Genomic DNA, 57,671 nt, shown 5'->3' on the forward strand with positions numbered 1-57,671 from the left:
CCATCGTCGTCGCGGCAAATCCTTGCGCCCCGAACAGGCGACGCGCCGCCGTCAGGATCGCCTCCGATGTCCCCGCCCGTCGCTCCGCCTGTTTTGCCATGGGTCTCGTCTAATCGAATTCGGCACAAGCGGCCAGTTGACTTTTCGACTATCGGTCGGTATTTACCAACCATCAGTCGGTTATTTGTGAGGTGTGCCATGCCGAGCCGTGACGTCGTCGAAGCTTTTGCCAAGCGATTGGAGACCGGGGATTTCATCGGCGCAATCGAGCAGTTCTATACGCCCGAGGCCGCGACCTACGAGAACAACGCGGCACCGACAGTCGGCCGCGACAAGCTCGTCGCCAAGGAGCGCGGCGCGCTGGCGGCCTCCAGGGAAGTCAAGGCGGTGCGCATCGGGCCGAGCCTGATCGAGGGCGATCATGTCGCGACGCGCTGGACCTTCAGCTTCACCACCGCCGAGGGCATCATCCGAACGTTGGATGAGATCGCATGGCAGACATGGCGGGGGGATGAACTCGTCGAGGAACGCTTTTATTACGACCCCAAGCAGTTGGGACGCTGAGCCGCTGACTGTCTCTACAAGACCAGCTTCACGCCCGGCGGGTACCACGTCCCTTCGCCCGAAGGCAGGATCGACGGTGCTTCGGTCCTGGGCCAGTTGAGCCGCATCGCCATTGTGTTCATGCGGTCGAACGCCGGCGCCGAAGCGCCGGCGCTCAAATCAACTTTATTGGGCCAAGCCCACCGTTCCGTCCTGCGTCCTCACGACCGGCGGCGGATTCCACTTTCCGGTCAGCGCATCGGACTTCGGGCTGTAAAGGCGCATGGTCAGACTAAAGGCTCCCTTCGGCGCCGGAAGCCAGTTCGCATCCTTGTCCTTGCCCGGGCTATCATTCTGGAAGAATATATCGAGCGACCCGTCTGCGTTGTACTTGAACGGCATCCAGCTGCTCACGGCAAAACGGTTGAGCGCATTGCCGACCTGAAAACCTTCCGGGTCGTATAGCGTGATCGACCAGAAGGCGTTGACCGGCGGGGCGGCGCCCTTCTCGAACGTAATTGTGTACTTGTTGGCTCCATCCAGCGGCTTGCCGGTCGCGTCGCCGAGATTGAGCGGATAGATGGCATCCTCAGGCAGGTTCGCGCCCAGCCCAAGTTGGGCGACGATGGCCCGCTTCAAGTAGTAGTTGCCGTAGACACCCATCGTATCGGTGTTCATCGACCAGCCATTTGCGACCCGCGCAAGTGTCGGCACTTTCCAGGCCATCAGCTTCTGGCCGTCGTGCGGAGCGGTCTCCAGCGCCCGTTGCAACACCGGATCGAGCCTACCGATGTCAAAGCTCTTGCCGGGCTCGATGCCGATTTTCTTCATCTGCGCAATGATCGGCTCATCGGTAGCATGCGGCGGGTGAAGCTTGAGCAGTTCTGCGGCGCTGGCGAAGTACACGCCGGCCGACATGGTATCGACCTGGACCTTCGGCGGCGTCTTCATGTCGACGCTTGGGTCCGGCTTGAACTCGACCGGCTTGGGTGTCTTGCCGTACTCGGAAAGCAGCGTGACCTTGTAACCGGCCTGGATCTTATGGACGGCATCGTAATCGGGCGGGCCATCCGTCTTGGTGCGGCCGATCACCCAGACATGGGGCGTCGGCGCCTCGATGCGCTGGGTGTCGCTCGGAAGCTTGAATTCTTCCGCGAACCTTTCGCGCAGATCGGGCCGCCAGCCTGGGGGTGTGATCAGGAACGTACCGGCCTTGGTGCCCGTCGTTCGCCAGCCGGGCGACGCGAAGACATCGGTCCACATGTCGAGCATCGGCAGCAGATAGTAGCGCTCACTTGTATCTGGTGCGGAGATGACGACAGGCTCCTTGGTCATGTTCAGCCAGGAGACGGAATACAGCGTGTCGAAGTTCGACCGCACCACGCCCTTGAAATTGGCCGGGGGGTATTCCGGCACGTTGACAAAGGTATTCATCGGACCTCTGAAATCGGTCGTGCCGTTGGTGAATTGCTTTCTCGAGATGTCCATCGACATTAGCGCGTAAAAGTAGACATAGGCATCCACTGCGATGGCATGCGCCTCTTGTTCGGTAACGGCCGGTGCAGTGCCCTGCGCCCGCGCGGTAGGCACGGCCGCCGCACCAAGGCAAAGAGAAATTGTCAGCGTCAGAATTCCTCGAAACATGTCGAATCCTCCTCTTCTGATTTGGTGACCTCTGATTTGCGACTTCGTTCGATTCACCTTGTTACCGTCGGCATGATCGCGTTCGAGGATCTGAGCATTGAAGGTCTCAGCGTATTGCCTTGCAGAGTGGCGCGACGGCAATCAAAACGAAGAGAAGAATGGCAGCAAAGCCGATGTCAGATGCGTTCACACCGCTCGCGGCGGTATGAATTGAAGTATTTTCGATCTAGCGCGAGGGGCGCTTATTGCTTGCAAGATAACGTGCGTCACCGACCGCATCAAACGCCGCACGGCGTCTGCAGAACTCGAAACAAATTGCTAGAAACAGAGATATAAAGCCTGGTCGAACTAGCGTCGCTTGAGGGGCATCTTCGGTCGCTTGCGCAATACGGGCCCTCTAGAATTACTTTAGCACAACCTGAACGTTTGGGCCAGCAGGGATCGTCTGCGTCTTCAATACCCCACTACTATCACAATCTGCCTCGTGTTCTTGCTCGCGCGATCGGGCTGGTTGCCCGAAACTGTCTCGGTGCTGGTCGGTGTGTTTACTCGCGCAATATTGAGAGACAATCTCCTTCGTTCCCCTTGATTCAAATCAATACGATGCCCGCTCGGTCGCCTGATGAAATTGCTTCAGTGAAATCTCAAACGGGGAGTCCTGCATGAAGATTGTATTGCTGACCTTGGCGATGATAGGCGGCCAAACAACAATTCCAGTCAGCGAACGCGTCCCTCAACTCAATGTCGAGGCGACCTGCAAGGCCACCGTAGCCACTGACAAGGCGATGGGCCTGGATCTGGCGCAGTCCTACGACGATTGCATGCGCGACGAAAATTCCGCGCTGCAACAACTTCATTCCGTTTGGCTCACGAATTCCGACAGCCTTCGAACCCGATGCGAAGGCGAAGCGACGGCTGGCGGCAGTGACAGCTATGTCGACCTGCTGACCTGCATGCAAATGGCAGATTGGGCAAAATCGACTTCGGACGCTCCAAAATTGAAGGGAGCGAGCAAGAACCGAAACAAGCTGTGAGATGGCGCCGAGGATTATTTGCAGCCGGGTGCCGTGCCAAGTCCAGGCGCTCCCGCCCTAACCGCATCGCGTGATCGGAAGTCTCAGCACCGAGCCGACCGCCGGCTCGAAGCTGTTTGGACGCACGTTCCCTCGTGGCCTCAAAGGCGTCGATGGCCGGGACATAGGCGAGCGGACGCGACGCTGTCCTTCGAACGGATTAGCCCGGCCATGGCGCCATAGTAGCTTCAGCGCCCCAAGCTCCGTGACCGTAACCTCGCCGGCGCGCATTTGTATCGATTTGTTATCGATACGACGTGACGAACACGCAGAAGTGGTCGCGGCTATCGTCACAAGCGGGGATAATTCATAGTTCGTCAAAGGTTTGCAGCGAATTCTCCGGATCGGGCCGGACAAACGGCCCATGCTGCTGGGCTCTGGAATGCGGACTCAAACGACCAGCTATTTCGCGCGGCTGTTCGCCGGCGATCTGTCGGCCTTTGGCGGTCCCGTAACCGACGAAGCCGTCGCCGGCCATATCCGCGCCGAACAGATGTCGCTGGTGCTCGGCTATTCGGTCGGCATCATGCTGGCCAATGCCTGCAACGCCGGGGTGCTCGTCGTCGCGCTGTGGCATTCGCCGGGCTTGAAGCTGGCCTTGATCTGGGCCGCCATCGTGGCGGGCGCCGCGATCGCGTTCGGCCTGCAATCCCATGCCGCGCGCCGCATCACCAAACCGCAATTCGTCTCGCGCCGGGCCATGCATCGGCTGGTGCGCAATGCTTTCATCCTCGGTGCCGCCTGGGGCACCGTTCCGGTCGCATTCTTCGCCGATGCCTCAACCGGCGGGCAGCTCGTCATCACCTGCCTTTGTTCGGGGATGCTGGCGGGGGGCGCGCTGGCCTTCGCCACGATCCCGATCGCGGCGATCGCATTCACGGCCCCGATCTTCGCTGGCATCGCGATCTGCCTCGGCAGGAATGGCGATCCGGCGTTTCTGCTGATCGCTTTCCTGGTGGTGGTCTACGGATCGGTGCTGCTGCGCAGCGTGTTCGTCAATTCGATCGCGTTCGCACGGCGCGTGATGCGGCAGATTGAGGCTGAGCGTACGGTGCGGCAGGACCCGCTGACCCATCTGCCCAATCGCGTCGCCTTCAACGAAACGCTGGATGCAGCCTTGAAGCGGCTCGCTCTGTCCGGCGAGGAATTCGCGGTCCTTCTGCTCGATCTCGATCGTTTCAAGGAGGTCAACGACAAGTTCGGCCATCCTGCCGGTGACGAGTTTCTGGTCCAGATCGCGAGTCGCCTGCAACGCTGCACCCGCGCGGCCGAGCATGTCGCACGCATCGGCGGCGACGAGTTCGCGCTGGTAATGGCCAATCTGGCGCGGCCGGAGGATGCGCTCGAGATCGCGGAGCGCTTCGTCGCGGCCTTCGACGAACCGTTCCAGATCGAGGGCCGCCAGATCGTCGGCGCGACCAGCGTCGGCATCGTGCTGGCGCCGCGTGACGGCAGCACGCAACTCGACATCATGAAGAACGCCGACGCCGCGCTCTACCGCGCCAAGAAGGCCGGACCCGGCACGGTGTGTTTCTTCGAGGAAACCGACGACCGCTCATCACGCGACCGCAAGGCGCTGCAATCGGATCTGGAAGGCGCCATCGCCAGGGACGAGCTGTTCCTGGTGTTCCAGCCCTTTCTCGACCTCGACGGCAACCGCATCACCGGGTTCGAGGCGCTGCTGCGTTGGCAGCATCCCCAGCGCGGACTGGTGCCGCCGAGCGAGTTCATTCCGATCGCCGAGGAAACCGGGCTGATCCACGAGATCGGCGAATGGGTCGTCCGCCGCGCCTGCGCGACGGTTGCCGAGTGGCCCGAAGAGATCAGGGTCGCCGTGAATTTCTCGGCCGCGCAGTTTCACAACAACGGCCTCCTCCAGATCATCGTGCAGGCACTTGCGGACGCGAAGATCGCCCCGCACCGGCTCGAGATCGAGATCACGGAATCGATGCTGCTGTCGAAATACGCCTCCGCCGCGTCCGTCCTCAACGCGCTGCTGGAGCTCGGCGTCACCGTGGCGCTCGACGATTTCGGCACCGGCTTCTCCTCGCTGACCTATCTGCGCAAGCTGCCGTTCAGCCGCATCAAGATCGACCAGTCCTTCATCCGCGACATGCTGGTGCAGCCGGACTGCGCCGCAATCGTGAAATCGGTGATTGGGCTCGCGCGCGACCTGCGCATCGGCGTGGTCGCGGAAGGTGTCGAGACCGCCGACCAGCTCGAATATCTGCACCAGATCGGTTGCGACGAAGTGCAGGGTTACCTCATCAGCCGGCCGGTGTCGGCGGATGGAGTCCTAGCCCTGCTCGAAACGAAGAAGCTGCGGGCGACATACGCAGCCTAGGGCGTATACTCGCAACTGAAGTTTTCTCGGGTCACAGCAGGCTTGGCATCACGACATCGGTAATGATGCGCAGCGGCGGCAAATTGTTGTCCTTGGCGTTGTAGTTGCCTGCTGTGGTGACGACGACCAGATCGAGCCCGGGAAACACGGTCAGACGCTGACCACCATTGCCGGCGGCGTTCCAGAGACGCTGGTTCGAGCGCGATATCGTCGGTGTCTCCATGGTGAAATCCAGATTGTACCATTGATAGCCGTAATGGCGCTCTTCCGCGATGTGCACCAAAGGCGAAGTGCTGCGCGCGATCCATTCCGCGGGAACCACCGAACGGCCTTTCCAAACGCCACCGCGCAAAGTCAGCTCGCCGATCCGAGCGAAATCGCGCGGGGTCATCCGCAGGCCGGAAGCCGCGATCAGTTCACCGCCGTTGTCGGCGTACCAATCGGTCGGGCCGATACCGAGCGGGTCGAAAAGAACCTCACGCCCGTATTCATGCAGCGACTTGCCCGTGCCTCTGGCGATCAGCCGTCCCAGCAGCGCAGTGGCGCCACCATTATAGACCCAGCGATTGCCGGGCTCCATTATCATCGGCCGGTCGAGGATATATCGGTAGCGATCAGGCGCCATGTCCATGGCGGTCTCGCTGTTGGCCGGGTTGGTATAGGGCATCGCCTCGTTCCATTCGGTGCCCATTGTCATGGACAGCACGTGGTGGAGTGTCCAGCGGCTGCGAACCGGATCGGCTGCGAGATCCGCATATTCGGGAAAAGACGGCAGCAGTTGATCTTCGGGCGCCGGCACTTTGCCGGCGGCCAGCGCAATGCCATAGAGCAAGCCGACGACGCTTTTGGATGCCGAGCGCAAATCGTGAAGCGAATCCGGCTTGAACGACACCACGCCGATGGGCCGGCTTCCTCTCGCGGTGTCCTCGCCCTCGAAGTAGCGCTCGAAGACCAGCCGTCCATTGCGCACCACGATGACGCTGTGGAGATTCCAGACCCGCTTGTCGGCAATGGCCTTGTCGAGCCGAGCGTCCAGATCATTGGAGAATCCGGCTTCGCGCAACGAGGTCGGCTGCCATTCAAAACCCGCGGCCGAACTCTCGCCAATCATCTGGCCGATCAACACCCCTCCTGCGCCCGTCAACATCCGACGTCGGCTTAATCCCAACTCATTCATGGTCAGGTCTCCAGGCTGCATTTGGCCACGGCGCAACCAGAACATGCCCGCGACCATGCCAAAGACTCGAAAATCATGAAAGACGCCATTGACCAGGTGTTGCCGCGGCGTCCCCGCCCCAGCTTCTCCTCAGACAGGATCCGCCCGCAGCAGCGTGTCCACCGTGATGGTGCCCCGGGCGCGGGAGACGCAGGCGCAGATCTTCTGGTTGCTTTGCTTCTGATGGTCGCTGAAGAAGACGTCGCGATGGTCGATCTCGCCGTCGATCGCGACCACGTCGATGGCGCACAGGCCGCATTCGCCCCGCTTGCAATCGTACATGACGTCGTGGCCGCTGGCGTTGAGCACGTCCAGCATCGAGCGCTCGCGTGGGATCTCCAGCTCGACATCGGAGCCTTTCAAGCGCACGCGAAACGTCTCGGTCGGCAGCGTGCCGCTGGAACCGAACGTCTCGTAGCGCAGATCGGGAAGCGGATGGCCGGCGCCGATCCAGGCGTGGCGCGCGGCATCCAGCATCCGCATCGGGCCGCAGAACAGCGCCAGCGCATCCTTGGGCACCGAGGCGAACATGGCGTCGAGATCGAGCCGCTTGCCCTCATCGCTGGCGTGAACGACCAGGCGATCACCAAGCGTTGCGGCGAGATCGTCGAGATAGGCAGCCTCGGTGCGCGAGCGCACCGCGTAATGCAGCGTGACATCGGCGCCGCGCCGCGCCAGCGCCTGCGCCGCGCCGAGAATCGGGGTGATGCCGATGCCGCCGGCGATCAGGCAGTAATGTTGGCGCGCCCAGTCGACTGCGAGCAGCGAGGCGGGCGTCGTGATGTCGAGCCGCGCGCCCGGCTGCAACGACCACATATAGCGCGAGCCGCCACGCGAGTCCTCGGCGCGGCGCACCGCGATCCTTAAACCCCGCGACGACGCTTCCCCGACCAGCGAATAGGACCGCGTCTCGGGCTGCCCGTCGATGGTGACGCTGATATTGATGTGGCTGCCGACCGGATAGGCGGCGCCGTCGAACTGGTCCGGCCGGATCAGGAATTCGCGGATGCCCGGCGCGAGATCGCGCGTCGAGACGAGCGTCGCCGGACTCCAGGTTTCGATGAAGCGCATGACACTCCCCTCAATCGGTTGCGGACTTGATCAGCGCGAGCGCCGGCAGCAGGTCGAGATGGGTTCGGTTGCGTAGCGCAAGCCGCAGATTGCGCACCGCGAGCCGCGCATGCTCGCGCATGACCGCTTCGGCGCGGGCGCCTTCGCGGTTCTCGATGGCGTCGATCACGACGCGGTGGTGCTCCTGCCCGATGATCAGGATCTGCTGCGCCTCGGGCAGCGCGGACTGCGCCATCACGAAACCGCTTGGGGATGCAAACGGCAGCGACGAGGCGCGGTCGATCTGCCGGATCAGCGGCGGGCTTCGCGACAATTCGGTGAGCAGGGCGTGGAAGCGCGCGTTCAGCGTGACATAGGACGAGAACGCATCCACCGAGATCGGGACCTGGCGCAACAGCTCGTCGATCGCGGCAAGGCACTCCTTCAGCGGCTCGAGCTCGCGCGCGGACACGCCGCGCTCGGCGGCAAAGCGCGCGGCGAGCCCTTCCAGCGTGCCGCGCAGCTCGATGGAATCGGAGATGTCGCGCTCGGAGAACGCCTTCACCATGAAGCCGCCGGAGGGAATCGCCTCCAAGAGGCCCTCCTCCTCCAGCCGCACCAGCGCCATGCGCACCGGGGTGCGCGAGGCGCCGGTGGTCTCCACCGCCTGGAGCTCGGAGATGCGCTCGCCCGGGCGCAACGAGCCCGAGAGGAGCTGGTCGCGCAGCGCGAGCTGCGCCTTCACGGTCTGCGAGACGGAGCGGTCGACCTCACGCTCGGCCATGTCGGCTTACTCCGCAGCCTGGAGGTGCTGCGGCGGGTTTTCCTTTGCCACCATCTTGTCGATCAGCTTGCGCGTCCACATCGCGCCGGCGTCGATGTTGAGATTGTAGAAGATGCGATCCGGGTTCTCGTCCATCGCGCGCTGCTGCGCCTCGAGGATCAGCTCGTCCTCGTGGAAGATGCCGGAGACGCCCTCGCGGATCTCGGTGGTGATGCGCTGCTCGCCGAGCTGATAGTTGCGCACGAAGGCCCAGAAATAGTGGCAGGTCTTCTCGGTCTCTGGCGTGATGGTGTTGAGCACGAAGCCGTTGACGCCCTGCGAGCGGTCGCCTTCCGGCGCGCCGGTGCCGGTCGGCGCCACGCCGACGTCGATGGCAATGGTGCACGGCGCTTCGAAACGGATGATCTGCCAGCGGTCGACGAGTCCGGACTTGCCGAGTTGTTTCGCCCAGAACGGCGGCGCCTCGATGCCGCGCATCCAGCGCGTCACCGTCACCGTCTTCTCGCCATGGGTGACGTCGAACGGCGCCTCCGCGACCGCCTCGTTGCCGATGGACGAGCCGTGCACGAAGGTCTCGTGGGTGAGGTCCATGAGATTGTCGAGCACGAGGCGGTAGTCGCAATTGACGTGGATGGTCTTGCCGTCGCCGGCCCAGGCCGGGTCGTGATTCCAGTGCAGGTCGGGCACCAGCGCGGGATCGGCCAGCGCGGGATCGCCCATCCAGAGCCAGATGTAGCGGTGACGCTCGACAACGGGATAGGCGCGCACACAGGCCGACGGGTTGATGGTCTCCTGCGAGGGCATGAAGGTGCAGCGCCCTTGCGCGTTGTATTTCAGGCCGTGATAGCCGCAGACGACCGTGTCGCCTTCGAGCCGTCCCTTGGACAGCGGCACCAGGCGGTGCCAGCAGGCATCCTCCAGCGCGGCGACCGAGCCATCGGCCTTGCGGTACATCACGACGTGCTTGCCGCAGATCATCCGCGGCAGCAGCGCCGGCTTGACGTCGGCGTCCCAGGCGGCGGCATACCAGGCGTTCATCGGGAAGGGTTTTGTCACCGGTCTCACTCCCAGAGCTTATGAATACGTTATGTATACAATAGCGGGGGAATGGAATCGTTCAAGGGCGAATATGGCGTATTATAATACCTTAAAGTGAAATGCTGTATACATCAAAAAATCCACGGTCATTCCCCGCGAAAGCGGAGAATCCAGTACTCCGCGGCAGACGTTGGGTTCACACAACTTCCGCCGCGGAGTACTGGATCGCCCGCCTGCGCGGACGATGACACCGAGCATACGGCGCTCTCCCCCCGGAGAAGCGCGAGAAGCGGCACCTGCCGCTGGAGTGTTCTACGCCCCGAACACCTTCGCCAACCCTGCCTGAGCCTCCTGCTGAATCGCCTTCAGGTGCTCGGGGCTGCGAAAACTCTCCGCGTAGATCTTGTAGACGTCCTCGGTGCCTGACGGCCTGGCGGCGAACCAGCCGAAATCGGTTTCGACCTTGATGCCGCCGAACGGCTGGCCGTTGCCGGGCGCCTTGCTCAGGGTGGCGCGGACGGGGTCACCGGCGAGATCCTTCAGGCCGAGCTGCTCGGGCGTGACGGACTTCAGGATGTTCTTCTGCGGTGTGGTCGCGGCGACGTCGATGCGCGCGTAATGCGGCACGCCGAACTCGGCAGTGAGGTCGTTGAAGAGCTGGCTCGGATCGCGGCCGGACTTGGCCATGATCTCGGCCGCGAGCAGGCCAAGGATGATGCCGTCCTTATCGGTGGTCCACACCGTGCCGTCGCGGCGCAGGAACGAGGCGCCTGCACTCTCCTCGCCGCCAAAGCCGAAGCCGCCCGAGAGCAGGCCGTCGACGAACCATTTGAAGCCGACCGGGGTCTCGACCAGCTTGCGGTCGAGTTTTTTCGCGACGCGGTCGATGATCGAGCTCGACACCACGGTCTTGCCGATCGCGGCGTCCCTGCCCCAGTTCGGGCGGTGCGCGAACAGATAGAAGATCGCGGTCGCGAGGTAATGGTTCGGATTCATCAGGCCGCCGGTGCGCGTCACGATGCCGTGGCGGTCGGCATCGGTATCGTTGGCAAACGCGACGTCGAAGCGGTCGCGCATCGCGATCAGGCTCGCCATCGCGTAAGGCGAGGAGCAGTCCATGCGGATCTTGCCGTCCCAATCCACCGTCATGAAGCGGAAGGTCGGGTCGATCGCCTCGTTCACCACGGTCGCCTTCAGGCCGTAGCGCTCGATGATCGGATGCCAATAATGCACGGCGGCGCCGCCGAGCGGATCGATGCCAATGTTGACGCCGGCGGATTTGACCAGGTCGAGATCGACGACGTTGCCGAGGTCTGCGACATAGGGTGTGACGTAGTCATAGGCGTGGACGTTCGCAGACCTGCGCGCCCTGGCGTAGTCGATGCGGTTCACGCCCTTGAGGCCGTCGGCGAGATAGGCATTGGCCCGCTTCTCGATCACGGAGGTCGCATCGGTGTCGGCCGGTCCGCCATGCGGCGGATTGTATTTGTAGCCGCCGTCCTCGGGGGGATTGTGCGAGGGCGTAACGACGACGCCGTCGGCAAGGCCCGAGGTGCGGCCCTTGTTGTAAGTCAGGATCGCATGCGAGATCACCGGCGTCGGCGTGTAGCCGCCGTCCTTGTCGATCATGATGTCGACGCCGTTGGCCGCGAACACCTCGACGGCGCTGACCAGCGCAGGCTCGGCCAGCGCATGGGTGTCGATGCCGATAAAGAGCGGACCGGTCAGCCCCTTTTCACGTCGGTAATCACAGATTGCCTGCGTCGTCGCGAGGATATGGCCCTCGTTGAAGCTAGTCTTGAACGAGGTGCCGCGATGGCCGGAGGTGCCGAACGCCACCCGCTGCGCGGGATCCGCGACATCCGGCTTGCCGGCGAAATAGGCCGTCACCAGCCGCGGAACGTTGGTGAGCGCGTCCGGCGAGGCCTGCTTGCCCGCCGCGGGATGAACATCAGCCACTGGATATACCTCGTCTGTCGTCAGAGATTGCGCGATACCATAGCATCGGCCAAGCCCCCGCCAAGAGCACAACACCCGCAATGGGGCGGCCGTTCCTGGGATCATGCTATGGTCTTTCCGATCGGGGCTTTTCGAGTCGGGGCATGACGCTGTTTCAGAGGCTCTTGGTTGTTCTGATGGCTTGGCTTGCGACGGCCGGCATCGTGCCCGATGCGATGGCCGCGGAGTTCTACACCGAGGATTTGCGTATCCCGATGGTCGAGGCTGGACCGCAGGGGCTGGAGGCGTTCCTGGTCCGGCCGGCCGGGACCAAGCGCTATCCGCTCGCGCTGCTCAGCCACGGTTCGCCGCGCAGTTTCGACGATCGCGCGACGATGTCCGCGCACAAATATTACGGCATCGCTCTCGAATATGCCCGGCGCGGCTTCGCCGCGCTGATCGTGATGCGGCGCGGCTACGGCACCTCGCCCGGTGGGCGCGTCGACAGCGTCGGCGGCTGCGCCAATGCCGCTTATCTGCCGGCCGCGGCGGTCGCGGTGGCGGATTTGCGCGCGGCGATCGATGCGATGGTGCGCAGGGCCGACGTGACCACCTCGGGCATGATCGCGGCCGGTCATTCTGCCGGCGGGTTCGCCACCGTCGCCCTGACCGCGCAGGCGCCAGCGGGTCTCGTTGCCGCGATCAGCTTTGCCGGCGGGCGCGGCTCGCGCGACGACGACGATATCTGCAATCCCGACGGGCTGGTGCAGACCTTCGCCACGTTCGGCAAAACCTCGCGCGCGCCGATGCTGTGGGTCTATGCCGCCAACGATTCATACTTCGGTCCCGAACTCGCGCGGCGCCTCCTTGACGAATTTCGCGCCAATGGCGGCAACGCGAAATTCGTCGCAGCGCCGCCTTACGGCGACGATGGCCACTACCTCTATTCGGTCGTGAGCCGTCCGCAATGGACGCCGTATCTCGACGCCTTCCTGCGCGAGCGAGGTCTCGGCCACGATGTCCTGAGCCCGCCTGATCCGCTCCCGCCGCCGGGCCAGCTCAGCGAGGCCGCGCGCGCCGAGTTCGCGCGCTATCTTACCAGCACGATGCCGCACAAGGCCTTTGCGGTGTCGCCGAACGGCGGTTACGGCTGGCGTTCGGGGCGGGCAACGGTAGACGACGCCCAGCGCGATTCACTTGCCGCCTGCACAAAATGGTCGCCCACCTGCACGCTCTATGCGGTCGACGACAAATTGGCCGGGGCTGCGCCAAGCATATCAACCGACCAGAGCTCGCGGTCGCGATAGCCTCGCTGCGCCGCCGGCCGCTCGCGCCGTCCGGGCCGGGCCGTCCCCCGGGCCGCCAGAAAATCGGTTGTTAACTCGAAAGATATAATACGTGTCCATGCTGCGGGATCGAACACACATCAATGCCCGCGCGACGTGGACACACGTTGCGATCGCTGTGCTTTGGTTGGCATCCACCTCCGTGTACGCCCAGAACGACGTGGAACCGGCGTTGGCGGCTGGCGGTCACAATGCAGATCTCGGCGCCGGAGAGACGCCGGCCTCGCGGGCGGCAATCCGAAAAATCATCGAAAGAGAAACGGCCAAGACCGATCTGCCCCCGGACATCGCGGAGGCCGTCGTCTTCGTTGAAAGCGGATACAATCCGGGCACCATCGGCGCCGTCGGCGAGATCGGCCTCATGCAGGTTCGGCCCGAAACGGCAGCGATGCTTGGATTTCGGGGAAATAACGCAGAACTCGCAGAGCCCGATATCAACATCCACTACGGCGTTCTCTATCTGAGCCGCGCATGGCGCCTCGCAGGCGGGGACCTTTGCCGTGCCCTGATGAAATATCGAGCAGGTCACGACGAGGAGTCCATGACTCCGCGCTCGCAGGTCTATTGTCATCGCGCCCGCAACCGTCTGGTCTCCATGAACTCGACGAATGTAGGAAACCAGGCTGCGGCCGTCACAGATGTGGCACCGGCGCCAACAGCGACACCCACCGTCTCGACGTCCGCGCACAATCAGAAGTCAGCGCATAATCAAAAAACACCGGCACAGCCGAAGGACGTTTACGCGCGTTACCGCCAAGGCACGGCCGCGGCGAGCAGGGCATATTGGGCAGCACAGGAAGCCCGGGTTCGCCTCATCAAGGCTCGCGTCGAAGCCAAGTGGAAACGGGTCGCATCACGCCAATAGAATTAGAGTTGCTTGCCTTGAGACGAGCAGCGGTTGGACGAACGACATTTTTGAAACCGAACTTTGAAACCGAACGTGAATAGAGATCATGCACAATAGTTTGAGAGTTTTGTTTGCAATCGTCGCGACCGGCGCCGTGGCGCTGTCCGCCTTTCTCGCCATTCGGTTCCTCGTCGGTTTCAGTGGTTGAACCCGATGGCGCAGCCGGCACGATTTCGTGCTGCGCCTCCGTCTAGAGCCGCTCGCTCAGGGCGAGCTTGTAGCCGACGCCGGTGACCGTGGTGATGACGGGCGTGCCGCTGCCGACGAGCTTGCGGCGCAGCCTCGCCACCAAGGCATCGACGGTGCGGATGTCGACCTCGGCCTGGCGGTTGCTGACGACCTCGATCAGATAGTCGCGGCTAAGCGGCCTGCCGTCGGCGCCGACGAGTGCCGCGAGCAGGTCGAATTCGGCGCGTGTCAGCGCCACCGGCTTGCCGTCGCTGCCGAGCAGCTCGCGCCGCGTCAGGTCGATGATCCAGTCGCCGAACGCGATCGAATTGTGGGTGCGCGCCGCCTTGCGGTCGATCGAGCGCCGCCGCAGCACGCTTCGCGCGCGCGCGAGCAGGTCGCGCAAATTGATCGGCTTGGTAACGTAGTGGTCGCCCGCGACCTCGAGGCCGAGGATGCGATCGACGTCGGTGTCGCGGCGGGTGACGAAGATGATGCCCGCATTGCTGGTCGCCTGGATCTCCTTGGCGAGATCGAAACCGTCGCCGTCGGGCAGTTGCACGTCGAGGAAGACGAGATCGGTCCGCATCCGCAGCGCCTGGCGGCATTCCGCGCAGGAGCCGGCGCCGACCACGTCGAAATTGTTCTCGCTGAAATAACCGACCAGCATCGTCCGCGTCACCGGATCGTCCTCGACGACGATCAGTCGCTCGCGGCCGGCGACACGCAATTCCTGAACTGCGGAATCAGCCACGATGTTGGATGTCCTGTGTGCTTGCGGGCCGACCTGGAAGCTCAGGTCGCCGAGCGCGCCGCCCTGTGAACGTACATTCACGACTTGTTCGAGCCCCCTCGAATTGCCTGCTGCAATACTAGGCACGTTAGCGCGCCCAAACAACATTGGTCACGATCCAGCTGGATTAAGTATGAATTGGCCCACACTTCTCATCTCGCGCAGCATGTTCGAGGGCCCCGTACGCGCGGCTGTTGTGCGGGCTGAAGCCCATCCCGCGGCCGCTTGCCACGCCAAGAGCTTCAAATCTACTGTGGCGTCCCGAAAAGTCTGCCCCCAGGAGGTGGCGCCATGGAAGTCATCCTGCTCGGCACCGGCGGCCCGCGCCCGGACCCGCGCCGCATGGCGACGACCACGCTGATCAGGCTCGGCGAGGAAAATATCCTGATCGACGCAGGCCGCGGCGTCGTGGTGCAGCTCAGCAAGGCCGGCGTGCCGCTCGGCTCCATCAACACGGTGTTCCTTACTCATCACCATTTCGACCACATCGGCGACCTCTACGACGTGATGCTCAATTCATGGTTGCACGGGCGCAAAGACGATCTGCGCATCTATGGACCGCCGGATACCGAACGGCTCGTCAATACGCTCGTCACGCAGGTCTACGACAAGGACATCGCCTGGCGCGATCAGGGCGAGCCGAGCTTCGGCGGCTGGAAACCTGTCGTCGCGACCGACATTATAGCGGGCCCCGTTCTCGACACCGGGCGCTGGAAGATCAGCGCCGAACTCGTCTCGCATGGCGACGGCCTCGACATGTCACCGGCCTTCCTCGCACGCTGGATGTGTCTCGGCTACCGCTTCGAGGCCGAGGGCAAGGTCATCGCAATTTCCGGCGACACGGTGCCCTGCCCCGGTCTCGAGCGGTTGGCTGAGGGGGCCGACCTGCTGGTCCAGTGCTGCTTCCTCGCCACGCCGGAGATCGACAACGAGCACCTACGCCGGCTTGCGAAATTCACGATGGCCTGCGGCGATACAGTCGGCAAGGTCGCGGCCAAGGCCGGCGTCAAGAAGCTCGCGCTGACCCATCACCGGCCTCGCACCGACGATTCCATGCTGAACGCGCTGCTCGTGGACGTCAGGCGGGACTACTCGGGTCCTGTCGTGCTCGGCGAGGACCTCACACGGATCGAGGTCTGAGAACTTGAGATGTGCGAACGCCGTCCGGCCTCAGGCCGATCCAACCTCAACCCGAAATGACAATCGCTCTTCCGTTCCGGGCGCGATGTGCATCAGACCCGGCTTGTCGCTGAACTCTCCGTCGAAATCGGCCGGAGTGGCATAGCCGCGCCAGGGCTCGATGCAGAGGAACGGCGCGCCCGACGGTTTCGACCAGACGCCAAGCTCGCGAAAGCCGTCCCATGACATTTTCAACCACGGCCCGGTGGACGCCCCCTGCTCGGCGGCATAGCGGACCGAATTGCTCGCGATCCGATCGAAGATGATTGCGTCGTCGACGAACAAGGATTCGGACAAGGGCAACACGGAGCCTTTGATCGGGCTCGGCTCCGTTGCCGGACGCAGCAAGCCGCCGTCGAGTCGGCGGACGGGAGATGGTTCTGCGTTCGCGAAGCTCAGCGCGTAGCTCTCCTTCGCCAGTCCCGGTTGGAGCGGCCAGTTGAAAGCGGGATGGCCGCCGAGCGAGGCCGGCAATATCTCCTTGCCGGTGTTCGCGACCGTGAGTGAAAGATCGAGACCGGATTCGTCGAGCGCATAGGTTGCCGTCAGACGGAACGCGAAGGGGTAGAGCGCGCGCGTCGTCTCGCTGTCTTCGAGCACCAGGACACAGCGACTTTCGCCACGTTCCGCCCACGCAAAGCGGCTGTCACGCGCGAAGCCGTGCTGGGTCATCCGGTAGGTCCTGCCCCGGTGCCGCAATTCGTCATTGGCGAGACGCCCGACGATGGGAAACAGCAGCGGCGCATGGCGCGGCCAGGCCGGCTCCGCCTGCCAGACGAACTCGATGCCGGCATCGCTCGCCAGCGAACACATCTCAGCGCCCTGCGCCTTGATAATGGCCGTGAGCCCACCGCTGCGGATCGTGTGCGTATCGTCGGTCATAACAGCCTGTTCAGATCATCGCAGTTCGCAGGACAATTTCCAAATGTTCGCGGAATGTTGGAGAGACACTCTGCTCACGACCTTTGATAGTCGTCTTCAATCCGGATGATGTCGTCTTCCCCGAGATAGCTTCCCGTCTGGACCTCGATCAGCTCCAGCATGATTTTACCGGGGTTCTCCATCCGGTGCACCGCGCCCATCGGGATGTAGATCGACTCGTTCTCGTGCACGCTTTTGACGGTCTCGTTGACGGTGACGCGGGCCGTGCCGCGGACGACGATCCAGTGCTCGGCGCGATGATGGTGCTTCTGCAGCGACAGACGTCCGCCCGGCTTGACCACGATGCGCTTGACCTGGTGGCGCTCGCCATTGTCGACCGATTGGTAGCTGCCCCAGGGCCGATGCACTTTGAGATGCTCCTCGGTGACCTTCGGCGCGACCGCCTTGAGTTTTGTGACCAGCCGCTTGAGCCCGTTGGCATCCTTCTGGCGCGAGACGAGAACCGCATCGGCAGTCGCAACCACGATGAGATCGTCGACGCCTTCGAGCGCGACCAGCGCGGCATCGGTGGTGACGTTGCAGTTGCGGCTATCTTCGAACACCGCGGCGCCATGCGAAGCATTGCCTTGCGCGTCCTTGTCCGACAATTCCCACACCGCGTGCCAGGAGCCGACGTCGGACCAGCCGCACGACACCGGCACCACCGCGGCGCGCGCGGTCTTCTCCATCACCGCATAGTCGATCGAGATCGCCTTGGCCGCGCCGAACGCCTCGGGCTCCAGCGTCACGAAGCCGAGATCGCGGCCGGCATTGCTAACGGCATTGGAAATCGCCTCCACGCTTGCCGCATCGACCTTGCGGTATTCGTCGAGCAGGACGCTGGCCGGGAACATGAAATTGCCGCTGTTCCAGAGATAGCCGGAATTGACGTAGTCGGCCGCCTTCACCGCATCCGGCTTCTCGACGAAGCGCGCGACCGCGTGTACCTCGCCGGAGATGACCTCGCCCGGGCGGATATAGCCGTATTCGGTCGCCGGCCGCTCTGGCTTGACGCCGAACGTGACGATGCGCCCGGCGCTCGCGGCGGTGAGGCCCTGGCGGCAGGCCGCGACGAAGGCGGCATTGTCCTGCACGACGTGGTCGGCGGCGAGCGCGAGCACGATCGCCTCACTCGAACGGTTCTGTGCGAACACCGCGCCGGCTGCGATCGCCGGGCCGGAATCGCGCCGCATCGGCTCGAGGATCACGTCGGCCTCGATGCCGATTTCGGCGAGCTGCTCCAGCACCATGAAGCGGTAGGAGGCATTGGTGATGACGATCGGGCGATCGAACAGCGAGGCCTCCGAGACGCGCAACAGCGTGTCCTGGAAGGTCGAGCGGGTGCCGAACAGCGGCAGGAACTGCTTGGGCCGCACCTCGCGCGAAGCCGGCCACAGCCGCGTTCCGGCACCGCCGCACATGATCAGGGGGATAATTTTTTGGGACACGTGTGAGCTACTCAAGAGAGGGGTTTATACGCGGTGATAATTTCGATACCATTCGACAAAGCGGCCCAAGCCATCCGCCAACGGCGTCGAGGGCGTGAAGCCGACGTCGCGTTGCAGGGCCGAAATGTCGGCGCGCGTCTCGAGGACGTCGCCAGCTTGCATCGGCAAAAGCGTGCGGATCGCGGGCTTGCCGATGATCTTCTCCAGTGTCTCGACGAACTCGATCAAATTGACCGAGCAATTGTTGCCGATGTTATAGACGCGATACGGCGCATAGCTCGACGAGTTTTCTGGCTGCTCGGCGTTCCACGCGGGATTCGGCGTCGCGGGCCGATCGAGGGTGCGGATCACGCCCTCGACGATGTCGTCGACATAGGTGAAATCGCGCCACATATTTCCATGATTGAAAAGCTTGATCGGCTCACCCGCAAAGATCGCGCGCGTGAAGAGCCAGGCGGCCATGTCGGGCCGGCCCCATGGACCATAGACAGTGAAGAAGCGAAGGCCGGTCACCGGCAGCTTGTGAACATGTGCGAACGTGTGCGCCATCAGCTCGTTGGCCCTCTTGCTCGCGGCATAGAGACTGACCGGATGATTGACCGAATGCTCGGTCGAATATGGCAAGGTGCGATTGGCGCCATACACGGAGCTCGACGAGGCGTAGACGAGATGCGCCAGGCCGTGGCGCCGGCCGGCTTCGAGCACGGTGACGAAGCCATCACAATTGGCGCGGATGGTGGTGATGGGATCGTCGATCGAAGCGCGCACGCCGGGCTGCGCCGCAAGGTGCACCACGCGGTCGGGCGAGACCTCGTCGAACACACGCGCCACCGCAGCGAAGTCTGCAAGATCGATCTCGTGGAATGTGAAGGCGTCATGCTTGAGCGTCTCGAGGCGAGCGCGCTTGAGCGCCGGATCATAGTAGGGAGTTACTGCGTCGATGCCGACAACTCGTTCCCCGCGCGCAAGCAAGCGCTCGCAGACATGCATGCCGATGAAGCCGGCAGCGCCGGTAACCACCACGGGGGCCAAAATAAACTCCGTTGTCCGTCCTCATATACCGCATTGCCAGACTGAACCGGTAGAGGCAAGGGTTCAGCATTGGAGAACAGCCGCCTCGCATCGGCAACCTTAATGCCGGGCGCTTCGGTTGTCAGCCTTCCCAATTAACCAGAAGGGGCGCCCTCTGCCTGCGGACGCAACATCGGACGCGCGTCCATAAAAGGCTGCCCGCTGCCCGGCAAGACTTTCAACAAGTGTTCCCCGGGAGCACCGAACGAACAGCGCGATCACGCGACCGATGTCGTCATAATTCCGTGCCTTCGGGCTGCTTCTTTCCGTGCTCACATTTGGTTCGAAAGCACACATCGCGACCACGCTTTATGGCATCGACAACCCGAACGGCACAAAATTGAAGCATTTCATCAACGGCCGCTTTCTCTCGCAAAAGCTGACCGGCGTTCAGCGTTATGCCGCCGAACTGGTCAAAGCGATCGATGCCCTGCTTGCGTCCGACCAATCGCCCGCTGCCCTCAAAGGAGCCGAGTGGCAATTGCTCGTGCCGAGCGAGACGAGCGAAGCGATCAAACTCACCCGCATCAAGGTCCACAAGATAGGACGGCTGAGCGGACATGCCTGGGATCAGATTGAACTCGCGCGCGCTGCCGCTGGAGGTCGCCTGATCAGTCTAGCCAATGCCGGACCCGTCTTTCATCGCGATCATATCGTCGTCATCCACGACGCACAGGTCTTCCGCCGGCCCGATTTCTTCAATTGGCGCTATTTGGCCGTCCACCGAACGATGGGTTGCCTGCTTGCACGCCGGGCCACGATCGCGACCGTATCAGCCTTTTCTCGCAATGAACTGGCTGCAATGCTTGGCCTTTCGAAAACGGACATTCCGATATTCCCAACAGCGCAGAGCATTTCGAAATCCACAACGCCCGATCCCAGTTGGAAACAGCAGCGGCGCATGGCGCGGCCAGGCCGCCTCTGCCTGCCAGACGCACTCGAGGCCGGCATCGCTCGCCAGCGAACACATCTCCGCGCCTTGCGCCTTGATGGTCGCGGTGAGCCCGCCGCTGCGGATCGTGTGGGTGTTTTCGCTCGTCTGCGAGCCATACCCGCACGCCGGCCGGCAACGGGATCATCGTGGCCGTCCATCAGTCAGCGCTGCCACGACTGCGCTCAGCGTCGCCGCGTCAACTGCGCCCGTGATCCGCATCCGAGCCCCGGCCGAGAACTCAATCTCGATCGCACCGCAGCTTCCGGAGGGCGCAGTCAACGATCGCCGGTCGGGCGCAATGGACACTGCCGCAAAACGGACTTCGCCATCCTGCCGCTGCATCGGCTCCGGGCCGCAAGGCCGCCTGTGCGCGCCTGCCCCCGCCAAGCCGTAACCAGATTGCGGTGAACGTCATGTGGCCGAGCGACCTCGACAACAGGTGGCCCCAGGCGCCAGACTCTCCTCCACAATCCGAAGCTTTTCGGCACTTGTCCACCGCCGTCGCCGCTCTGGACCGGATAGAACCGTAACCGTCGTCCCGTTTGCTCAGTTGCTTGCGAATTAATGAGCAAATCATCTCACGCTCGAACCCGATCCGGGAAGGCGGCCTCCACCCGAGGCATACCTTTCGCGTGGACTTTGCCGAGGGTGGATAATGCGAGCGCACAAAGATCAGTTCCGCTTGCGACTGCGACGCAGCAACCGTGACAGTGCAGCTGAGCTCAGCTCCAATTCGATCGAAAGAAATGGGGCAGCTGTTCGGCAACACGCATACTCTTTTGGAGGAGCCGAGCCGCCAGTTTGGAGGGCCTGCGGCCCTCATATTGGTTCCGAGCTGACTATCGCAAAATGCGAAGAAAATCGGGTTGCAATCGATCAAATCATTTCGTTTGATACTGGGACAACCTTTAAAACTGAAGCACTAGAGCGGTTGTTTTCCGGCCCGCTACCCAGACTCCCCATTTTGCTCGTCCTTTTTCAGCAGGTAGTCATTTCCAGGCAGCTATGAGTAATCGAAGTCAAGTTTATAGTCGTTCGGCTATTCTGCGTCAGAGAGTTCAGAGGCTGGTCACTCTCCTTACGGAGCTGCAGAGACTCCGTCACCGGGTGCAACGGCTCAAAGAGAGAAGGCGTGAAAGTCGAGGTCGCGCCAAAGGCGTGAGTCGCAGAAGACATTCCCGGCGCTAGCGGACCTGCCGGGTCCGCGCGAGCCACCAGGTGTCGATTCCAAGAGTTGCAGAATCCAAGGTGGCGCCAACCCCAGCGGATGGACCCTCGCATTTTGCCAGTGTGACATAAGCGAGAGCTATTGCATCACCGCAGTTACGACGTGCCACCGCGCGATTGTTCGAAGATCCGGATCAAAGTCATCTGTCACGAGCCGATTTAGCCACGTCCGCTGCCCATCAGCTCCGACGCCCTCGCCTCAAGCCCCTCAAGGGAGACCTCGCCTCAAGCTTTTGACCGCGGTTTCGTGCCGCTCGAGCGAGGTCTCGCCCGAATTCAGCAACTTCCCAACCTTGCTCAGCCATCGTTTCAGGTCCCGAGCAATGTCCGTGATTGTCGCCACCTACATTTCTAGCCAGAAAGCCAACGTCCCGGCTCGCTGCTGATCCAAGCGCACAAACGCGCGCTTACCAGCAATCAAGTACTCACGCCCACCTCTGATAGAGGAAGTGCAGCTTGAGGTTTCCGCACAGTCAAAACATCAGCAAGGGCAGCGCGATTTCGATGGCAGCTGGCGATACTCCGCCGCAGTAAGCCAGATCTAGTGAAGGCTACGAAAGGCAGCGCAACGACGACACCGGCCGCGAGAAGTGGAAACCAAATAGCAAATTAGCGACCCGAACCCGATATGCCAATGGCGGCATCGCACGTGTTCCAATAGAAATTGTCTTTCAGGACGATGCAGAGGCCTTAGAGTCGGCATGATCACCAATGAATCCCTGATTGCCGGGGACCTCGTTGGATTTTGTGTTGCGCAACAAGAACAAAGCCCTCCAATCACGCTGATGGCCAAACTCAATATAGCGGTAGCTCAAAGCACTCAGCGCGATCACTATCGTGAGATATGGCAATGATAATCGAAGCGTGTCTTTTAACGAAGAGGTATCAGGCGGGATCATTTCAACCATAATGGCCGAATGCCACGCATAGATGCTGTAGCACATGCATCCGACGACTTGGACTGGCCATGCTTCGAACAAGCGATTTGCGGACCAGGCCCCGCACAAGACCGCCAGCAGCAGCATGGAAAACCCGGCGCAAAAGATCGTGGCATAGAGAATGCTCACAGCCCAGGGGCCGTTATCCTTGAGATATATGGCGGCAATCATCAGCAGCAGTCCGGGCAGCAGCCCGCGCGACTGAAATCTCCTGGCTGAAACGCTGTCCCTGGACTTGACGTAGAGATCGCAAGCCAACATTCCGAAAATGAACTGATAACACGACCCGAATATTCCGCCCACAAACGGGCGAAACATCCCAATCCGATCCACCGCGATAAGATGCCCAGCCACCACGAAAGCTGAGCAGATGACGACGCTCGACAGCAACAGCCATCCAAGGCCGATGCGCGCGATCAGAAGAATCAGCAGCGGAAACAAAAGGCTGAACCAGATTTCAACGCCTACGGACCACAATACCGGATTGGAGGGGGGCATAAACCCATGTGGCACGAAAATGAAAAGCGTAGATAGAAGCCCGCCGAGCTCCAAATACCACGCGTGCGATCCAGCAGGCGACTTGGCATGGAGTGCAACCGTCACCAGGACGACCGTATAATAAAGCGGAAGCAACCGGACTGCGCGATGCCAATAAAAATGTGTGAAGTCGGCGAGCCGATCGATGGTTCGCTTCTTTGTGCGATAGGGCAGGTACAGAACGAATCCGGAGAGCACGAAAAAGATATTTACGCCGAGGAAGCCGTGCTTCGCGACAATGGCTAGGAAACCGTTCGGATCAAGTTCTCCGGGAAACGCCGGCGCGCTGGATGTGAACGGAACAAGCAAGTGAAAAAGAATCACCATCATGATGGCGAGTCCGCGAAAACCGTTGACGGCCCCGATTTTCTGCGCGGGGCTGTCGGCTATGATGGTGGAACCTGGGGATTGCAATGACAAGACGGCGATCTCAATGTTCGTGGCTTCCTGTTGCGATGCTCGCTACGTTGAGCGAGCTGTCAATAAATGGCTGTCGCATCACTTTCGAGGGCGATGCCAGACGGAGGGCACATTGACCAGCAACTAGGCTCAGGCGAGCACAGCCCAACTCGGACTCGGCGAACGACGTGCCTTCAAATCGTCAATTACGGCAGCTATCAACGATAGGATAAAGACGGCAGCAGGTTGACTGTGAGGCAGAATTATGAGCGGACACGTATAGTTTAATGGGAGGCCTCCTCATCATATTCGTTCTGCTCGCGATTGGCTTCGCTGCCGGCTATGCCACGCGCGAGCTGATCTCTCGTAAGCGGCACACTGAGTACTTGAACTTGCAACCCTACGTTTCCCCCGTGCTCAGAACCAGGCAACCGTCTTCGGATGAAAGCACCAGGACGCGATCCGCCTCATCCCATCCCGCAATGCCTGAGCGGACGAGCCATGACATGCCTCAGTCGTTTCAAGGCATATCCGTCGGGGAGCCGAACCCAGTGAAACCCGCCCGGCCTGCCGGCGCAAACTTGCGTCTCATCGAGCCTCCTTTGTCTAAGCCCGACACGCGATCTTTGGAGTCCGTGGAGATTGAGCAGAGCCTCGAAGAACTGGTCGGGCTCCTGCTGCGCAAAAAACAGGAAAGGTAGGCCGCTCGCCCTCCCGGGGCGTGTTGGTCACAAGTCTCTTGCGGCATCTGCGGGTCGGCCCGTTGCCAGGTCGACCACTTCGCGTCGAAGAATTAAACCCCTGGAACAAAGCACCAGATTTCGGAGAGACTGGGGTCAAAGGAACCGGGTCAATGGCCGAACACGTTCCGGGAAAGAACCGCCCGCCCGCAGCGCAGCGGCAGGCGCACCAAAGATTGGCGTCCGCTGCGCAAAAGTGGTATGTGTTTAGCGGTTCTGTGGCTACAATACGGCCTGTCATGCGTCCGGAACATCTCTGGTGCAAGAGCAGGAGGGCAGATTTTGATCGTGCTGATGATTGCCAGCGCCGTGGCGGGAGTTGTTCTGGGGCGATTTCTTCGCGCATACGCGCTTATTCCCGCAACGGCGCTGATCCTAGTTGCATCGTGGTATTTGGGCCTCGAGCAGGGTTTCGCCACGGGCGCGATAGCATTCGTCGCTGGCGCGGTGATTTTGCAAGTCGTCTATTGCGCGAGCCTGCTGATCTATCTGCTCATCGCGAACCTCTCGGTGCTCGACCAGGTGCAGTCGGAGGCATCACCGCAGATGCCTGAATCGCAAATTGCCTTCTAGTCAGCCCCTATCATAAGCGGCCAGCGAGGATGTTGTGCTCTTAGCCGGTTCATTGACACATCCTCCTGTAGAAGCTCCGCACCTGATTAATTACCATGTAGATCATCCCGCAGGGCCGCATTCCTGGTGGTGTGCTTGTGAGCGCGCTTCGTTTACGCGGCATGATCCCGCGCACGAGTGATGCTCCGCACAAGCTGGTGGCCAAGCGCTAATCTGCTCAACCGAAAGATCTCCTGCACCCAACTGAATACGCGTGTGAATGCGTGGCGGAGGCTCCTTCCTTTGACTTTGATGTCAGCTCCTTGAAACTTCAGTGGCTGTGTTGCACAAAATCAACTGGCGCAAATGCTTTCGGACGAGACGAATGCGCAACAAGCTGCCGCGACACATCACTGTATGCTCAAGACGTTTGGGAACGAATGGCGATGCAATTTATTTAGAACCGGCGCGAAGCCGCCGGCCGATATTCCTCGATTGCAAAGAAGAGGCGCACATTGTCCCTCACCACGGCTTATGAGGCTAGATCAACCCGTTGGGACATCGTGACCGTCCATAGCACCTATATTCGCCTTCTTTTATCGTAAATAATGCAGATGTGATCGGTTGGCTGGACACTCTATGGAATTGCTGGCGAGAGCAGCGGCGGGCGGGAACCGCGCGCAGAACGCGTTACAACAGTCGATTGTAAGGGGTCAAGCGGCTGTCGTGACGCCAACGCGATCACGGACCAAGCAGCGCCCCGATCCGGTCATTCACCGGATCGACACCCGGCCGCTCGACTTCGGCGCCGATGAGATCGTGGCTGTCGGCAAGCTCCGGAACGAGATGCTGCGATTACCCGATTTCCTGCGCCATCATCGCCGGCTCGGGGTCGGACGTTTCCTCGCAATCGACGACCGTTCGGATGACGGCACGCGAGCATTCCTGCTCGATCAGCCGGACGTTCACGTGTTCGAGATCCGGGAGCCCTTTGCAGAATCAAGTGGTGGCGCGCGTTGGACCAGCGCCGTGCTCGACCAATTCGCGCCAGGACGGTGGGCGCTGACGCTCGACGCCGACGAACTCTTTGTCTACCCCGGCTGCGAAAATTTTGATCTTCGATGGCTGTGCCGTTATCTGGAGAGCGTCGGCGCTGATTGCATGACCGCGGAGATGGTCGATATGTATCCACGCTGGCTCGGCGGTCCGGAACGCTACCATGCCGGCGAGAGCCTCGTCGCTTTCTCCTCCTACTTCGATTCCGATACCTATGTGAAGCGCCGTCGGCGCGGCTTTCCGACCAGCTACCTGGTGGGTGGTGCGCGAGCGAGGCTGTTTTATGACGAACCGATGCCGCCGAAGATCGCGCTTTACGACGCACTTGTACAGTTGCTTGAGCCATATGGGCTGGCGCGGCTGCTGCCTGCAGTTAACATCACGCGCTGGCAGCCACCGCTGCTCACTAAAGTGCCGTTCGCGCGCTGGTTGCCTGGCCGGCGCTATATCGCCGCCGGTCACCTGATGGCTCCGCCAGGCAAGCCAGGCGACGTCACAGGCGCCCTGCTCCATTTCAAATTTCTCCACGACTTCACCGATAAGGTCGCAATCGCGGTCCGTGAGGGGAACTACTATCTCGGATCGGTCGAGTATCAACGCTACGCGGAGCGGCTCGATCAGAATCCGTCATTCGAACTCATCTATCCCAAAAGCCTGATCTACCAATCATCCGACGATCTTGTCCGCTGCGGTCTGATGCGTCTCTCTCCGGCCTACCAGGCCGCGATGCGATAATCCTGACGCACAGGAGTCGCGCTGGAGCCTTCCTCCAATCGTCACCGGACCCCGTCGTCGTGCTTGATGTCTTCGTCGGAAGGACCGACCGGTATCCGCTGCTCTGGAGCATTGATTTCAACGATCAGCTTGCGGCCGAGAACTCGAAGGAGAAGCTTCCTTCCGCGCACCAGCGCCGGATAAAGTGCCCTTGCGAGGCGTGGCCGGGAGAACACGAGTCGATTGAGGCGATTGAAGACTGTCGCCTTGCCGGCAAGCGTTGCCAGCAGATGCATTGCATCGGCCCCATGGTAATGCTGCCCACGCCAGCGAACCACCATGCCTTCATTGAAATCGAGGTTGCGCGCGCGGATATCGCCTATGATTGGATGCTCCGAACGCGCGTCGATCAGGTGAATGCGCTGCCCACGTTCCCGCAACTGGTACAGCAGAACATAGCGACTGCATAACGGGCATTCGCCGTCATAGACCACCCAGATATCGTCATCGCTATGGGGCAATTCGATAATCCGTTCGCTTCCGAACGTCGCGCACAAGCTTGCCCTCCACCAGACCGAGGCATACTGAGTCCACCACATAGTGATAGGCGACAATATCGTCCATGGTCAGCTTGTTGAATTCTCCATACAGCCATGGATTGGAGAGCATGTGGTGCGGATAGGCATAGAAGCTGTTGTTGTCCTTCACCCAGGGATAGACACGGAAAAAGCGATCCGTCTCGCGCACTAATTTTTCCACCGCCTCCATGGCTACGCCTGTGTCCTGACGCGGAAGCATCTCCGGGCCGCAGGTAGTCGCCTCGTGCCAAGTCGCAAGATCGTGGTTGTTGCCGCCAACGCGAGCCCGGAAATGATTCTCAGGGATGTACATGGTTCCGGTTCCGATCATGTACGAGTAGATACCGAAATACGTGGAAGGCGCGAGAATCTGGCGACCATCCCGAGTCTCGACGAAAAGCCGCGGGCTCGCCAGCTTCGGCCCGTCCAGCCATCCAAGGTAATTGGTGTAGAAGAAGAGCCGGCCACAGATGATTGTCACGACCATCACAACCTTCATCGCCGGGGTAAACCCACCACGTGGCAGCGTGCGTGCCGCGGCTACGATGAACAGGTTGAGCGCAATCCAGAAGAAGAACAGAGCCCCGAGCGTGAAGTACACGCCGATGTGGAAGATGTCGAACAGCAGGCAGAAGAACGACAGCACGCGCGTCGAGATCGCACCCAGCGGCGACAGGAGCTGGGCACCCAGCACGAAGACGTTGAAGATCAGCTGGTTGCTCGCGATCGCGTCCCAGATCGTCTGCAACGCGCCCGGCCATAGGCCGAGAGGGGCGTCGCCGCGTTCCAGTCCCATCAGGATTGAGGTTTGCGTGGGATTTGCGAGCAGCCAGGTCCATGGCTTCTCGCCACCAGCCTGCAGCTTTGAGATTCCCGACCAAAAATAGCTGCCGAGATGCGCCCCGACGGCGCACGCCCAAATCAAGCCATAGGTGCGATCGCGAAGCTGCGTCACGTTGTCTGCGGAAGCGAACAGTGTGCGCAGCCGCGGCACGCGATCGATCACCGGGGCGCTGGTGAGGACGATCGTGCCGAGCACGCCAAGGACGACGAAGTTACCGATGTCGAGCATGCCGAGATAATCGGTCTCGGTCACGAAGATGCTGGACACGACGCTCACCATTTCGCGCCATGCATGATAGAAGTAAAACAGCGGCAGCAGAAATGAAGGTCGCCAGATCGCGGCTATTCCTGCCACAACCGCAAGCACCGCACCGTAGCGGAAGAACAGTGTTTTGTCGCTCGAGCCGAACAGGATGTTGGGAGGCCCCGCAAAAGGCCCCAATGAATCGAACAACAACTGCACGAAGATCGCCATTCCGATCGCGACGGCCGTGATCCGCAATGGCGGCGAGAAATCACGGTAGCGAATGGAGTTGAAGGCGAGCGCGCCGGCAAATGCCAAGCAAACCAGCACCAGTGCGTAAATGTCAGACCAGCGCGCGAGATGCGTGACGGCCCGCCGCGAAATCGCCGAAAGAATGACGGCTACTGCAAGGAGGAAGAGAGGTCCCGCAAGTGACGTGACGCCAGACCGGGTTCCCTGCCGTGATGCAACGGTATACAACGTCATCCCGTCTCGAACTCCGGTGCTTCGCCATCGAGATCAACCGAACATATAGAATCAGCAGCGGTCTGCAAACATCGCAAGCGCATGTTGCCTTTCCCCTGGCGTGAGTGCTCACAAAATCATCTCACGGGAACCTCAGCACTGCGAATTGAAATAGGACACACTGCGGGCATCGATTGGACCACAAATCTCGGCATTGACATTGGTGATGGTCAGGCCCTCGTTTGAAATCTATTTCGACCAGGCTCGCCCAGGTAGCCGATTCCACATCGCCCGATCACGTCTTCCGTTCGTGTCAAGGCCAAGCTAAAAGCCGGAGACGATCGGAACCGCCATCGTTCAGCGCGCTGGATTTCCCGCGGCATTGCTGGCAGGCGCAAGACCGCGCAAGACTGTTGAGGTGGCGGGGGTGAGCTCGTTGGACAGAGATAGCAAGTCACGGGCCGTAACCAACATCCTCATAACGGGCGGTTCCCAGGCCTGGAAACTGACGGCCGGTTTTGTCTTGATGATATTCTCGACGCGAAATCTTGCCCCGTCAGACTTCGGCCTGCTGGCCATGTCTGCGACGGCTGCAACGTTCCTCGGGCTCATCAAGGACATCGGCATTGGACAGACCATCATTCAACGCACGGAAATCGCCAAGGGCCAGATCGATGCGCTGTTCTGGCTGTCGGTGCTCGCTTCCGCGGCATCCGCTCTCGTTCTGGCGTTGTGCGCCCATCCGGCTGCGCTGTTTTACGGCGATAGGAGGCTTCAACAGCTCATGATCGCAATTGCCGGCCTAAGCTTCATTGCTGGCCTTCCGACCGTTCCGGCGGCGCTACTTGCCAGAGAATCCCGGTTCAAGCCCCTGGCAATCCTGGACGTCGCTGCGACAACCGCTTCCGTTGCCGCAGGGATCGTCGCCGTAATCATCTTGAGAGACTATTGGGCACTTTACCTGTCCACGCTCGTTCTCACGCTCATTTCGACAGTCGGGATCTGGGCGTACTCTGGCTATCGCCCTGGATATCCCCGTCTGGACAGCGAGACGCGGCACATGGCGCGATTTGGCCTGCACGTGTCAGGGTTCAATCTGGCCAACTATCTCTCGAGAAATGCGGACAACATTCTGATCGGCAGATTTCGAGGGAGCGACGAACTCGGCCTGTACGATCGGGCCTATAAGCTGTTGCTGCTGCCGATCATCCAATTACACAACCCCATCGGCCAGGTGATTGTCCCGTTGCTTTCACGGCTTCGTTTCGAGAAGGAGAGATATCTGAGCACCTACAACGATGCCCTTTCCATGGTTATGCTGATATGTCAGCCGGGCATCGTCTTCGCCATCCTGCTCTCGGAGCCGCTCTTCAGAGTTCTCCTTGGCGAGCATTGGGTGGGTGCCGCCCCGATTTTTTCTTGGCTTGGCGTCGCGGGCTTGATGCAGGTCGCGACCGCGACGGCAGCTTGGCTATTCCTCAGTCAAGGACGTGGCCAAGAGTACTTCAGGCTCGGCGTTTGGACCGCCCTGATCAACGTGACCTCATTCCTCATCGGTCTTCCCTGGGGCGCGCTTGGAATCGCCGCGGCGTATACGCTGGTGAACTGCACGGTCGTGCTGCCGCTTTACGCCATATCGATCGGTCGTCATGGCCCCGTGACGACAAGGAGCCTGATCAAGACGACTGTCCCGCATTGGATCGGTTGTGGCGTTGCGGCGGCCGTCACAAGCATTTCGATCATCTCATTGGATGGAAACTCCTTCGCTGGGCTGGCTGCGCTGCTGGCGCTTGCCTATGCATCATATCTCCTCCCCATGACCTTCTTCGCGGGAAAACGGGCATTGGCGAAACGCGTATTGCGCAACGTTTTTCGAAAGGCAAAGGCCTTTAGTGAAGGATGAAGCCGTGCAACGCGGCTAGATGGACATCGATCGCGGCGATCGCGTGAACGGCGTCGACCTGATGAACGCCTGTGTCAACACCTGGCCAAGTGGTCGCCGAGAGGAACACTGCCCCGGTCGATTGATCAAACGCCTGGCCGATTATGTCATGTCCGTTGGAGCTAGCGGACTGCTCGAACACGAAGCCACCGTCCCCCAGGCGCGCGGGGCCGACGGCCGGTGCGGCAGCAGGCGGCTGCGACGGCGCAACCGCCGAAAAGTCGAAGCCGGCCTTCGGAGGATCGATGACCAGCGTGCCCCCGGATCCGTCGCTCGAGAGATTGAAGGTCGAGTTGGTGTAGTCGCCAACAAGCGAGATATGTGCCGTGTGATTTTGAGCATCGACCACGGTCAACACGCCACCGGCTGTGCTGCCGGAAAAGGACGCCGACGTTCCCGCTCCGTACGCGATGTCCTTCAGGTCGATATGGTTGGAATTGGACGCGGTGCCGTCACCCGTCAGACCGATGAGCGTTCCCGTAAATTGTGACGCGTGGTCCAACACCAGATTGCCGGTCGACGCCTTGAAGGTGATCGACCCGGAAGCGGCGCCAGACAATTCGAGCGTGGCGCCCGGGTCGACCGTCACGGCCTGTGACATATTGCCCAGATTCAGTACGACATTTCCGGAGATTTTGAGGATGGTCGATGACGTATTGATTACACCATCGCCATTGAGGTCTTGATAAAAAGTCGTCTCGACTGCTTTAAGAGCAGGGTCGGTCGGGGACATCTTGTTCAGGAGGTTCGATACATAGTTGCCATTGCTGTCCGTGGTCCACACACAGAGTTCGCCGGTGGCCGGAATCTTCCAGGCTACATCATAGCCGCTGGTCGTTTGTTCCACGCCCACCGGCGTCCAGGCGCCGAACTGTCCTGACACAACCGCTACGCCACCGTACTTCAAGGTCGGCCCCGCGCCGCTGGCCATCGCGTCGAACAAGTAATTCGAGCCAACCAGAACCAGGCTGGTCGAGCCGGACGCCTCGATTGTCGTGCCCGAAACCTTCTGAGGCGCTGGTGGAAGACCAATCACGCCATCCCCGTTGAGATCCTGATGAAAGAGGGTCTCGCTCGATGTAAGAGCCGGATCGGTGCCGGGCAGCTTGTTCAAATAGTTGAATACGAAATTGCCGTTGCTGTCGGTGCTCCAGACTGCGAACTGGCCGGTCGAGGGAATCTTCCACGCGACGAGGTAGCCGTTCGATGACGCTTCCGCAGCCACTGGCACCCATGAGCCAAGCTGCCCCGCGACAACCGCTGTTCCGCCATTCTTCAGGATCACCGATGAGCCGGCCGTCGAAAGGTAAAAGTTGCTTCCCGACTTGATAAGCGATGTCGTGCCCGCCGCTTCGATCACCGTACCGACGGCGGAGCTGAGAGCGTTCGAAAGCAGGCTCAAATTGCCGGCGATGTCGGTGGCGGTCGCGGTGAAGCTGTGTTGCCCCGCCGTGAGCGCCCCGGTGGTGACGCTCCAGGCCCCACTCGTCGCCGCGACGCCCGTGCCGAGCAAAGTCGAGCCCTCGTGCAGGCGGACAGTACTTCCGGCCTCGGCCGTGCCGGAAACGATTATCGCGCCCGAAGCTCCAGGTGCGCCCGAGGTCAGGATAGGTGCAACCGGCGCACGCGTATCGACCGCGACCTTCAACGCGCCGGAGGAAGCGCTGACGTTTCCGGCGGCGTCCGCGGTCTTGCCGGTAAAGGTGTGATTACCGTCCGCCAACGTTGCTGTGTCAAAAGACCAGGCTCCGTTGGCATCGGCGATCGCCGTTCCGATCATCGTCGCTCCGTCGAAGACCTGAACGGTGCTCCCGGCGTCCGCGGTTCCAGTCAAATTCACGTGGTTGACATTGGTGATGCCATCGCCGGCAACGTTGCTGTCTGGCGAGAACGACGCGAGCTTGGGCACGTTCGGGGCGAGCGTATCGATGGTGACATTGACCCCGGCTGAAAGCGCGGTGAGGTTTCCGACCCCGTCCATCGCTGAGGCGGCAAAAGCGTGCCCGCCTTCAGCCAGCAATGCCGTCGCCGTACTCCAGCTACCGTTGCCGTCGGCGATCGTCGTGCCGATCTGATTTGCCCCGTCGAAAACCTTGACGGTTAAACCTGGTTGCGCGCGACCCGTGAGAACCAGATGATTTGTATTGATGAGGCCCGACACGATCGAGCCACTGTCGTTGACCGCCGAGATCGTCGGCACGGCGATAGACCTCATCGCCATCGGCGAATTCGTCGCGGAAATGAATGAATAGTCCGCCGACGTCAAGCTGGTGACGCCGGCAATGCGCAGCGTATCCGCTCCACCAGCGTAGTGAACGGTCCACACATCGTTCACATGGGTCAAATAGGCGCCGCTGTCGTAACCTTTCAGACTCAGCTTGTCGTGTTCGGCAGTCGCACTCGTGAAGACGTGGAAATCGGCGACCGTATCGTTGCCGCTGCCTCCATTGTAAATGAACGTATCGTTTCCGGCTCCTCCGGAGAGCCAGTCATTCCCGCCGGCGCCGTCCAGGATGTCGTCGCCGCTCGAACCGACCATACGGTTTGCCATTTGATTGCCGACACCCGCGAGCCCGCCCATCATCAACGTCAGGTTTTCGACGTTCGTGGACAGCGTGTGCGACGTCCATGCCTCCACACTGTCGATGCCGCCGCCGGGATTCTCGACGATCTTCTGGTTTGCGCTTCCGATGACGTAGGTGTCGTCGCCGTTCCCTCCGATGAGCGTGTCATCGATATTGAGCGCCGAGAGCTTGTCGTTGGCCGCGGTGCCATACACCATGCGGCTGCTCGCTTTCCCGCTGATCCATGATGTGATCGTCCCCCCGACCGGCGGCGTCGCAGGCAACTGAAAGTCGTCGCCGGTAAACGCCGAGACCGTCGTGTTGCGGAACACCAAGGTATCCTGGCTCGTCAGCTTCAGATACACGTCGCTTCCGACCTGGCTCATAGCCGCTTGAACGTCGGCGAATGAGGTAAAGGCGAAGCCGTTCAACTGGACAACATCGTGTCCGGCGCCCGATCCCGGCGAGAAGTCGGTGATGATGTCCGAACCGTCGCCGGAGTTAAATACGAAGGTATCCGCGCTGCCGCCCCCGGTCAGGATATCATTGCCGAGCCCGCCGGTGATCACGTTCGCCGCGGAATTGCCGATGATGATGTTGGACTGAATATTTCCCGTGGCATTGACGACCGTCGAATCGGTGAGCGTCAGATTTTCGACGTAGCTCGAAAGCGTATACGTCACCGAGGAGTTTACGGTGTCGATGCCTCCGCCATAGGCCTCGATAACCTTCGCACCGGAATCGGTCACGACATAAGTGTCATCGCCGGCGCCGCCGGTCATGACATCGGCGCCTCCTGCACCACCGATCAGGTCATTGCCGGATGTGCCGGTCAGTGTGTCTGCTGCCGCGCTTCCCGCGATCGTGTTGGTCGGCGCGCCACTCGTGAGCAGGGTGTAGTTCGCAAGCGTGTACTCCGGCAATTGATAGGCCGTGATGGAATCGATGGTCATCGTCGCCGTCGATCCTGCAGTGGCGTTGCCCGGCCAGCTCCCGCCCATTGCCAGGTTGGCGATCATGTACATCGCCGTGTTCATGTCGGAGGGTGTCGCCTGCTGTGCGACCTCTTTCCCGTCGACGAACAATGTCAGGTCGTAGGGCGTCCATTTGAGCGCAAACGTGTGCTCTCCAGCGGTCAGGTTGGCCGTATTGGCCCAGGCCCCGTTCGTCGAAGGCGCGTACGGTGAGTGAATGGCCCAATGCGCCTGGTCAGGGTCCTGACCAAAGGCTTCGAGCACATCGATTTCCGTGTTGAGGTTATTGGCAGTGCTCGGCAACATCCAAAACGCCGGCCACGCGCCGCTTGTACTGGGCAGCGTGGCCGTCATCTCGAAATAGCCGTAGGTCTGGGTAAAGCTGTTTTGAGTCGAGATCATGCCCGACGAAAATATGGCACTGCCCGTATAAGGCGTTGCGCTCGCAGGCAGCGGTTGCGCCGTGATGACGAGGTGACCGTTCTGAATCGAGAACGGATTAAGCCCGAGCGACGTTGATGCCTGAGTGGCCGGCAGCCCGGAAAAGCTGGGATCGACATACACTTCCTGTTCGCCGGCCAGCCCGTACCCTGCGGCTCCGCTCCAGGCATAGCTCGTGCGCCAGGTCAGGCTCGGATCCTGGCCCGCGGAGAGCGCGTTGAAGTCGTCGTTGAAGGTCTGGACCAGTCCGGTCGGGGGACTGACGATGCTTATATTGGCGGCCGTGAGATTCTGGAGGCTGGTGTTTTCAAGCGTTATCGTTTCGCCGTTGGCGGTCGTCAGGACAAGGTCAGTGCCCACCTGCTTCATGGCCGCCGTAACGTCGGCGAACGTCTTGAAGCCTGTGTTGTTGAGCTGCAGGACATCTCCGCCGGCGCCCGCCTGAAAGTCGGTGACGATGTCGTTGCCGTTGCCCGCGGTGACGACAAGGGTGTCGCGACCGGCCCCACCGGTCAGCACATCGTTGCCCCGCCCGCCGTCGATCATGTTGTCGCCGGCATTGCCGACAATGATGTTGTTGAGGTCGTTACCGGTGGCGGGAGACGGAACGCTATCCGTCAGGACAAGATTCTCGACGTTCGGCGCATTGACCAGGCTGTATCCGTTGATGTTCCAGACACGGATCGTATCGATACCCTCTCCGGCCTGCTCCACGACCTTGGTGTTGTGGTCATAGACATAGTAGGTGTCGTCCCCTGCTCCGCCGATAAGCGTGACGCCCGTGCCGCCGGCCTCCATGCCGTCATTTGTCGGCCCGGTCGTCAGCGTGCCGCCCGCGAGGACGGTACCCGCCCAGTTCCATGCCGTTCCGCTCGCTGGCAGCGGACTGTCCAGTGCGACATTGCTGGCAACCAAGGTCGAAAGCGCGACGTTCTGCAGCGTCAAGGTTTCGGTGGATGACAGCGTCACAACCGTATCGGAGCCCATTTGGGCGGCCGCTGCCAGGAAACTGGCGAACGTCGCAAAGCCGTAGTTTTGCAATCGCAACACATCGCCGCCTAAGCCCGCCTGAAAATCAGTGACGGTATCGGAGCCGTACCCCTTCGAGACGACGAAAGTATCGCTGCCTGTTCCTCCGGTCAGAACATCATTTCCAGTACCGCCAAACAGAACGTCGGCACCGGCGCTTCCATTGATAATCGTCATGATGGATTGCGTGCTCCTTTTACGTGGCACACAACTATGCATGCGTTCAAAAGAGCCTTATGGATTCGACGCAATTTGACGCATGACGAGCGAATCGGCTGGTGGCTGGATATTTCTGCACAGACACCGTAATGCTACGGGCTCGTGTGAACCGCGCTGCTTTGCAACAGGAGGCTCAGTGCAGGGCTCGTCATTCACGGGCGGGCGCCGACACCCTGGGTTCCGACTAGGGAACCGTATTCCGCATGCGGTAGGTAACCACATCATCTTGCGAAATTCCTGTTACGCACGCTCCTCGACTCACCAGGACTTTCGCCGGAGGGCCCTCAGCACGAACCCGGCCGTTTTCAATGCACACCACGTGGTCCGCATCGCGCACGGAATCCAGGCGATGCGTTATGAGCAACAAGGTTCGGTTCTTGAACTGCAGCTGGATAGCGCGTCGAATGCTGTCCTCAAGCGTCAGATCGAGCGCGCTCATCGCTTCGTCGAGGATGAGGAACTTCGGATTGCGCACAACCGCTCGTGCAAGACCAAGACGCTGCCGCTGACCGCCCGAGAAGCGCAGGCCATGCTGTCCTATCCAGGTGTCGTATTTGTCGGGTAAGGCCTCGACGACCTCTGAAATGCCCGCGACCCGCAGCGCCTGCCGAACCTCTTCCTCGGAGGCGTCGTTCTTGGCCATCCGAACGTTCTCGATTACCGTGCCTTCGACCAGGTCGACATCCTGGCCCGCAATCGCGAGCATGCCGAGCCAATCGGTTCGACGAACGTCTTCGATGGATCGGCCATCAACCCGTATGTCACCCTCGCTGGCCGAATACAGGCGTAACAATAGATTTACGATCGTGGTCTTGCCCGCTCCGCTGGCTCCAATGAGCGCAGTGGTCTTCCCCGCCGGAATGTCAAACGAAGCATCCAAAAGAGCGGGCTCCGTACCGGCATCATAGCGGAACGTCACGTTGCGAAAGGAGATGCCGTCCTCCAGTTTAGCCACCGCCACGTGCCCGGCCTTCGGATATTCCTTGTCATCTGTCGACAGCATGTGTCTGATGGACCGAAGCTGAGGCTCGATCTGCGCCATATACAGCAGGTTCCCTTCCAAATCTCGCATATGCGGCTGCAATCGATAGAGCAACGCGACCGCGGTCAGGCTCGTCGCGAAACCGATTCCCCATAAGTCAGCGAACGCGACTACGAGAAACAGCACGACAAGATATCCCACCTCCGTCAGAGGCGAGATCATAGCGGTTAGGCGCGCAAGCCGCAGTGCGACCTGTCGGGCCTGCGTCGAGGCCTGCTCGAAGCGTTTCTGGTGAATCTCCTCCTGGCCATACGCGCGGATCGTGCGCATACCCTGGAGTGTCATCAGCATATGCTCACCCAGCTTTTGATGAACCAGCTTTACACCGGCACCCAACTGCTGCATGGGCAACGAAAGATGCCGCAATCCGGCCGACACAATCATCGAAGCGACGAGGGCGAGGACGGTTACCTTGATTGAGAGCGCCAACAGAAAGGACGCGAAGAGAAACACCGAACACGAGCTCACGATAATGCGGGTAAGACTCGCGTATGCCCCGGAGATCACCCACGTCTCGGTTCCCAACACCTCCATGAGATATGCTTCGTCATGGCGTTGGAAGAACGAATAGGAAGTTGACAGATACTGCAGATGAACGCGGTTGCGCGCGACCTCATTGATCTTCTCTCCAACACGCGCACTGACTAGTGTGTTGACGAAGGAAAGAGCACCGCGAGCAATGATGAGAAGGAGCAGAACGACAGCAGTTTCGGTCGAGCTCTGAAACCAATTCGCCGCGTATCGGAGCGCTTCGCCCAGGAGGCCACTGGTCGACGTTGCAAGTTCCACCTGCCCCATGGCGAAATAGAAGAACAGGAGCACGAGGGTGATCCCGACCGTCTCCGCCAACGATGTAGCCAAGCCAAGGACAATTAGTGCGGGCGTCACCCAACCGGGCAGCGGAGCAAGCTTGAGCAGCTTGAACAGTTCGACCAATGCAGCGCGGCGAGCAGCTCTCGGTCTTCGTGCGTTGTTCGCGTGTTGTGTCATAGCGATTGACTGGGATCGCCGATGGCAAACAACGAAGCCGGGGGTCGAACCGCCCTGCGACGCCGATGACGCCATTTCCACCGGATTTCCGAGACGGTATCCCGCGGCACATCGTGCACCGCGACCCTGAGCGCGAGCAAGGGATTCCGTTTGAAAAGGAGTCCAAAGATTGAAACGAAGTACCACAACTCACCGCCCGTCAGAGCTCTCCGAAGCAACCAACGCGCATAGTTTCTGAAGCCCAGGTCAAGGAGCGCCGCGCGCTCGGGGTGCCGCATCATGATCTCATCCGCGACCAGCATCCACGACCGGAACATCCGGGTCTTGTTGCTCGACATGTTGTTCGGGAGGTAGCGATATCCAATCTGGTACTCGGGCACGACCGCGAAACGATACGCTTCCGCGACACGGCAATAGAACAGCAGATCTTCACAGCCTTCTGCCCCCGATGCCCTGAGTCCACTCTCGAATCCTTTTGAAACTATGAGGGCTTCTCGGCGGACCAGTGACGAGCTGCCGTTGCCGATGAAATTTCCCTGACAGAGATAGTCCAGCACCTCGCCCGCATGAAACACGGGATCGGACCTGGCGCTTACGCGACTATCGGCATCGATCCAGTCATACCAGCTGTAGACAAGACCAGTCCGTTCTCCTCCATCAAGCAAGGCTTGAAGCTGTCGTTTAATCTTGCAGGGCGTCCAGAGATCATCAGCATCAATGAACGCGACGAAGTCCGCGCGCGCCGCCTGCCAGCCCGCATTCCGAGCGGCCGCCACCCCCGCATTACTTTGTTCTATGATTGTTACTCGAGAATCCTGAATCAGATGCCGCTGCACAACTGCGACCGTGTCGTCTGTGGAGCCGTCGTCCACGACAATAATTTCCAGCTCCCGGTGCGACTGGGATCTGACGCTGCGAAGCGTCTCGTCGATCGTTGCACTGGCGTTGAAGGCCGGAATAACTACACCGACCAGAAACGCATCCATATTCATTGATACTGCTCCAGGCAGCGCGCGAATGTGTCCAGCGTAAAATCGCCTCTGATCTCAATTCGCGGCAGGTCTAACAAATTGTCCCTTAGTGTGGCGGCCCGGTTGACAGTATTGAACAGCGTCTTGTAGCCGCATTCGGCTGCGAGAATTCCAAGCCGCTGATCTGTGGAGCCAAAAGGCGCGGCAAGTGACGTTACGGGTCGCCTAAGCCATCGTTCCAACTGTGCACGAGATCGCGTCAATTCCTCGGCGAGAGTCCAGGTCGCAAGTTCCTCGCCGCGCGGATGGCTCGCCAAATGGCTACCAAAGGATACGCCCTCGGCGGCAAGCCCGGCGATCCTGACCGCGTCGAGCAGTGGAGCGGGCTCTCCGAACGGAGCATCCCATTCCGCCCGCTTTCCCACGAAGTCGGTCGCAACGAACACCTCTGCCGAGAAATCGTTTGCCTGCAAGATCGGCCATGCATGCTCGGCAAAATCCTCGTACCCATCGTCGAAGGTGATCAGCACCGGCCTGCCGACGAACGGATGATTGCTTGCCACGAACCAGGCGAGCTGATCCGAATTGATGGTATGGTATCCATTGCGGCGAAGCCACAGCATCTGTTGCCGGAACGCATCGGGAGACAGCCGGTACCGCGCCAATTCACGTGGTCCTTCAACCGCAACTCTGTGGTACATCAGGACCGGAGCGTGCGCGCGTCTTTCGGATTGCGCGACGTCAGACCTGCGCGCGACGGCACCACCCCACACGATGTACCGCACAACCTCGACTTCAATCGGGGCGTCGATAGCCGCGCATTTCACCTGTGTGTCAGGGGCAGCTTCACCCGGGAGTAACCGCCTGAATCGATCGATACGGTACAGCTCCGTCTCGATCGACGTCTCCAGGGCAAGTCCGGGTACGCTCTGGATAATTCGCGTGATCGTCTCCGCCCCATACGGACTCTCCCAGTCGAGCCCCGTTCGCGACATGTTGTCCTTCAGCACAAAGGCGTGCCCAACCACCAGGTAACCGCCAGGACGCAGCGCCTGCACCAGTCGCTTCGCCACCGATTGGAGTTCAGCCTCGTCATCGAGGTAGTAAAGGACCTCGGAGCAGACGATCAGATCGATGTCCTGCGGGAGCGGATTGGCGGACAAATCCAGTTGGGAGAATTCGATATTCTGATGCCCATTGCACCGGACACGGGCGCGATCGAGCGCCTTAGTCGAAATATCGGTGGCCTGGAGGCGCTTGACCCTGGGAGCCAATTGCCGCGTGAAATGTCCCTCCGCACAGGCAAGCTCAAGCGCGTCGTCCACTGGTTGGTCTGGAAGGAGCTCAAGTTGCCGGCTGTACTTTTCCTGTTCATACGGCGAACCGTAGTTCCAGGGATCTTCCTGCTCGAACAGACCTTCCCAAAATTGCTTGCGCGCGGTGTGTCGAGACCTTTCGGCACATCGAATCCGGCTGCTGGAATCGGGTATACCCGAAATGGCCAGCGGCCGCGCCTGGCCTGAAGCTCGCGAGGCTAGCTCGCGCAGTCGCGCCCGGTGAGTATCTCGGCCGTCTCGCATGAAACGACGAAGCATTCCGGTCCACTTGTGAAGTTCGATTCTTGCACGAACGAGATTTCCGAGCTGTGCTCTGATCTGGGAATGAACCAGGCCATTGGAGGCCAGCGCGATCCAGAACCGGCTGTCGATAGTGCCGAGGGCACCAATATCCAGCAGCGCCAGGATGCGAGGGCCGTCGCAGAGATAGACGTATAATCGATCAATGGTCCCGATCGGCCTGATGGTGGCGATACGGCGAAGGTCAACGCGCATGCCGAGCGTCAGTGTGAGCACCCTGGGTGCCGAAAGGTCGTCATACTCGAGCACTTTCCGCTCAAACCTGTATTGGCACTTTCGCCCCGCCGCGGGGTCGTTCCACGCACAGCCGATTGCCAAGATGAGGCCGGTTACCCCGTCCCCGTACTGCGACCACCGTTCCGCCAACTTGGCAGGCACCGTTCTGGCGCCGACCACGACGGCTTCGAGCAGGACGCTGGTGATCTCGTCCGCCGCCGTCTGGGCTTTTGGAATGTCCCTGAGCGTTTCCAGCATTGGATGGCTGGCGTTTCTGCGCCCGCATTCAAATCCGGCACACCAGAGCGCGAAGTACGCGTACGCCGCCGCGGCGCCGCCGTATGCAGTTGACGCTCCCGCCCGATGTGCGGGTGCCGGCGCGCTAACGCGATCATCACTCGAAAATCCGCGAGCAATGACCACCTGCGCGTCGGCCAGCATCCGTTTGACATCTTGCGTCAGTGAACGGTCGCTTGTCCGGTAATAGCTCAATTTCTCATCAACATGGATCCACCTGCCGCCGCAGCGGGCGATCCGTTGCCACAGGTCCCAATCTTCGCACGTGCGGAGGCTGGCCTCAAAGCCGCCGACCTTTGCAACAGCGCTCTTCAAGACGAGCACGCCATGAATGAACGTGGCACACGTACGAGCGAACCGCTCGAAGGCGTTGTCCTGGATGGCCGGATCGCAGCGAACGGGAGATTCACTGCCGTCAGGCATGACCCGGCAACAGTTGCAATAGGCAGCCACCGCCGAAGGATCGAGATCCAGCGCATCATTCATTCGGGCAAGGAAGGACCGATCAATCCAATCGTCACTGTCAAGGAACAGTATTCGTTCGCCGCGCGCGCTTGCAATTCCCTTATTGCGGGCACCTGAAGCGCCTACTCCGCCAGACTGCAGAACCCGAAAGCGGGAATCCCGCGCCGCATATTCGGCGACGATCGCGGCCGTGGCATCGGTCGAACCGTCATCCACGACAAGAGCTTCCCAGTCGAGGTCGCGCTGCGCGAGCAGGCCGTCAAGCGTTTCGGCAATGGTACCTGCAGCATCGCGGGCGGCCACCACGACGGACGTACGCGGATGGGCCGTCATCTTCGAAACCTTCGGCGATGATAGAACAGCAATCCGGCGAAATACCCCGTCACCTCCTCTTTGAGGAAGCGGTCGCGAATGCTCCCTCCTTCCATTGCATTCCGGAGCAGCCGATAGAGATACCAACGCGGCTTGTAATAGTAGGCCAGACACCGGTTCGCCGAGATCCCCGTTCGCTCATACTGCACCAAAAGTGCGGCTGCATGACCGCGCATGTAGTGATAGATCTGGCTGGCCAGTCCATCCATTGTACTGCGGTGAAAGTGGAATGCGACTGACGCCGGAGTATAACGACACGTGTAGCCGCCCGCGAGCAATCGATACCAGTACTCCGAGTCGCCCGAGCAACCGGCCTGACCGACGTCCAGGCGCTCATCAAAGAGCCCGACGGCCTGAAACACCTCGCGCCGGAACGCCATGCTCGCTCCGGCGCCGATCTCCCACGCGGCAAGAACCTGGCCGCGATGAGATCGGAAAACTGCGGGGTCGTAATCCTGTTCGCGATAGCCCTTGCCAAATCCCCAATACGTCTCGAAATGCCGTTGCGCCTCGGTCGCGAGCTCGGCGGGAAGCACAAGCCCAGTCACTGCACCGATCTCGGGAGAGTCAAACGCAGATGTCAGTTGCTCCAGCCAGCGCGGGTGAAGCAGCACATCGTCGTCCGTATAGGCGACAATATCTCCGGTCGCTTGGAGCGCGCCGGCATTGCGCGCAATATCCAGACCGGGGCGATCCTCGCGAATATAAGTTGCTGCCGCGGCCAACGCGACATCCCGCGTCCTCCGATCGCGCGATGCATTGTCCACCACAATGATTTCTCGTGGAGGATGGGTCTGCCGCGGCAACGACGACAAGCATTTGCTCAGCTCGTCCGGACGATCGCGCGTGCAGATCACCACGCTCGCCGAGAGCCTCACTTTCGTCGGGGTTCGCACTTTGGAGTCGACAGCTGACAGAAAGCTGTCGTTGATATGATCGATCCTGGCGTCCGTTATCTGGCCTTCATGCATCAGCACATGGCCGATCGGTTGGTTGGCACGCCAGAACACCGTCATGCCCTCGCTCAACGTCGTTTCCGCAACATCGGACGCCGACGTCACGGAGACATGCGTCACGCCTCTTCCCAATCCAATTCTTGCGAATGAGGTGTCGATCATCTTCGTGCGCAATCATGCCGGCGGGTGGCTATCGCTCCACCTCAGTGCGGTCTTGATAATGAAATCGATCTCGGATTGCCACGGGCTCCAACCGAGCTCCCGCTTGGCTTTGGCAAAGGAGGCGACGAGCGTGGGCGGGTCCCCTGGGCGGCGTGGGCCGCGGCGGACGACCGGGTCCTTTCCGGAGACACGCTTCACCGCCTCTACTAGTTCGAGCACACTCGTGCCAACCCCCGTACCGAGATTGAAGACATGAGTACCGCCTCGAGCCACCAGCATGTCACCTGCCAGAAGGTGGGCCTGCGCCAGGTCAGTGACGTGTATATAGTCCCTTATTGCAGTGCCGTCCGGCGTCGGAAAGTCCGTTCCCAGAATGGTGAAAGGCCGATCGGGTCGGCGCACCGCTTCGATCGCCAGCGGAATGGCGTGCGTCTCCGGTTCGTGGCGCTCGCCGATCTCGCCATCAGGATCACAGCCCGCCGCGTTGAAATAGCGCAGCGAAACCGACGACATCTCGTACGCGCGACCGAAGTCCTCGAGCATACGCTCGATAATCATCTTGGACCATCCATAGGGACTAATCGGCGCCTGCGGATGCGTTTCGTCTATCGGGGTGCGCGTGGGTACTCCGTAACTGGCACACGTGCTGGAAAAGAGCACGCGCGAACAGCCGACCGCCCGCATGGCATCCAGGAGGGCAAGCGTTCCTCTCGTGTTGTTATCGTAGTAAATGGCGGGATCAGCCACCGATTCGCCGACATAAGCCAGTGCCGCAAACTGCGCGACGAGGTCAGGCTTGTAGGTTTCCAGCGCTGCGCGTACGCCGGCTGAATTGCGAATATCGCACTCGACCAACGGTCCCCAGCGCACAGCATCGCGCCAGCCTCGGGAAAGATTGTCGAGCGTCACGACGTTCCAGCCCGCCATCGCAAACGCCTTGCAGCAATGCGAGCCGACGTAGCCAGCACCACCAGTGACAAGAACAGTCTTTTTCATCTCGCCGCTTCCGCTCCCCGCGCAATCATTAGGCTCTCGAAATATGCAATGGTTTTGCGTAAGCCGTCGCGCAACGAGAAGGATGGAAGCCATCCCAACGATTTCTGGGCCAAACTGATGTTGGGTCGGCGTTGCTTGGGATCGTCGATCGGAAGCGGCATGAATTCGATAGCCGATCTGGATCCAGTGAGGTCCACGATCATCCCGGCCAATTCAAGCATTGTGATCTCAGCGGGGTTGCCGAGATTCATAGGACCGACGACGTCATCACATGTGTTCATCAGCCGGACCAGACCGTCGATCAGGTCATCGACGTAGCAGAATGAGCGTGTCTGCTGCCCGTCACCGTAAATTGTGATTGGTTGATTGGTTAGTGCCTGCACAATGAAATTGGAAATGACACGCCCGTCATAGGGACGCATACGTGGACCGTAAGTATTGAAGATGCGGGCAACCTTTATCGAAAGCTTGTGTTGCCGCCGATAGTCGAAAAACAGTGTTTCCGCGCACCGCTTTCCCTCATCGTAGCACGAGCGCGGCCCGATCGGATTGACCCTGCCCCAATAGGTTTCGTCTTGCGGATGAACCTCGGGATCACCGTAAACTTCCGAAGTCGACGCCTGCAGAATTTTTGCGCGTATCCTCTTGGCCAGCCCAAGCATGTTGATGGAACCATGCACGCTCGTTTTGGTCGTTTGAACAGGATCGTGCTGGTAATGAATTGGACTGGCCGGGCACGCGAGGTTGAATATCTCGTCGACTTCCACATAGAGAGGAAATGTGATGTCATGCCGGATTACTTCAACTTTTTGGTTGGAAAGCAATCCAGTCAGATTATCCTTTGAGCCGGTGTAGAAATTATCGACACACAAAACTTCGTTTCCGGCGCTTACCAACCGTTCGCAGAGGTGCGAACCCAAAAAGCCGGCACCGCCCGTTACAAGGATTCGCCTCGTTCGCGCCAACATTTACTCCTCGTCACAAATTCTTGTTGTCAACTCTCCGACTTCCAAATTCCAGCTGATCCTTATCTAAAGCAATTGTGGCCTGAGTTGGTGCGATGCGTGGCTCCGACGCAGCCGCAGGTGGGACGCAGGAACCGGGAACGCGCAGTTGCAAGGCCTCGACACTTTCGTCACATCGAATTTAGGTCAGCAACCATCTGACAAAATCGACAAATGCGCCCCTGCGGCCCCTCGTGTCGGATGCAGCCGCGAGCGGTATCCTTGGTGCGCGCATTGCTATGAAACTATTGCCTCGTGGCGGTTTCGTCCGCGGGATAGAACCGCGTTTGATGCGCTTCCGAGAGAACCTGCCCTGTCGATGATTTCGCCAGAGCGGTCCATTCGTACATTCCAGGCTTGCAAGGACCAAATGTCCGGACCGTCCCAGACGGCACAACGCCGTTACGGGGAACCGGAACGTCCTGGCCTCCCATCTCTCGGGTGCCTTGCGCTAGTGTGAGCGACATCGACGTGGCGCCCACGGGAACATTGCTCAGTCGGATCTCGGGATTTGGGAAAAGTGTGATACAGCCGCGTGTCCCGCCCCATGAAAAATCAAGTGTCATCGGATCAGCTGATGCAGGATGACATAGCGCGAGCAACAACGCGAAGACGGCGACAACAATTTTCACATATCGCTCCGGTCAGGTTTGATGCCGGATCTTCAGGCGATCGGCCATACAGTATCCACCAAAATATATCGCCATTTTATGGCTTGGTAGCTGAGCATACTGGCTGATCAAGGCAACAAAAGAGCGGCAGGTCACGAGTTGGCCATTGTTATATTTGACCGTCGACACATCCGTTGGCGAGCATCAGAGAACAATGCTGTGCCTGCCAACGGATTGAGCAAAGAACCGCAGGATGGTAGCTAAACCGTGTCCAGAAAAGTCCTGATCGTCGTACCGGTATTGAATGAGGCTCCCCACATCGAGACCGTTGTCCGTAACCTCGCTAGCGACAGCGTTCATGAAGATCGCACAATCGTGGTTGCAGATGGCGGCAGCACCGATGAGACGGCTGACATTGTGCGCCAGCTGGCCGAGGAGATTGCCGGCGTCCATCTGTTGCGCAATCCGCAGCGGCTGCAGAGCGCCGGGGTTAATCTGGCCGTACAAGTCTACGGTGCTGCAGCGCAGGTCCTGGTGCGGTGTGACGCCCATTGCCAATATCCGACGGACTATATTTCGCGCCTCCTCAAGACCTTGGACGAGCGCCAAGCCGACTCGGTCGTGGTCCCTATGGACTCGCGCGGTGACGGCTGCCTGCAAAAGGCCGTCGCCTGGGTATCGGACACAAAGGTCGGTTCGGGCGGATCGGCACATCGCGGCGGAAAGAAAAGCGGCTTTGTCGATCATGGACATCACGCAGCGATGACCATCGACGCCTTTCGCAGGGCCGGTGGTTACGATGAAACCTTCACTCACAATGAAGATGCAGAGTTTGACTGCCGGCTGCGTGCAATCGGCGGCCGGATATTTCTGGATTCGGACATCCGCCTTTCATATCGACCGAGGTCGGGTTTTCTGAGCCTGGCGAAGCAGTACTTCAACTACGGTCGCGGTCGATCGAGAACCGTGAGACGGCATCCCGGATCGTTGCGACTGCGCCAGTTCCTGGTACCGACTCACGTCGCGTTGATGTTCTGCGCCATCGTTCTGTCTCCATTCGCACCTGTACTGTTGACATTGCCGATGGCTTATCTGGCGATACTTGGGCTTACTGCAGTGACAATTGCACAAAAGCATCGCTCGATTTGCGGGTTGCTTGCGCTGCCGGCCGCTGTCGTGATGCACTTCGCGTGGGCACTTGGCTTTTTCTGGGGCATCCTGTCGATCCGCCAGACCACCTGGCAGATGACCCCTTCAGTTTCCTGAATCCTGCAGAACCTGGGCGCTGACCGGTGCGTCTGCATGCCGGCCCGCCTTCGCATAAGCGACCTCGGTCAGGCGGGCAATTGAGGTCCACGTCGGCACGGAGTCGCGCAGATCCAGCATTGCTTGTCCCTTGGAGTTTCGATAATCAGGATCATCAATTAGCCGCTCGAGTGACCGGGACAATGCGGCGGGGTCATCTGGAGGAACGAGCGTTCCCTCTGCCCGATCGCTCAGCCATTCGGCAAAGGTTCCAATGTTCGACGCGACAATCGGACGTCCCGCCGCGATCGCCAGCATCAGCACCCCCGATGCGTCAATGTCTCGGTACGGAAAAGCCAGGATGTCGGCGTGCGCGACCAGCGAGGTCATTTCATCGTCCGGAACGAACCGCAGGTCGAATTCGACATGGTCGTCGAGCTGCAGATCCTTCACCATCGCAAACAACGGCTCCATCGCCATTTCCGGCCAGCCCACGACCTTCACCACGCAACGTGCCCTGACCTCTCGGGGAAGCAATGCAAGTGCGCGAAGCATAACGTCGACGCCCTTGTAGGGCTTTATCTTGCCGAACAGGAGTATTTGAACGCGCCCGCCACCGGCCGAAGGCTCGTCCGCCGGTCGGGCGATATGATCCGTCAGCAATCCGTGCGCGATAACGGATATCTTCTCGTCCGGGATACCGACGCCCAGAAGGCGATCGCGTGCAACGGCCGTATGAACGATGAGATGGTCGAAGCAATGCAGAATCTTGAGCGCGCCAATCCGCTGTATCCGCGAGCTCGGATTGTTGTTGAACGGATTCGAGTCATGAACGGTCAGAACCGTTGGCGCGACCTTTCTGAACTTGGGAACGAACTGGCTGTCAACAATCGCCAAGGGCGCCCACTGGAAATGGATCACATCGGGCGGCGCTCTCCTGAAGCGCCTGATCAGCCGAGCCATTGATTCAGCGTGACTGAGACCCTTCAGTCCCAGCTGCACGTTGCGCGGAAGTTTCTTGAAAAAGCGCGACTGCATCCCAGGATAAAAATGTCGGTCAAGAAACCGCACTTCGTCGACGGACGGCTTCTGCCCAAGCTGGCGCCCGACAATGTTGGCTGCATGCCCAATATCGGTCAATCCTTTGGCTAATTTAAGATCATACGGCCAGGTAAACAGTGACGGATCGATCAGAGCGATTTTCATGCGATTGTCTCACCAACCATGCTTGCGGACTGTGAAATTACTTCTGGCTCATCAACGCATGGATTGATAGCCTTCGATGACACTGGCAGATTTCCTGAGCGAGACGCGTTGAAGATTAGCATCGTCATAACAGTCTACAATTACGAACGGTATGTCGGATTCGCAATCGACAGCGCGTTGAATCAGACGCGTCCAGCGGATGAAATTGTTGTCGTCGACGATGGCTCGATCGACGGTTCCCGTCAGATCATCGCCGGGTATGGTGACAGGATTCGAGCCATATTTCAGGCAAATCAAGGCAACATCGCAGCATTCGAAGTTGGGTATCGCGAAGCGACAGGCGATGTGCTGCTGTTCCTTGATGCGGACGATATCCTGATGCCGACAGCAGTGGAAAATGTCGCCGCACACTGGCGCGAGGGTCTCTCGAAAGTTCAGTTCAATCTGGAACTCATCGACGGCGCTGGTACGCCTCTTGGACGGTCATTTTGTGCGTTTCCGACGTCGTATACGTTACAGGACGTGCATGCAGAATTTATCCGGTCAGGAACGTACATCTGGCCGGTCATGTCGGGCAATGCGTATTCCAGAGAGTTTCTTCGTCAGGTCATCCCTCTCAATCCGCCCGTCGGATACGATGGCGCTCTCAACACGATCGCGCCGCTTTACGGGGACGTCGTCACGGTGCAGGCAATCTTGGGGCAATATCGGCTCCACGGTCGAAATATCAGCCGGAACGACGCGCAGGGCCGCGCCCAGCGCTTTCCCGATTTCCCTAGGCAAATCGGGTTTCGCGTCGCCGAGTTCGATATCCTGAAGGCGCATTGCGACAGGAAGTCGGTACATGTGCAATCGGCAAGGCCAATCGATAACGAGATCGTCTTTATCAACTATCGCTTAGCGTCCCGAAAATTGGGACTGAGGTATGTCGCCCAGGAGATGGACACATCGAGTTCGCTCCTGCGTCGCGGCATATGGCTGGCTCTGACCGAGACGACACAATGGCGGACCGCCGCCTCTCATATCGTCTGGTTCATTGTGTTATTCTTGAGTCCTTCCTGGTTTGCATACCGGCTGATCATGCTCCGGTTCAACAGGGCAGAACTCCTGAGGCCGCTCCTGAGGTTCGGCCGCTCCTGAGGTTCGGCAGCGTTATCCGACGCAAGCACGCCTGAATGCGCGATGGCGCAAAGCCAACCCACCTCGCAAGATCCTCGTCGCACGCCCTTCAGGCATCAATCACAGGCTTTCGAACCCCGCGAATTGTCCCCGGCATTGGCCCGTAAAGACTGGTTACGCCGGCAAGGCGGCCGCGAATCCGCCTGTCGGACTGGCGAAGGCGAATATTTTCCGACAAGCGCAGAACGTATTCCTTCGATTTCCACGCAAACCATGCCGCCCTGTCAAGCGCAGTAGGCTCGCGGAGCGACTCCGCCGCTTTTGCAATCGAGGATGGCAGCGTCAGCTCAAGGCATGGAAATGGAAACAAGCCATAGTTGTACAGCCCATTTGCCCAGAAGCGATCCATCTCCCAGTCGACTGGCCGATGGATCGTCGTCACGCTGTGGATAAATCGACGCGCTGCGCCGCTGGAGATCAGATAGGCCTGCGTTCCCATTGGCGCGCGCTCAAACCGCACCAATTCCCGCTGATCCAGCCAGGCCACGTGCTTGCACGGCGCCATGTGTCGCCCATACAGCCGGAGATAACCGATCTCGGCAGCCTTGCAGATATCCGGAAGCGATCGAAAGCTGAATCCGGCATCGAGAACGACGTCGTCTTCCACCACAAGTGTCCATGAATCGTCGGTGTCCGATGCCCCCAGTTGCGCCATGATGCTCATATGGCTCGCTGCGCAGCCGATCTCGGCTCGTGAAAGGCCCCTGCCCCAAAAGCGGATGGCCAGCGCTTCATCATATTGCGGGAGCCCCGTGGCTGGCACACGCAAGGCATCAAAGAAGGTCCAGGGAATACCAAGCGAATCCAGATTTGCACTCGCGCGCTCGCGGCGCACGGAACCGTCCAAACTAATCGCCACAACTCTGAGATCGCTGCCCATTGATTAGTCAGTCCTGCGCTGTCAACTTGGAACCGCATTGCACATGATCTCAAAAGGATTAGCGCGAACTTGTCTCTGCTGACAAGGAGGAGGCAAGCGCCCAGGCTGCCATGTTCGCGACGATGTTTCACATTGTTATCCCCGTCAGCACGAAATCTGCGGCTACACACTGAAATGGTCCGCATTCGAACGCGTTGGTGCAAACCGAAGGTTTCCACACTTGCGAGTGAATGTGTACGCCGCAAAAATGATGACGGTTAGGCAAGAGAGGCGTGGATGCCATCAAAGCGTCGAATCAACGGCACCATGGCAGCATTGTTCGTCGCATCGTTGGCTGTTGCTGGCTCAGCACTTTATCTAGGCCTGAGCAACGATGGTGTGCGACAGCGCCTGCGATCCATCACGCCCTCCAAGCGAAGCAGCCAGATCGTCGGTGGCGCCGTCGTCGGCCAGAATGGCAGCGGGTTGTATGCGGGCTATACGCTGTCCTGGGGTGACGATTTCGACGCCCTCGATATCGTTGGTCCGGCAAACCCGCGCGGCAAGTTCTTCCCGACTGGCGCCTATCATCCAGGCATCCGCGGCAATACCACGTCGCTAGGGACAGGCTTTGATGCCGACCCGCTAACGACAGGTTACAAAGACCGGAACCGCGGCGTCGCGGTCGACTTCGACAACATGTCGGTTTCCAGTTCGGTGCTGCGGCTCGGGGCGCGCAAGGCAACAGTGCGCGAGCAGGCATTCCTTACACCGACCGACCGGTCCATCAACGGAGGCGTCCGCCCGCACCTCTCCGCGATGATCCATACGGCCGGGGCATTTGCATACTACCCGAGCACCAATGCCGTCATCGTCGAGATACGTGCTCGGTTCAGCTCCAGGCTTACGAATCCGGCTGGCTTTCATCCAGCATTCTGGACCTATTCCGTTGCACCCGTGCTCAACCCAACCGGCAACGAGTGGGATCTGGAGTGCAACTCTCAAGGGATGCATTTCAGCAATATCGTCCACACCTCGGGGGCAATCTCGACCGACAACAGCGCCGGACCGTTCGACTATATGGACGATACGTTCCACGTCTTCAGCGTCGTCTTTCGAAACGGCGGAAGCACCCAGCTTTACGTCGATAGTGCCCTTCGGTCCCAGTTTATTGGCGTGGACTCCAATACCAAGAATATGCCCTCATTTCTGCTGCTGACGTCACACATATTCAACAATACGTTCGCGGGCGAGGCGTACGACGCCGCGGCGTGGGCCAGCTCCACGACCGGGGCCTATCTCGATGTCGATTGGATTCGCGGCTGGCGGACGGCAGGCGTCGCGCATTGGAAGCCGCTGGTTTCGGTCGAAGACCTTAATGTCGATTATGACGGCAGCGGCAAGGTCGTGCTCCCGAGCGCCAAGGCCCTGTGGGGTGATGCAAGCGTCACCGAATTCGTCCAGGTCGTACCCTACGACAGCTCCGAACCGGGCATGGCGGAGCAGTCGACGTTTACGCAATTCCCGGAAGGAATTTCGTACGATGCGGCGGCGCGCACGATCAAGGCGGACTTCACCACCGCTACGGGAAATCCCGGGCGGTCCCATGTCGTCGTTTACGGCTACAAACCTGACGGCTCAACGATGGAGCCCCTGCGATTCTCCATCAATCGCGGCCCGCGCGTGACGACGCCCCCCCTTTCAGCCGCCGCAGGCGACAGCTATCACCACGATATCTATGGGGAGTGCGATGTCGGCGTCATGATGCCGAAGATTTTGTCCGTCAAAGGACTGCCGCAGGGGCTCGCCTTTGACCCTTCCACCGGACTGATCAATGGCGTTCCCACGGCGGCAGGGGTCGCCAACCTAACAATCTCCTGCGCGAACAATGCGGGCCAGACCACAAAGAGCACAACAACGTTCACCGTCCACGCGCACGAGCCGGCGAACCGCCCGTACGGAGGATGATGCTCGACCCTCAACGTTGATCCGTCGGCGCCGAACTGCCCTGGCAGATATCCAGAAACTTTGCGAGGGCGCCGTCCACACTCGTGCTCAGTGGCCGGCTCAACTTTTCGAAGGGCTTGCTCCACGCATCGACGAACGTGCTGATTTTCCCATAATTATTGTCAAGAACCGAGTGCGGCAGATTCAGCAACACGCAAAAGATGTGCGTGTGAAGCCGGTCCGTGATCACGTAGGCCGACGATCCAACCTGCCTCATTCCACGGGCTACACGATTCGACGCCAGCAGGTGAAACCACCGAATGCGCACGTCGAGCTCCGACGACGTCCTGCCCTTGAGCAAGAGGAGCGCCGTCTCGAGCAGCGCCTTGACAAACAACCACTTTCCCAAGCCTCGTTGTTCGTTGAGCCAGTCCTCGACAACAGCAAAGTTTGGGAGCGGCGGAAAATGCTTTTGCTCTACCTTCTCGTGATCGGTTCGGAGCAGCAGCAACAATTTCTTGGTTACTGCCGCTGGCGAGCTCTGCGCCCCCAGGCAGAACGCCATGTCCGGACAGAGATCCACGGGCGCAGTAAATTCCGCTGTCGCGATATTCAAACTTTGCACGTCACGGACCAGAATCCGGAATTTTTTGTGCGAGTTGATGATCTCCGCGGCGCGCTTGAGACTTGCCTTCGAGGAGAAGTGTATAGTTTGTGGCAACTGAATGATCGGGCGATCCGGAAACTCCGACAGAAGCCTGAGCCGAAACTCCTGATGGCTGGGCCACAGGTCGCCAAAATTGCCCCCACCATGGATAAGGATCGGTCCAACAGGAACGGCTCTTTCAAATTCCTTCTTTGACCAGGTGTCATAGGTGCAGACATAGGAGGGTGCTCGACCTAGCTTTTTCTGCAGATAGGTCTCTTCACCCAACCATATGGCGCTGTCGCCCACATTGGAGTGGTTGGGGAAATCCACCAGCGCGAAATTCTCGACACCCACCAGATGGGGCCCGATGACCTTTTCGATCTCATCCTGCAGTTCTGCAATCAGTGTACGAGAATCCTTCATGGGAATTTCGGCCATCGTCCTGAGTTCGGTCCCATCGGTCGCATCACAGCATCGAATGGCTTTCGATGCATCGGCAAAACTTCCCATTCGACTAATCCACTTCTGCCATTGCGCCAAGCACCCGCAACGGTTGTGCAAACAACGCATCTGCGCGCCACCAGCGCGGACGCCGGATGTTTGCGCTGCGAGCTTCCCGCGTCTGTCATTCGATCTTCGCGCTCAGCCGCTTCCGCCTCTACGCTCTCGTGCCTCACTCGGTCCCCTCGCCGATGCGGAAGCCGACCGGTTCCAGAGCACGGAATAGATCGGCTTAGCAGCCAAAAGGCAAGTCTCGGCAACACTGCCGAATAGCGATACCACCGCACATATTCATGACAAGAATCGAATCTATTGGAGTCTTAAGGCAGGCAAATGTGTTGATCGCAACGAACATAGGCAGCGAGCCTGCAGGAATGCCGATTCTTGCAGCACGTCTTGCACCCAGGCGCGTTAGCGAGCTCGGAGTCATCGCATGATCGGTTTATTAAAAGACTACGTGAAGACACGCCTGCTCAACAGCGACGTTATGATATCCGGCACCTCAAAGGAGGAGGAGCTCAGGGAATTCTTCCGGGACCTTTTCCCTGTCGTTACGGACAAGAAATTAGTTCGACTGGGCGGATCCGCTGATGGCGGCTATTTGGTTCCGGATGACCTCGAAGGCTGCGTCGGTTGCTTTTCGCCGGGCGTCTACAACGTCTCTGACTTCGAGCTCGGCCTTGCCGAACGCGGCATCCCGTGCTTCCTCGCCGACTTCTCGGTGGATGCACCCGCGACCCAAAATGACCTGCTCGATTTCGAAAAAAAATTCCTCGGAAACGAAAACAACGCCAAGTTCATGACTTTAGAGAACTGGATGTCGAGAAAGGGCGCTCGGACCGGCGATCTCATCCTCCAGATGGACGTTGAAGGCGGCGAATACGAGGTTATCATCGAAACGAGCTGCGACGACCTGAAGCGCTTCAGGATCATGATCATCGAGTTCCATTCCTTGGACAGAATTTTCAATCCTATCGGTCTCAAGCTGATCGGCGCTGTTTTCAAGAAGATCACCAAGCACTTCGACGTCGTACACATTCATCCGAATAATTACTTCAAACCCATCGAATACAGGGACTTCAAGGTCCCGCCGATCATGGAATTCTCGTTCTTGCGCAAGGATCGCGTTTCTCGCCGAGCGCCTGCCAGAAGGTTTCCTCACGACCTCGACAGGAGAAACGTCGCCAATAGGGATGATGTCGTGCTGCCGAAATGCTGGTTCGCTCCGGGGTGATCGCCACCGTGGCCCCACCGATGAATGGCGCCAGCCGCGGACATCGGGTGCGCGACCGTCGGCTCGCAATGGCGGAAGTGCGCTTCCTACTCTCCGGACTGCCGGTTCTCGCCGAGATATGCCTGATAGGCCAGCTTGAGCCCATCCTCGAGCGGGGTCTTGGCCCGCCAACCCAGTTTCGCCAACCGGTTGACGTCGAGCAATTTGCGCGGAGTGCCGTCGGGGCGCGAGCTGTCAAAGCTGATCTCGCCGGAATAGCCGACGGTCGCCGCGACCACCCGGGCGAATTCGGCGATCGCAATGTCCGTGCCGGTACCGACGTTGACGAGCTCGCCGCTCGAATAGGTCTTCATGAGGTGGATGCAGGCGTCCGCCAGATCGTCGACAAAGAGGAATTCGCGCCGCGGCGTGCCGGTGCCCCACACCATGACGTTCTTCGCCCCCGACGTTTTGGCCTCATGGAAGCGGCGGATCAACGCCGCGACGACGTGGCTGTATTCGGGATGATAATTGTCGCCGCGACCATAAAGGTTAGTCGGCATCACACTGATAAAGTTTGAACCGTACTGGCTGCGATAGGCTTCGACCATCTTGATGCCGGCGATCTTGGCAATCGCGTAGGGTTCATTGGTCGGCTCCAGCGGGCCTGTCAGCATCGACTCTTCGCGCAGCGGCTGGACTGCCAGTTTGGGGTAGATGCAGGAGGAGCCAAAGAACATCAGCTTCTCGCATCGATTGACATGCGCTGCGTGAATGACATTGGTAGCGATCGCGAGATTTTCGTAGAGGAACTCCGCCCGCAGCGTGTTGTTGGCGACGATACCGCCGACCTTGGCGGCAGCAAGGAACACTACCTGCGGACGCCTAGCAGCGAACCATTTATCGACGGCGGTCTGGTCACGCAGGTCGACCTCGCTCCGCGAGGCCGTCAGCAGTTCGACATTTTCCTCAGCGAGTCGCCGCACCAACGCGGAGCCAACCATGCCGCGATGGCCGGCGACGAAGACGGTCTTGCCGGCCAGTTCAAATGGAGTACTTGCCATTGGCAACCTCTCGCCTCGCCTCGAGCAAATCGCAAGCCATCATTTCCTTGACCAGCTGCGCGAACGGGGTCCTGGATTTCCAGCCGAGCTTCTCGCGCACCTTGCTGGGATCGCCGATCAGGAGATCGACCTCGGTGGGACGAAAATAAGTCGGGTCGATCCGCACGACGATCCTGCCTGACTCCTTGTCGAGGCCGGTTTCTTCGACGCCCCTGCCTTGCCATTCGATTTTGCGGCCGACTTCCGCAAAGGCGAGCTCCACGAACTCGCGCACCGAGCGGGTCTCCCCGGTCGCCAGTACGAAATCATCGGGCCGGTCGGCCTGCAGGATCATGTGCATGCCTTCGACATAATCCCTGGCGTGGCCCCAGTCGCGCTTGGCCTCGAGATTCCCGAGATACAGCGTCTCTTCGAGGCCCGTCTCGATGCGGGCAACGGCACGCGTGATTTTGCGGGTGACGAAGGTTTCGCCGCGGATCGGACTCTCGTGGTTGAAGAGAATGCCGTTCGAGGCAAACATGCCGTAGGCCTCGCGGTAGTTCACGGTGATCCAATACGCATAAAGCTTCGCCACCGCGTAAGGGGAGCGCGGGTAGAAGGGGGTCGTTTCCTTCTGCGGCACTTCCTGCACGAGGCCGTAGAGCTCGGAGGTGGACGCCTGATAGAACCGTGTCTCCTTCTCCATGCCAAGAATGCGGATCGCCTCCAATAGCCGCAGCGTTCCGATCGCGTCGGCGTTCGCGGTGTACTCCGGGCTCTCGAAACTAACCGCCACATGGCTCTGTGCAGCCAGATTATAGATCTCGGTTGGTCGGATCTGCTGCATTAGACGGATCAGGTTTGTCGAATCCGTCATGTCGCCGTAATGCATCAGGAACCGCACATTGTCGGCATGCGGATCCTGATAAAGATGATCGACACGGGCGGTGTTGAACGAGGACGATCGCCGCTTGATGCCGTGAACGGTGTAGCCTAGCCCGACCAGATACTCGGCGAGATAGGCACCATCCTGACCGGTGACGCCCGTAACCAGCGCGACGCGGCGCTTCGACCTTTCATCCATATTACTCACCCGACTCCTCGGTTATCATCGACGATTTTCCCAGTTTCCCGAAACCTGTTGGCAATTGCGCCGAGGATTCGCAGGATCTCACGCTCTGGCCCGGCCGGCGCGCCTGTCGCTCGCCAGACTCCAAAGAGGGACCCGACATAAGCGAGAGCGCTCACGAGAACAATGGCGATCAACCGAGCATAGACGTGAGACTCATGGCCAAACGATGTGATGAAACTCCAATTGGTCAGAAGACCGACAATGATCATCGTGCAGGTGGACAAAGCGGTCCTCAGATTCACGAGAAATTGTCGGGAGACAGAAGTGTCAATCAATTCGCGGACCAGGACCATGTTGTAGACGACACCGCCGAGCGTAACCGCCACGCGAGCGACCAGCAGGCCAAGTACCCCCCCGACCCACAAGCCCGCCACGATGACAGGCAGCCTCACGATCAGGATCGCAACGTCGCGATGAAATAACCTGCGCGTCTGCCCAAGGGCCAGACCAAGGGGTTGGACGGTCGCACTGAGCGTATGCAACGCAATTGCACCACCGAGGAGCTGGATCACGATTGTCGCGCCTGCCCAGGCTTCACCCAGTGCGAGCGGAACGAATTGATCGGCGATCAACGCGAAGCCGAACCCAGCCGGAAAGGCAATCGCACACAGCATTGATTGCGCCGACAGATAAGCGCGTTGAAGGGCGGCCTTGTCGTCCCTCAGCCTCACAAACGCGGGAAACAGTGTCCCGGCGAGTGGATTTGTTGCTTCTCTTGTCGGCGTGGCGGCCAGGTCGCTGCCCAGCACATACGCACCCAGGGCGGATTTCCCGAGAAAATATCCGATGATGATTTGGTCGAAACGCCAGTTGAGCGTGCTGACGGCCTGTCCGAGTGATAGCCAAACAGAGAACGAGAATAGGGAGCGGCTCCCCGTTATCCGGAATTTCGGCCGGAACGGATGGATGAGATAAGAGGCGACGACATCGATGAAGTTGGCGATGACGGCTCCTGCGATAAGCGCCCAGTAGCTCCTGAAGCAAATGGCGATCCCGGATGAGACGAGGATGGTTGCGAGCGCCCGGCTGCTGCTCGTCACAAATTCCTGCCAGAAGACGAGTTGACGCTGCATCATCGCAAGCATCGGATTTCGAAGCCCAGATATCACAATCGAGCAG

Annotated in this window: 41 protein-coding genes (2 of these 41 only partly in view); 14 read left to right on the forward strand and 27 right to left on the reverse strand. The window is 60.0% G+C overall.

Translation table 11 applies throughout. The annotated features are described in order from the left end of the window. Nucleotides 1-100: the 5' portion of a TetR/AcrR family transcriptional regulator gene (locus ABIB90_RS23100; RefSeq protein WP_354169605.1), read on the reverse strand. It extends 491 nt beyond the left edge of the window; only the first 100 of its 591 coding nucleotides appear in the window; it begins with the start codon at nucleotides 98-100; its stop codon lies off the left edge, out of view. A gap of 98 nt (nucleotides 101-198) precedes the next feature. On the opposite strand from ABIB90_RS23100, the gene ABIB90_RS23105 reads away from it, so the two are divergent. Next, nucleotides 199-564: a nuclear transport factor 2 family protein gene (locus ABIB90_RS23105; protein WP_219684449.1), complete on the forward strand. Its 366-nt coding sequence runs from the start codon at nucleotides 199-201 to the stop codon at nucleotides 562-564. Between the two features lie 165 nt (nucleotides 565-729). Here ABIB90_RS23105 and ABIB90_RS23110 read toward each other — a convergent pair whose 3' ends face one another. After that, on the reverse strand, nucleotides 730-2,187 hold the full coding sequence (locus ABIB90_RS23110) for a DUF1254 domain-containing protein (RefSeq protein ID WP_354169747.1): 1,458 nt from the start codon (nucleotides 2,185-2,187) through the stop codon (nucleotides 730-732). Between the two features lie 662 nt (nucleotides 2,188-2,849). Here ABIB90_RS23110 and ABIB90_RS23115 point away from each other — a divergent pair. Together ABIB90_RS23115 and ABIB90_RS23120 are read left to right on the forward strand one after the other, a co-directional pair. Next, a complete protein-coding gene (locus ABIB90_RS23115) occupies nucleotides 2,850-3,221 on the forward strand; it encodes a hypothetical protein (protein WP_007595254.1) in 372 nt (123 codons plus the stop codon). Nucleotides 3,222-3,642: 421 nt separating this feature from the next. Continuing rightward, nucleotides 3,643-5,604, forward strand: coding sequence for a putative bifunctional diguanylate cyclase/phosphodiesterase (locus ABIB90_RS23120; RefSeq protein ID WP_354201432.1), 1,962 nt, complete (start codon nucleotides 3,643-3,645; stop codon nucleotides 5,602-5,604). A 31-nt stretch (nucleotides 5,605-5,635) separates the two neighbouring features. Here the strand turns inward: ABIB90_RS23120 and ABIB90_RS23125 are convergent, their stop codons facing one another. The 5 genes from ABIB90_RS23125 to pgm all read right to left on the reverse strand — a co-directional run bounded on the left by ABIB90_RS23125 (nucleotide 5,636) and on the right by pgm (nucleotide 11,651). Further along, nucleotides 5,636-6,727: a serine hydrolase domain-containing protein gene (locus ABIB90_RS23125; RefSeq protein ID WP_354201433.1), complete on the reverse strand. Its 1,092-nt coding sequence runs from the start codon at nucleotides 6,725-6,727 to the stop codon at nucleotides 5,636-5,638. Between the two features lie 183 nt (nucleotides 6,728-6,910). Next, on the reverse strand, nucleotides 6,911-7,891 hold the full coding sequence (locus ABIB90_RS23130) for a PDR/VanB family oxidoreductase (protein ID WP_354201434.1): 981 nt from the start codon (nucleotides 7,889-7,891) through the stop codon (nucleotides 6,911-6,913). A gap of 10 nt (nucleotides 7,892-7,901) precedes the next feature. Beyond that, nucleotides 7,902-8,654: a GntR family transcriptional regulator gene (locus tag ABIB90_RS23135; RefSeq protein WP_007595257.1), complete on the reverse strand. Its 753-nt coding sequence runs from the start codon at nucleotides 8,652-8,654 to the stop codon at nucleotides 7,902-7,904. A gap of 6 nt (nucleotides 8,655-8,660) precedes the next feature. Beyond that, nucleotides 8,661-9,710, reverse strand: a complete 1,050-nt coding sequence (locus tag ABIB90_RS23140) for an aromatic ring-hydroxylating dioxygenase subunit alpha (RefSeq protein ID WP_354169598.1) — start codon at nucleotides 9,708-9,710, stop codon at nucleotides 8,661-8,663. 294 nt (nucleotides 9,711-10,004) lie between these two features. Next, entirely contained in the window at nucleotides 10,005-11,651 is a 1,647-nt protein-coding gene (gene pgm, locus ABIB90_RS23145; RefSeq protein ID WP_354169596.1) for a phosphoglucomutase (alpha-D-glucose-1,6-bisphosphate-dependent), read from the reverse strand. A gap of 143 nt (nucleotides 11,652-11,794) precedes the next feature. On the opposite strand from pgm, the gene ABIB90_RS23150 reads away from it, so the two are divergent. Continuing rightward, nucleotides 11,795-12,937, forward strand: coding sequence for an alpha/beta hydrolase family protein (locus ABIB90_RS23150; protein ID WP_354169594.1), 1,143 nt, complete (start codon nucleotides 11,795-11,797; stop codon nucleotides 12,935-12,937). A 97-nt stretch (nucleotides 12,938-13,034) separates the two neighbouring features. Further along, nucleotides 13,035-13,841, forward strand: coding sequence for a transglycosylase SLT domain-containing protein (locus ABIB90_RS23155; RefSeq protein WP_219684509.1), 807 nt, complete (start codon nucleotides 13,035-13,037; stop codon nucleotides 13,839-13,841). 232 nt (nucleotides 13,842-14,073) lie between these two features. Here ABIB90_RS23155 and ABIB90_RS23160 read toward each other — a convergent pair whose 3' ends face one another. Further along, a complete protein-coding gene (locus tag ABIB90_RS23160) occupies nucleotides 14,074-14,886 on the reverse strand; it encodes a response regulator transcription factor (RefSeq protein ID WP_007595262.1) in 813 nt (270 codons plus the stop codon). A 249-nt stretch (nucleotides 14,887-15,135) separates the two neighbouring features. Here ABIB90_RS23160 and ABIB90_RS23165 point away from each other — a divergent pair, with 249 nt between their 5' ends. Next, nucleotides 15,136-15,984: an MBL fold metallo-hydrolase gene (locus ABIB90_RS23165; RefSeq protein ID WP_354201435.1), complete on the forward strand. Its 849-nt coding sequence runs from the start codon at nucleotides 15,136-15,138 to the stop codon at nucleotides 15,982-15,984. Between the two features lie 30 nt (nucleotides 15,985-16,014). On the opposite strand, the gene ABIB90_RS23170 is transcribed toward ABIB90_RS23165, so the two are convergent. The 3 genes from ABIB90_RS23170 to ABIB90_RS23180 all read right to left on the reverse strand — a co-directional run bounded on the left by ABIB90_RS23170 (nucleotide 16,015) and on the right by ABIB90_RS23180 (nucleotide 19,424). Then, nucleotides 16,015-16,905 carry an aldose 1-epimerase family protein gene (locus ABIB90_RS23170; RefSeq protein WP_007595264.1) on the reverse strand — a complete coding sequence of 297 codons (891 nt, stop codon included), beginning with the start codon at nucleotides 16,903-16,905 and terminating at the stop codon, nucleotides 16,015-16,017. 74 nt (nucleotides 16,906-16,979) lie between these two features. Then, nucleotides 16,980-18,392 (reverse strand): mannose-1-phosphate guanylyltransferase/mannose-6-phosphate isomerase, encoded by a 1,413-nt coding sequence (locus ABIB90_RS23175; protein ID WP_219684442.1) that lies wholly within the window; start codon nucleotides 18,390-18,392, stop codon nucleotides 16,980-16,982. 24 nt (nucleotides 18,393-18,416) lie between these two features. Beyond that, nucleotides 18,417-19,424, reverse strand: a complete 1,008-nt coding sequence (locus ABIB90_RS23180) for an NAD-dependent epimerase/dehydratase family protein (RefSeq protein ID WP_219684441.1) — start codon at nucleotides 19,422-19,424, stop codon at nucleotides 18,417-18,419. A 307-nt stretch (nucleotides 19,425-19,731) separates the two neighbouring features. Here ABIB90_RS23180 and ABIB90_RS23185 point away from each other — a divergent pair, with 307 nt between their 5' ends. Beyond that, entirely contained in the window at nucleotides 19,732-20,805 is a 1,074-nt protein-coding gene (locus ABIB90_RS23185; protein ID WP_446479886.1) for a glycosyltransferase family protein, read from the forward strand. Between the two features lie 1,490 nt (nucleotides 20,806-22,295). On the opposite strand, the gene ABIB90_RS23190 is transcribed toward ABIB90_RS23185, so the two are convergent. Continuing rightward, complete coding sequence (locus ABIB90_RS23190) at nucleotides 22,296-23,519, reverse strand: acyltransferase family protein (RefSeq protein ID WP_219684440.1); 1,224 nt, start codon at nucleotides 23,517-23,519, stop codon at nucleotides 22,296-22,298. A gap of 1,001 nt (nucleotides 23,520-24,520) precedes the next feature. Here ABIB90_RS23190 and ABIB90_RS23195 point away from each other — a divergent pair. Both ABIB90_RS23195 and ABIB90_RS23200 read left to right on the forward strand, forming a co-directional pair. Continuing rightward, nucleotides 24,521-24,811: a hypothetical protein gene (locus tag ABIB90_RS23195; protein ID WP_007595273.1), complete on the forward strand. Its 291-nt coding sequence runs from the start codon at nucleotides 24,521-24,523 to the stop codon at nucleotides 24,809-24,811. A 618-nt stretch (nucleotides 24,812-25,429) separates the two neighbouring features. After that, complete coding sequence (locus ABIB90_RS23200; RefSeq protein WP_007595274.1) at nucleotides 25,430-26,581, forward strand: glycosyltransferase family 2 protein; 1,152 nt, start codon at nucleotides 25,430-25,432, stop codon at nucleotides 26,579-26,581. A gap of 41 nt (nucleotides 26,582-26,622) precedes the next feature. On the opposite strand, the gene ABIB90_RS23205 is transcribed toward ABIB90_RS23200, so the two are convergent. Next, nucleotides 26,623-27,117: a thiol-disulfide oxidoreductase DCC family protein gene (locus ABIB90_RS23205; RefSeq protein ID WP_007595275.1), complete on the reverse strand. Its 495-nt coding sequence runs from the start codon at nucleotides 27,115-27,117 to the stop codon at nucleotides 26,623-26,625. Beyond that, the gene (locus tag ABIB90_RS23210) at nucleotides 27,071-28,711 is read right to left on the reverse strand and encodes a hypothetical protein (protein WP_354201436.1); all 1,641 of its coding nucleotides are present in this window, start codon (nucleotides 28,709-28,711) and stop codon (nucleotides 27,071-27,073) included. Before ABIB90_RS23210 ends, ABIB90_RS23205 begins: the two co-directional genes overlap by 47 nt. Before the next feature lie 415 nt (nucleotides 28,712-29,126). Here ABIB90_RS23210 and ABIB90_RS23215 point away from each other — a divergent pair, with 415 nt between their 5' ends. Further along, nucleotides 29,127-30,593 (forward strand): lipopolysaccharide biosynthesis protein, encoded by a 1,467-nt coding sequence (locus ABIB90_RS23215; protein ID WP_354171527.1) that lies wholly within the window; start codon nucleotides 29,127-29,129, stop codon nucleotides 30,591-30,593. Here ABIB90_RS23215 and ABIB90_RS23220 read toward each other — a convergent pair. The 7 genes from ABIB90_RS23220 to ABIB90_RS23250 all read right to left on the reverse strand — a co-directional run bounded on the left by ABIB90_RS23220 (nucleotide 30,580) and on the right by ABIB90_RS23250 (nucleotide 44,931). Then, the gene (locus ABIB90_RS23220) at nucleotides 30,580-35,817 is read right to left on the reverse strand and encodes an Ig-like domain-containing protein (RefSeq protein WP_354171525.1); all 5,238 of its coding nucleotides are present in this window, start codon (nucleotides 35,815-35,817) and stop codon (nucleotides 30,580-30,582) included. The two genes, ABIB90_RS23215 and ABIB90_RS23220, sit on opposite strands and share 14 nt — an antisense overlap. A 226-nt stretch (nucleotides 35,818-36,043) precedes the next feature. Beyond that, nucleotides 36,044-37,837, reverse strand: coding sequence for an ABC transporter ATP-binding protein (locus ABIB90_RS23225; protein WP_198288246.1), 1,794 nt, complete (start codon nucleotides 37,835-37,837; stop codon nucleotides 36,044-36,046). A 50-nt stretch (nucleotides 37,838-37,887) separates the two neighbouring features. Beyond that, on the reverse strand, nucleotides 37,888-38,883 hold the full coding sequence (locus ABIB90_RS23230) for a glycosyltransferase family 2 protein (RefSeq protein WP_007595290.1): 996 nt from the start codon (nucleotides 38,881-38,883) through the stop codon (nucleotides 37,888-37,890). Beyond that, a complete protein-coding gene (locus ABIB90_RS23235) occupies nucleotides 38,880-41,810 on the reverse strand; it encodes a trifunctional glycosyltransferase/class I SAM-dependent methyltransferase/polysaccharide deacetylase (RefSeq protein WP_219684437.1) in 2,931 nt (976 codons plus the stop codon). Before ABIB90_RS23235 ends, ABIB90_RS23230 begins: the two co-directional genes overlap by 4 nt. Further along, on the reverse strand, nucleotides 41,807-42,967 hold the full coding sequence (locus tag ABIB90_RS23240) for a glycosyltransferase family 2 protein (RefSeq protein ID WP_198288247.1): 1,161 nt from the start codon (nucleotides 42,965-42,967) through the stop codon (nucleotides 41,807-41,809). The genes ABIB90_RS23235 and ABIB90_RS23240 overlap by 4 nt, the downstream gene beginning before the upstream one ends. A 12-nt stretch (nucleotides 42,968-42,979) precedes the next feature. After that, nucleotides 42,980-43,963 carry a UDP-glucose 4-epimerase GalE gene (gene galE / locus ABIB90_RS23245; protein ID WP_007595295.1) on the reverse strand — a complete coding sequence of 328 codons (984 nt, stop codon included), beginning with the start codon at nucleotides 43,961-43,963 and terminating at the stop codon, nucleotides 42,980-42,982. After that, nucleotides 43,960-44,931, reverse strand: a complete 972-nt coding sequence (locus tag ABIB90_RS23250) for a UDP-glucuronic acid decarboxylase family protein (protein WP_007595297.1) — start codon at nucleotides 44,929-44,931, stop codon at nucleotides 43,960-43,962. The genes galE and ABIB90_RS23250 overlap by 4 nt, the downstream gene beginning before the upstream one ends. Before the next feature lie 914 nt (nucleotides 44,932-45,845). On the opposite strand from ABIB90_RS23250, the gene ABIB90_RS23255 reads away from it, so the two are divergent. Next, nucleotides 45,846-46,844, forward strand: coding sequence for a glycosyltransferase family 2 protein (locus tag ABIB90_RS23255; protein WP_007595299.1), 999 nt, complete (start codon nucleotides 45,846-45,848; stop codon nucleotides 46,842-46,844). Here ABIB90_RS23255 and ABIB90_RS23260 read toward each other — a convergent pair. Continuing rightward, nucleotides 46,833-48,029: a glycosyltransferase gene (locus ABIB90_RS23260; RefSeq protein ID WP_219684436.1), complete on the reverse strand. Its 1,197-nt coding sequence runs from the start codon at nucleotides 48,027-48,029 to the stop codon at nucleotides 46,833-46,835. The genes ABIB90_RS23255 and ABIB90_RS23260 overlap by 12 nt on opposite strands. Before the next feature lie 108 nt (nucleotides 48,030-48,137). Between ABIB90_RS23260 and ABIB90_RS23265 the strand changes: the two genes are divergently transcribed. After that, entirely contained in the window at nucleotides 48,138-49,169 is a 1,032-nt protein-coding gene (locus ABIB90_RS23265) for a glycosyltransferase family 2 protein (protein ID WP_354201437.1), read from the forward strand. A gap of 88 nt (nucleotides 49,170-49,257) precedes the next feature. On the opposite strand, the gene ABIB90_RS23270 is transcribed toward ABIB90_RS23265, so the two are convergent. Continuing rightward, nucleotides 49,258-50,088 (reverse strand): glycosyltransferase family 25 protein, encoded by an 831-nt coding sequence (locus tag ABIB90_RS23270; RefSeq protein WP_007595306.1) that lies wholly within the window; start codon nucleotides 50,086-50,088, stop codon nucleotides 49,258-49,260. 276 nt (nucleotides 50,089-50,364) lie between these two features. Here ABIB90_RS23270 and ABIB90_RS23275 point away from each other — a divergent pair, with 276 nt between their 5' ends. Then, nucleotides 50,365-52,035 (forward strand): putative Ig domain-containing protein, encoded by a 1,671-nt coding sequence (locus ABIB90_RS23275; protein WP_354201438.1) that lies wholly within the window; start codon nucleotides 50,365-50,367, stop codon nucleotides 52,033-52,035. 10 nt (nucleotides 52,036-52,045) lie between these two features. On the opposite strand, the gene ABIB90_RS23280 is transcribed toward ABIB90_RS23275, so the two are convergent. Next, nucleotides 52,046-53,173 (reverse strand): polysaccharide pyruvyl transferase family protein, encoded by a 1,128-nt coding sequence (locus tag ABIB90_RS23280; RefSeq protein WP_007595310.1) that lies wholly within the window; start codon nucleotides 53,171-53,173, stop codon nucleotides 52,046-52,048. 424 nt (nucleotides 53,174-53,597) lie between these two features. On the opposite strand from ABIB90_RS23280, the gene ABIB90_RS23285 reads away from it, so the two are divergent. Then, nucleotides 53,598-54,398: an FkbM family methyltransferase gene (locus ABIB90_RS23285; protein ID WP_007595312.1), complete on the forward strand. Its 801-nt coding sequence runs from the start codon at nucleotides 53,598-53,600 to the stop codon at nucleotides 54,396-54,398. Between the two features lie 86 nt (nucleotides 54,399-54,484). Here ABIB90_RS23285 and fcl read toward each other — a convergent pair whose 3' ends face one another. The 3 genes in view from fcl to ABIB90_RS23300 are tightly spaced (at most 5 nt apart) and all read right to left on the reverse strand, a layout consistent with a single transcriptional unit that may run on beyond the window. Next, nucleotides 54,485-55,441, reverse strand: coding sequence for a GDP-L-fucose synthase (fcl, locus tag ABIB90_RS23290; RefSeq protein WP_007595314.1), 957 nt, complete (start codon nucleotides 55,439-55,441; stop codon nucleotides 54,485-54,487). Then, entirely contained in the window at nucleotides 55,422-56,504 is a 1,083-nt protein-coding gene (gmd, locus tag ABIB90_RS23295; RefSeq protein WP_035993338.1) for a GDP-mannose 4,6-dehydratase, read from the reverse strand. Before gmd ends, fcl begins: the two co-directional genes overlap by 20 nt. Before the next feature lie 5 nt (nucleotides 56,505-56,509). After that, on the reverse strand, nucleotides 56,510-57,671 hold the 3' portion of the coding sequence (locus tag ABIB90_RS23300) for a lipopolysaccharide biosynthesis protein (protein ID WP_246649361.1). Its footprint extends 386 nt past the window's final position; only the last 1,162 of its 1,548 coding nucleotides appear in the window; its start codon lies off the right edge, out of view; the stop codon is at nucleotides 56,510-56,512.

The organism is Bradyrhizobium sp. JR4.1, from assembly GCF_040548605.1.
In the GTDB taxonomy this organism is placed as follows: domain Bacteria; phylum Pseudomonadota; class Alphaproteobacteria; order Rhizobiales; family Xanthobacteraceae; genus Bradyrhizobium; species Bradyrhizobium canariense.

Coding starts and splice junctions, on each gene's coding strand:
- ABIB90_RS23165 (WP_354201435.1), top strand. CDS start 15,136: ATGGAAGTCATCCTGCTCGGCACCGGCGGCCCGCGCCCGGACCCGCGC.
- ABIB90_RS23220 (WP_354171525.1), bottom strand. CDS start 35,817: ATGACGATTATCAATGGAAGCGCCGGTGCCGACGTTCTGTTTGGCGGT.
- ABIB90_RS23230 (WP_007595290.1), bottom strand. CDS start 38,883: ATGAATATGGATGCGTTTCTGGTCGGTGTAGTTATTCCGGCCTTCAAC.
- ABIB90_RS23120 (WP_354201432.1), top strand. CDS start 3,643: ATGCGGACTCAAACGACCAGCTATTTCGCGCGGCTGTTCGCCGGCGAT.
- gmd (WP_035993338.1), bottom strand. CDS start 56,504: ATGGATGAAAGGTCGAAGCGCCGCGTCGCGCTGGTTACGGGCGTCACC.
- ABIB90_RS23260 (WP_219684436.1), bottom strand. CDS start 48,029: ATGAAAATCGCTCTGATCGATCCGTCACTGTTTACCTGGCCGTATGAT.
- galE (WP_007595295.1), bottom strand. CDS start 43,963: ATGAAAAAGACTGTTCTTGTCACTGGTGGTGCTGGCTACGTCGGCTCG.
- ABIB90_RS23110 (WP_354169747.1), bottom strand. CDS start 2,187: ATGTTTCGAGGAATTCTGACGCTGACAATTTCTCTTTGCCTTGGTGCG.
- ABIB90_RS23210 (WP_354201436.1), bottom strand. CDS start 28,711: ATGACGTTGTATACCGTTGCATCACGGCAGGGAACCCGGTCTGGCGTC.
- ABIB90_RS23200 (WP_007595274.1), top strand. CDS start 25,430: ATGGAATTGCTGGCGAGAGCAGCGGCGGGCGGGAACCGCGCGCAGAAC.
- ABIB90_RS23250 (WP_007595297.1), bottom strand. CDS start 44,931: ATGTTGGCGCGAACGAGGCGAATCCTTGTAACGGGCGGTGCCGGCTTT.
- ABIB90_RS23275 (WP_354201438.1), top strand. CDS start 50,365: ATGCCATCAAAGCGTCGAATCAACGGCACCATGGCAGCATTGTTCGTC.
- ABIB90_RS23150 (WP_354169594.1), top strand. CDS start 11,795: ATGACGCTGTTTCAGAGGCTCTTGGTTGTTCTGATGGCTTGGCTTGCG.
- ABIB90_RS23105 (WP_219684449.1), top strand. CDS start 199: ATGCCGAGCCGTGACGTCGTCGAAGCTTTTGCCAAGCGATTGGAGACC.
- ABIB90_RS23270 (WP_007595306.1), bottom strand. CDS start 50,088: ATGGGCAGCGATCTCAGAGTTGTGGCGATTAGTTTGGACGGTTCCGTG.
- ABIB90_RS23235 (WP_219684437.1), bottom strand. CDS start 41,810: ATGACGGCCCATCCGCGTACGTCCGTCGTGGTGGCCGCCCGCGATGCT.
- ABIB90_RS23170 (WP_007595264.1), bottom strand. CDS start 16,905: ATGACCGACGATACGCACACGATCCGCAGCGGTGGGCTCACGGCCATT.
- ABIB90_RS23280 (WP_007595310.1), bottom strand. CDS start 53,173: ATGGGAAGTTTTGCCGATGCATCGAAAGCCATTCGATGCTGTGATGCG.
- ABIB90_RS23135 (WP_007595257.1), bottom strand. CDS start 8,654: ATGGCCGAGCGTGAGGTCGACCGCTCCGTCTCGCAGACCGTGAAGGCG.
- ABIB90_RS23130 (WP_354201434.1), bottom strand. CDS start 7,891: ATGCGCTTCATCGAAACCTGGAGTCCGGCGACGCTCGTCTCGACGCGC.
- fcl (WP_007595314.1), bottom strand. CDS start 55,441: ATGGCAAGTACTCCATTTGAACTGGCCGGCAAGACCGTCTTCGTCGCC.
- ABIB90_RS23240 (WP_198288247.1), bottom strand. CDS start 42,967: ATGATCGACACCTCATTCGCAAGAATTGGATTGGGAAGAGGCGTGACG.
- ABIB90_RS23155 (WP_219684509.1), top strand. CDS start 13,035: ATGCTGCGGGATCGAACACACATCAATGCCCGCGCGACGTGGACACAC.
- ABIB90_RS23285 (WP_007595312.1), top strand. CDS start 53,598: ATGATCGGTTTATTAAAAGACTACGTGAAGACACGCCTGCTCAACAGC.
- ABIB90_RS23115 (WP_007595254.1), top strand. CDS start 2,850: ATGAAGATTGTATTGCTGACCTTGGCGATGATAGGCGGCCAAACAACA.